The 57,671-nt window shown below is 65.8% G+C and carries 43 protein-coding genes, 2 tRNA genes, 1 other RNA gene and 1 pseudogene (2 of these 47 only partly in view); 35 read left to right on the forward strand and 12 right to left on the reverse strand.

Translation table 11 applies throughout. The features are described from left to right. Nucleotides 1–969, reverse strand: partial view of a VOC family protein gene (locus ACW170_RS08420; RefSeq protein ID WP_492086292.1) — the 5' portion only. 354 nt of this gene lie to the left of the window's left edge; 969 of the gene's 1,323 nt are visible here — the first part of the coding sequence; the start codon lies at nucleotides 967–969; the stop codon falls past the left edge of the window. Nucleotides 970–1,062: 93 nt separating this feature from the next. Next, nucleotides 1,063–1,713 carry a peptide-methionine (S)-S-oxide reductase MsrA gene (gene msrA, locus ACW170_RS08425; RefSeq protein ID WP_492086293.1) on the reverse strand — a complete coding sequence of 217 codons (651 nt, stop codon included), beginning with the start codon at nucleotides 1,711–1,713 and terminating at the stop codon, nucleotides 1,063–1,065. Between the two features lie 140 nt (nucleotides 1,714–1,853). Between msrA and ACW170_RS08430 the strand changes: the two genes are divergently transcribed. The 6 genes from ACW170_RS08430 (at nucleotide 1,854) to ACW170_RS08455 (ending at nucleotide 7,418) form a co-directional block, all read left to right on the forward strand. Continuing rightward, a tRNA-Ser gene (locus ACW170_RS08430) sits at nucleotides 1,854–1,943 on the forward strand. 385 nt (nucleotides 1,944–2,328) lie between these two features. After that, nucleotides 2,329–3,264, forward strand: coding sequence for a hypothetical protein (locus tag ACW170_RS08435; RefSeq protein WP_492086294.1), 936 nt, complete (start codon nucleotides 2,329–2,331; stop codon nucleotides 3,262–3,264). Next, the gene (locus ACW170_RS08440) at nucleotides 3,252–4,142 is read left to right on the forward strand and encodes a HesA/MoeB/ThiF family protein (RefSeq protein ID WP_492086295.1); all 891 of its coding nucleotides are present in this window, start codon (nucleotides 3,252–3,254) and stop codon (nucleotides 4,140–4,142) included. The genes ACW170_RS08435 and ACW170_RS08440 overlap by 13 nt, the downstream gene beginning before the upstream one ends. Continuing rightward, entirely contained in the window at nucleotides 4,139–5,332 is a 1,194-nt protein-coding gene (locus ACW170_RS08445) for a hypothetical protein (RefSeq protein WP_492086296.1), read from the forward strand. The genes ACW170_RS08440 and ACW170_RS08445 overlap by 4 nt, the downstream gene beginning before the upstream one ends. Further along, a complete protein-coding gene (locus ACW170_RS08450; protein WP_492086297.1) occupies nucleotides 5,329–6,453 on the forward strand; it encodes a GNAT family N-acetyltransferase in 1,125 nt (374 codons plus the stop codon). The genes ACW170_RS08445 and ACW170_RS08450 overlap by 4 nt, the downstream gene beginning before the upstream one ends. Next, nucleotides 6,450–7,418 (forward strand): nitroreductase family protein, encoded by a 969-nt coding sequence (locus ACW170_RS08455; protein ID WP_492086298.1) that lies wholly within the window; start codon nucleotides 6,450–6,452, stop codon nucleotides 7,416–7,418. The genes ACW170_RS08450 and ACW170_RS08455 overlap by 4 nt, the downstream gene beginning before the upstream one ends. A 1-nt stretch (nucleotide 7,419) precedes the next feature. Here the strand turns inward: ACW170_RS08455 and ACW170_RS08460 are convergent, their stop codons facing one another. Continuing rightward, complete coding sequence (locus ACW170_RS08460) at nucleotides 7,420–8,997, reverse strand: c-type cytochrome (RefSeq protein ID WP_492086299.1); 1,578 nt, start codon at nucleotides 8,995–8,997, stop codon at nucleotides 7,420–7,422. After that, a complete protein-coding gene (locus ACW170_RS08465; protein WP_492086300.1) occupies nucleotides 8,994–9,818 on the reverse strand; it encodes an alpha/beta fold hydrolase in 825 nt (274 codons plus the stop codon). Before ACW170_RS08465 ends, ACW170_RS08460 begins: the two co-directional genes overlap by 4 nt. A gap of 551 nt (nucleotides 9,819–10,369) precedes the next feature. Between ACW170_RS08465 and agaR the strand changes: the two genes are divergently transcribed. Continuing rightward, nucleotides 10,370–11,101, forward strand: a complete 732-nt coding sequence (gene agaR / locus ACW170_RS08470; protein WP_492086301.1) for a transcriptional repressor AgaR — start codon at nucleotides 10,370–10,372, stop codon at nucleotides 11,099–11,101. A gap of 17 nt (nucleotides 11,102–11,118) precedes the next feature. Here agaR and ACW170_RS08475 read toward each other — a convergent pair whose 3' ends face one another. Further along, nucleotides 11,119–13,086 carry an NPCBM/NEW2 domain-containing protein gene (locus ACW170_RS08475; RefSeq protein ID WP_492086302.1) on the reverse strand — a complete coding sequence of 656 codons (1,968 nt, stop codon included), beginning with the start codon at nucleotides 13,084–13,086 and terminating at the stop codon, nucleotides 11,119–11,121. 13 nt (nucleotides 13,087–13,099) lie between these two features. Next, nucleotides 13,100–14,203 (reverse strand): amidohydrolase family protein, encoded by a 1,104-nt coding sequence (locus tag ACW170_RS08480; protein WP_492086303.1) that lies wholly within the window; start codon nucleotides 14,201–14,203, stop codon nucleotides 13,100–13,102. A gap of 135 nt (nucleotides 14,204–14,338) precedes the next feature. On the opposite strand from ACW170_RS08480, the gene ACW170_RS08485 reads away from it, so the two are divergent. The 12 genes and pseudogenes from ACW170_RS08485 (at nucleotide 14,339) to ACW170_RS08540 (ending at nucleotide 32,896) form a co-directional block, all read left to right on the forward strand. Then, on the forward strand, nucleotides 14,339–16,414 hold the full coding sequence (locus ACW170_RS08485; protein WP_492086304.1) for a glycoside hydrolase family 36 protein: 2,076 nt from the start codon (nucleotides 14,339–14,341) through the stop codon (nucleotides 16,412–16,414). Nucleotides 16,415–16,419: 5 nt separating this feature from the next. Beyond that, nucleotides 16,420–17,325, forward strand: coding sequence for an EamA family transporter (locus ACW170_RS08490; RefSeq protein ID WP_492086305.1), 906 nt, complete (start codon nucleotides 16,420–16,422; stop codon nucleotides 17,323–17,325). Between the two features lie 102 nt (nucleotides 17,326–17,427). Then, nucleotides 17,428–18,726, forward strand: a complete 1,299-nt coding sequence (locus tag ACW170_RS08495; RefSeq protein WP_492086306.1) for a D-tagatose-bisphosphate aldolase, class II, non-catalytic subunit — start codon at nucleotides 17,428–17,430, stop codon at nucleotides 18,724–18,726. Then, entirely contained in the window at nucleotides 18,719–19,882 is a 1,164-nt protein-coding gene (locus ACW170_RS08500) for an SIS domain-containing protein (RefSeq protein WP_492086307.1), read from the forward strand. Before ACW170_RS08495 ends, ACW170_RS08500 begins: the two co-directional genes overlap by 8 nt. A 25-nt stretch (nucleotides 19,883–19,907) precedes the next feature. Next, nucleotides 19,908–20,873, forward strand: a complete 966-nt coding sequence (locus ACW170_RS08505; RefSeq protein ID WP_492086308.1) for an N-acetylglucosamine kinase — start codon at nucleotides 19,908–19,910, stop codon at nucleotides 20,871–20,873. 322 nt (nucleotides 20,874–21,195) lie between these two features. Next, nucleotides 21,196–24,018 carry a TonB-dependent receptor gene (locus ACW170_RS08510; protein WP_492086309.1) on the forward strand — a complete coding sequence of 941 codons (2,823 nt, stop codon included), beginning with the start codon at nucleotides 21,196–21,198 and terminating at the stop codon, nucleotides 24,016–24,018. Nucleotides 24,019–24,289: 271 nt separating this feature from the next. Then, nucleotides 24,290–24,517: a helix-turn-helix domain-containing protein gene (locus ACW170_RS08515; RefSeq protein WP_492086310.1), complete on the forward strand. Its 228-nt coding sequence runs from the start codon at nucleotides 24,290–24,292 to the stop codon at nucleotides 24,515–24,517. After that, nucleotides 24,474–24,767: pseudogene (locus tag ACW170_RS08520) on the forward strand (transposase); the annotation flags it as partial. The gene ACW170_RS08515 and the pseudogene ACW170_RS08520, both read left to right, overlap by 44 nt. 318 nt (nucleotides 24,768–25,085) lie before the next feature. Beyond that, complete coding sequence (locus ACW170_RS08525) at nucleotides 25,086–25,562, forward strand: RNA polymerase sigma factor (protein WP_492086311.1); 477 nt, start codon at nucleotides 25,086–25,088, stop codon at nucleotides 25,560–25,562. After that, the gene (locus ACW170_RS08530) at nucleotides 25,559–26,518 is read left to right on the forward strand and encodes a FecR family protein (RefSeq protein ID WP_492086312.1); all 960 of its coding nucleotides are present in this window, start codon (nucleotides 25,559–25,561) and stop codon (nucleotides 26,516–26,518) included. Before ACW170_RS08525 ends, ACW170_RS08530 begins: the two co-directional genes overlap by 4 nt. Before the next feature lie 149 nt (nucleotides 26,519–26,667). Then, nucleotides 26,668–30,087, forward strand: coding sequence for a TonB-dependent receptor (locus ACW170_RS08535; RefSeq protein WP_492086313.1), 3,420 nt, complete (start codon nucleotides 26,668–26,670; stop codon nucleotides 30,085–30,087). Between the two features lie 64 nt (nucleotides 30,088–30,151). Then, nucleotides 30,152–32,896, forward strand: coding sequence for a M16 family metallopeptidase (locus ACW170_RS08540; RefSeq protein WP_492086314.1), 2,745 nt, complete (start codon nucleotides 30,152–30,154; stop codon nucleotides 32,894–32,896). Nucleotides 32,897–33,125: 229 nt separating this feature from the next. On the opposite strand, the gene ACW170_RS08545 is transcribed toward ACW170_RS08540, so the two are convergent. Then, the gene (locus tag ACW170_RS08545) at nucleotides 33,126–35,468 is read right to left on the reverse strand and encodes a glycoside hydrolase family 13 protein (RefSeq protein WP_492086315.1); all 2,343 of its coding nucleotides are present in this window, start codon (nucleotides 35,466–35,468) and stop codon (nucleotides 33,126–33,128) included. A 399-nt stretch (nucleotides 35,469–35,867) separates the two neighbouring features. Here ACW170_RS08545 and ACW170_RS08550 point away from each other — a divergent pair, with 399 nt between their 5' ends. The 4 genes from ACW170_RS08550 (at nucleotide 35,868) to ACW170_RS08565 (ending at nucleotide 42,099) form a co-directional block, all read left to right on the forward strand. Further along, the gene (locus ACW170_RS08550; RefSeq protein ID WP_492086316.1) at nucleotides 35,868–36,452 is read left to right on the forward strand and encodes an RNA polymerase sigma factor; all 585 of its coding nucleotides are present in this window, start codon (nucleotides 35,868–35,870) and stop codon (nucleotides 36,450–36,452) included. Further along, nucleotides 36,439–37,380 carry a FecR family protein gene (locus ACW170_RS08555; protein WP_492086317.1) on the forward strand — a complete coding sequence of 314 codons (942 nt, stop codon included), beginning with the start codon at nucleotides 36,439–36,441 and terminating at the stop codon, nucleotides 37,378–37,380. Before ACW170_RS08550 ends, ACW170_RS08555 begins: the two co-directional genes overlap by 14 nt. Nucleotides 37,381–37,469: 89 nt before the next feature. Further along, nucleotides 37,470–40,451, forward strand: a complete 2,982-nt coding sequence (locus tag ACW170_RS08560) for a TonB-dependent receptor (protein WP_492086318.1) — start codon at nucleotides 37,470–37,472, stop codon at nucleotides 40,449–40,451. Nucleotides 40,452–40,530: 79 nt separating this feature from the next. Beyond that, on the forward strand, nucleotides 40,531–42,099 hold the full coding sequence (locus ACW170_RS08565; protein ID WP_492086319.1) for an alkaline phosphatase D family protein: 1,569 nt from the start codon (nucleotides 40,531–40,533) through the stop codon (nucleotides 42,097–42,099). A 108-nt stretch (nucleotides 42,100–42,207) separates the two neighbouring features. Here the strand turns inward: ACW170_RS08565 and rnpB are convergent. Continuing rightward, nucleotides 42,208–42,587, reverse strand: an RNA gene (rnpB, locus tag ACW170_RS08570) — RNase P RNA component class A. Between the two features lie 10 nt (nucleotides 42,588–42,597). Between rnpB and ACW170_RS08575 the strand changes: the two genes are divergently transcribed. Further along, the gene (locus tag ACW170_RS08575) at nucleotides 42,598–43,581 is read left to right on the forward strand and encodes a hypothetical protein (RefSeq protein ID WP_492086320.1); all 984 of its coding nucleotides are present in this window, start codon (nucleotides 42,598–42,600) and stop codon (nucleotides 43,579–43,581) included. Here the strand turns inward: ACW170_RS08575 and ACW170_RS08580 are convergent. The 3 genes from ACW170_RS08580 to sppA form a co-directional block, all read right to left on the reverse strand. Continuing rightward, nucleotides 43,562–44,323, reverse strand: a complete 762-nt coding sequence (locus ACW170_RS08580; RefSeq protein WP_492086321.1) for a peptidoglycan recognition protein family protein — start codon at nucleotides 44,321–44,323, stop codon at nucleotides 43,562–43,564. The genes ACW170_RS08575 and ACW170_RS08580 overlap by 20 nt on opposite strands. Before the next feature lie 11 nt (nucleotides 44,324–44,334). Next, nucleotides 44,335–44,658, reverse strand: coding sequence for a hypothetical protein (locus tag ACW170_RS08585; RefSeq protein WP_492086322.1), 324 nt, complete (start codon nucleotides 44,656–44,658; stop codon nucleotides 44,335–44,337). 116 nt (nucleotides 44,659–44,774) lie between these two features. Beyond that, complete coding sequence (gene sppA, locus ACW170_RS08590; RefSeq protein WP_492086323.1) at nucleotides 44,775–46,550, reverse strand: signal peptide peptidase SppA; 1,776 nt, start codon at nucleotides 46,548–46,550, stop codon at nucleotides 44,775–44,777. Between the two features lie 193 nt (nucleotides 46,551–46,743). On the opposite strand from sppA, the gene panD reads away from it, so the two are divergent. Continuing rightward, entirely contained in the window at nucleotides 46,744–47,100 is a 357-nt protein-coding gene (gene panD / locus ACW170_RS08595; protein ID WP_492086324.1) for an aspartate 1-decarboxylase, read from the forward strand. A 70-nt stretch (nucleotides 47,101–47,170) separates the two neighbouring features. Here the strand turns inward: panD and ACW170_RS08600 are convergent, their stop codons facing one another. Beyond that, entirely contained in the window at nucleotides 47,171–47,917 is a 747-nt protein-coding gene (locus ACW170_RS08600) for an SIMPL domain-containing protein (RefSeq protein ID WP_492086325.1), read from the reverse strand. A 223-nt stretch (nucleotides 47,918–48,140) separates the two neighbouring features. Between ACW170_RS08600 and ACW170_RS08605 the strand changes: the two genes are divergently transcribed. The 10 genes from ACW170_RS08605 to ACW170_RS08650 all read left to right on the forward strand — a co-directional run. Beyond that, nucleotides 48,141–48,216: transfer RNA gene (locus ACW170_RS08605), tRNA-Ile, on the forward strand. A gap of 93 nt (nucleotides 48,217–48,309) precedes the next feature. Next, on the forward strand, nucleotides 48,310–49,143 hold the full coding sequence (locus ACW170_RS08610; RefSeq protein ID WP_492086326.1) for a DUF6538 domain-containing protein: 834 nt from the start codon (nucleotides 48,310–48,312) through the stop codon (nucleotides 49,141–49,143). Nucleotides 49,144–49,536: 393 nt separating this feature from the next. Further along, a complete protein-coding gene (locus tag ACW170_RS08615) occupies nucleotides 49,537–50,013 on the forward strand; it encodes a division/cell wall cluster transcriptional repressor MraZ (RefSeq protein ID WP_008263595.1) in 477 nt (158 codons plus the stop codon). Continuing rightward, the gene (rsmH, locus tag ACW170_RS08620) at nucleotides 50,010–50,978 is read left to right on the forward strand and encodes a 16S rRNA (cytosine(1402)-N(4))-methyltransferase RsmH (RefSeq protein ID WP_492086327.1); all 969 of its coding nucleotides are present in this window, start codon (nucleotides 50,010–50,012) and stop codon (nucleotides 50,976–50,978) included. The genes ACW170_RS08615 and rsmH overlap by 4 nt, the downstream gene beginning before the upstream one ends. Further along, nucleotides 50,975–51,418, forward strand: coding sequence for a cell division protein FtsL (ftsL, locus tag ACW170_RS08625; protein ID WP_492086328.1), 444 nt, complete (start codon nucleotides 50,975–50,977; stop codon nucleotides 51,416–51,418). The genes rsmH and ftsL overlap by 4 nt, the downstream gene beginning before the upstream one ends. 38 nt (nucleotides 51,419–51,456) lie before the next feature. After that, nucleotides 51,457–53,187, forward strand: coding sequence for a peptidoglycan D,D-transpeptidase FtsI family protein (locus ACW170_RS08630; RefSeq protein WP_492089159.1), 1,731 nt, complete (start codon nucleotides 51,457–51,459; stop codon nucleotides 53,185–53,187). After that, nucleotides 53,184–54,641, forward strand: coding sequence for a UDP-N-acetylmuramoyl-L-alanyl-D-glutamate--2,6-diaminopimelate ligase (locus tag ACW170_RS08635; RefSeq protein WP_492086329.1), 1,458 nt, complete (start codon nucleotides 53,184–53,186; stop codon nucleotides 54,639–54,641). Before ACW170_RS08630 ends, ACW170_RS08635 begins: the two co-directional genes overlap by 4 nt. Next, on the forward strand, nucleotides 54,634–56,064 hold the full coding sequence (locus ACW170_RS08640; protein ID WP_492086330.1) for a UDP-N-acetylmuramoyl-tripeptide--D-alanyl-D-alanine ligase: 1,431 nt from the start codon (nucleotides 54,634–54,636) through the stop codon (nucleotides 56,062–56,064). Before ACW170_RS08635 ends, ACW170_RS08640 begins: the two co-directional genes overlap by 8 nt. Nucleotides 56,065–56,074: 10 nt before the next feature. Further along, entirely contained in the window at nucleotides 56,075–57,184 is a 1,110-nt protein-coding gene (gene mraY, locus ACW170_RS08645) for a phospho-N-acetylmuramoyl-pentapeptide-transferase (protein WP_492086331.1), read from the forward strand. A gap of 4 nt (nucleotides 57,185–57,188) precedes the next feature. Beyond that, on the forward strand, nucleotides 57,189–57,671 hold the 5' portion of the coding sequence (locus ACW170_RS08650; RefSeq protein ID WP_492086332.1) for a Mur ligase family protein. 1,047 nt of this gene lie beyond the right edge of the window; only the first 483 of its 1,530 coding nucleotides appear in the window; the start codon lies at nucleotides 57,189–57,191; its stop codon lies off the right edge, out of view.

Here is a 57,671-nt window from a genome sequence, read left to right on the forward strand (position 1 = left end):
GTCCGGCCGGGCCGAGAAGTCCTTGCTCGCCAGGGCCGCGTCATACAGGGCGCGGCCGGCAGGGGTCAGGGCGCAGCCCCGCTGTTCGATCTCGCCGAACCGGGCGGTGTGCACGCCCTGGACGGCGCCGTCCGCGTCGGGGAAGGCGATGGCCTCCTGCAGGGCCTTGAAACTGGTCTGGCGCAGCAGGATGGGGCAGGCGCGGGCGGGCGGGCCCTCGATCGTCTCCTTGGGCGTGATGCCGCGTTCCGGCATGGCCGCCTGGGCGGCGTCGATGTCCAGAGTGCGCGGCGTCAGGTGGTTGATGTGCGGCCCCTTGAAGCTGACCACGTCCGCGATCAGCCGGTGGGCGGCGACCAGGCGTTCATAGACAGCGGCGCTGACCGTCGCCTCGGCATGCCAGCGGAAGGTCTCCAGCAGTTCGGCCACGAACCGGTCGGCCTGGTCCTCGTCCAGTCCGCCGGCGGTCTCGGCCGTCTCGATCAGCGCCCGGGCGCCGGGGGTGAAGATGTCGCGCCGGGCCAGGGCGGCGGCGGCCTCCTCACGCAGGTCCTGATCCTCGATCAGCTCCAGCCGCAGCAGGGAGCAGAAGACCCGGAAGGGATTGCGCGCCAGAGCCGTCGGATCAACGGGGCGGAAGGCGGTCGAATGGACCGGCACCCCCGCCGGGGCCAGATTGTAATAGCTGACGGGCGCCATGCCCATGACCGCAAAGGCGCGGGCGATGGTGGCCAGTTCGTCCGCCGTACCGACGCGGATGGCGCCGTGACGCTCCTCCGACAGTCGGGCCAACTCGCCCGCGGCCGCCAGACGCTCAGCCCCCGCCGGATCGGCCTTCAAGGCCTGGGCGTTGACCTCGGCGACCAGGGTCAGCAGTTCGCCATACTGGGGCACCTCCGCCCGGTACATGGCGGATAGGGCGGCCGAGAAACGGCTGCGGATTTCATCGGGGTGGACGAAGGCGGACATGAGCGGCTCCCTGGACCTTTTCGCCGTTCCCTACGCCTGTCGGCCGCCGACGCCTAGCCGGCGGCCACAGGACATTTCGCCCGATGCGCGTGATCAGGCGTCGACGCCGACCCCGATGGGGCAGACCACGCCGGTGCCGCCGATGCCGCAATAGCCGGCGGGGTTCTTGGCCAGATACCCCTGGTGATAGGCCTCGGCGTAGAAATACTCGCCGGCGGGTTCGATCTCGGTGGTGATCGTCCCACGGCCCGCCGTGGTCAGGGCTGCCTGATAGGCGTCGCGCGACGCCTCGGCTTCGGCCTGCTGCGCGTCGTTCAGGGTATAGATGGCAGAGCGATAGGTAGTGCCCACGTCATTGCCCTGGCGCATGCCCTGGGTCGGGTCGTGGTTTTCCCAGAAGGCCTTCAGCAGTTCCGCATAGGAGATGACCGTGGGGTCGAACACCACCTTGACCACCTCGGCATGACCGGTGCGGCCGGTGCAGGTCTCCTCATAGGTCGGATTGGGCGTGATCCCGCCGGAATAGCCCGCCGAGGTCACCCAGACGCCCGGCAATGACCAGAAGATCCGTTCAACGCCCCAGAAACAGCCCATGCCGAAAATCGCCACCTGGAACCCGTCGGGATAGGGGCCTTTCAGCGGATTGCCGCTGACATAATGGATGGTGTCGGTCGCCAGCGGCTCGGCGCGGCCGGGCAGGGCGGTCTCGGCGGTGGGCAGTTCGGCGCTCTTTTTGAACAGCATCGGGGTGGCTTTCGTAAGGAAAATGACGTCAGCGCCTATATGGGGATGCCAGAGGCGCTTGCCGAGGGGGCGAGTGTGTTCTATCAGGCCCGCCTCCCGCCGGATCGACCTTCGGCGGCGCGCAAGACGTGGCGTGAAACGGACAGGTGGCGGAGTGGTCGATCGCGCACGCTTGGAAAGCGTGTGTAGGTGAAAGCCTACCGAGGGTTCGAATCCCTCTCTGTCCGCCACGCTTGTTGTTTTTAAAAACTTTTTTGAGCTTATTGGGTACTCACCCACCAACTAGCCCGCCAAGGGGTTTGCGCTTGGATTCTTGCTCACGAAGGCTGTTCAGCGCGTTTCAGGCTTGTTCGAAAGCGCCACTCTGCTCAATCGCCGCCTGAAAACCGCGCGATTTTTCCAGCCACCACTTAGCTGACCACTTAACGGCGCCTCAGTCGCCTCTTGCACCTTTGCACGAGGTCAGGACCGGTTCGCGCCAGGAGCGGTCTTTTGCCTGTCGCCGGAAACACGACATTCAGGTCAAGCATGTTGGCGGTCGATAGGTCGGTCGTTGTTCATGAAAACGAAGGTGGCACGTATTTAGGAGTGGAGTCTGAAGCGAGATCGCCCCCAATGCGCAAGCCTGTGACGCTCCGATTGCTGGACACGACCGTGGGAGCTGGCCCGGGCCTGCGCTCGCGAATTGTCGAGCGGCCGGGTATCGCTCTGGCGGAGTCCGATCTCGTAGGCTTGGTCGAGGACGTGAGATCCATTGCTCGCAGCGTGCTGGGTGATCGAGACCTGACCTATGGAATATTCTCTGGCGATCCAGAGACCCTGTCTCGGACAGTGCTGACCGTCGTCTATGAGAAGCGCGGCGGACGCCCGGTCGCGTTCAACGCCCTGGCCATTCTGGACGCCGACCTTGGCGGCCGGTCGGTCGAGATTCTGCACCTGGGCCTGGTCATGGTGCGTCCGGATGTGCGCGGAAGCGGTCTGTCCGCAACCCTCTATGGCCTGACCTGCGTCCTTCTGTTCGTCCGGCGGCAATGCCGAGCCGTCTGGGTGTCCAGCGTGACCCAGGTGCCGGCCGTCGTCGGCATGGTCGCCGAGACCTTTTCCGACGTCTATCCCGGCAGGCCGGTCGCAAGGCGATCCTTCCAGCACGAGAGATTGGCCCAGCAGATCATGAGGCGCTGGCGTCACGCCTTCGGGGTCGGCGGCGAGGCCGGGTTCGACGCGGATCGGTTCGTGATCACCGACGCCTATACCGGCGGTTCGGACGAGCTGAAGAAGACCTTCCAAAACGCCGCCAAACATCGCGACGCCATCTACAACGACCTCTGCGCCGCAGAGCTGGACTATGGCCGGGGCGACGACCTGCTTCAGATCGGCCAGATCGATATGCGCGCCGCCAGCCGTTACCTCGCCAAGGTGGCCCCGCCCGACACCGTTCCCGGCCTGCTCGGCCGGTTCGCTCTGCTGATGACCCAGGCGGCCCTGTTGCCGCTGGTGCACTGGCTCGACCACACTCAACCCTGGGGAAGTTTGCGCGCATGGAAGACGTGACGGCCTTCGACTATGCCGAGTTCACCACCCGCAATCTGGGCTTCGTCACTGAGGCGGAACAGGCGGCCCTGAAGGGGGGCGCCGCGTTCGTCGCAGGCGTCGGCGGCATGGGGGGCGCCTGTTTCCTGGCCCTGGTCCGCGCGGGCGTCGGACGGTTCGCCATCTGCGACATCGACGTCTTCGAGACCTCCAACATGAACCGTCAGGTCTTCGCCTTCACCGACACCGTCGGGCAGGACAAGGCCGAAGTCGCCTGCGCGGCGGCGCGGCGCATCAACCCCGAGGTCGAGATCGAGCGCCTGGGCGCAGAATGGGTCGATCAGGTCGCGGATCTGGCGGCGCGCTATCCCGTGATTGTCAACGGAACTGACGACATTGCGGCGAGTATCGCCCTGTACCGTGCGGCGAAAACGGCCGGCGCGACCGTGATCGACGCCTATGCCTCGCCCCTGCCCTCGGTGATCGTCGTGCGCCCCTCCGACCCGCGCCCGGAGGAGCGTCTGAAGTATCCGACGCGCGGCAAGGCGCTGGATGCGATCCAGCCAGAAGACCTGCGAGGCAGCTTCATGAAGGAGCTGGAATACGTCATGGTCCATTCGTCGTCGGCCCGTCACGTCGATCTCGGCGCTGCAGCCGCTCTCGCCGCCGGTACGGCCAAGCGAATGTCTTTCGCGCCGATGGTGATCTCGACGGGCTGCCTTATGGCGTATGAGGCGCTTTGGTTGCTGATGGGGCGTCGTTCCAAGACCGATTGCCGAGGCTGGTTCCTCAACGCCTTTGCGGGCCGGGCGGAACGGCCGTTGTGGACGCCCGTCGCCGCCATAAAGGGACTGATCGTGCGTGCATTCATGGCTCGGCTGCTGAAGGGCGCCACATGATCCGCGTCGAGACCCAGGCCCTGCTCGACGGTTTCGCGGCGGCGGGACTGGCGGCCTATGTCGCAGCCCTGCTCGTGCGCCGCGCCGGCGGTCCGTTGACGCCGCGGCTAGTCTTCCTGTTCGGGGTCATGTCGGTGTTCTACGGCGTCCGCAGCCTCGCGGTCCGGACGGGCTTGCCGATCTTCGAAGGCGCGACATACGCCACCATATCGCTCGCCCCCCTTGCGGCCCTCCTGCTGGCCGAAGGGCTTCTTCGCCGCCATGCGCCGCGCGCGATGAAGACCGCCATCTTCGCGGCATCCGCCCTGGGTTTGGGTTTCGCCCTGTTCACGACCAGCCATGTCGCTTTCGGCTCCCGCATCGCACTGGCCGTCATCATCCTTTCATCGCTGGTCGCCACCCTGATCCTATTGTGGGCGAGGGATCGCGAGGCCCTGTCCCCCGCGGAGAACGGCGCCGTTCGCCGCCTCGCCGTCGGCCTGGCCATCGTCATTCCACTGATCGGCACAGACTTTTCCGGACTGGTGGCCTCGCCCATAGGTTTCAGCCCCATCGCCGCCCTAGTGATCGTCCTGCTTGCCCTGTCGAACGGGGTCAGCGATGCGCGCGACGTCTGGATCGACGCCGTCGTGATCGTGGCGACGACCCTGGCCCTGACCTGCGGCCTGATCGAACAGTTGGATGTAGGCGTGCTCGACGACCGGGTTCGCCTCTTCGCCCTGGTGGGCGCCGCGCTAATCACCATGACCCTGGTGGTCCGCATCCAGCCTTTCGGCGCCGCGGGTCGACGCACCAGTCTGCGTCAGCGCATGGCCTCGGCGAACACCCAATCCCTCGACGGCTTCCTGGGTGAGCTGACCAAGGAGCCGATGCTGAAGGACCTGTCGGTCCTGTCCGAACACGATCTCGCCGATTATAACCCCGAGGCGATAGCGCACACGCTGGATCGCCAGCCTCTGTGGAGCGCCGCCGCCCTGCAGGCCGGCGCGGGGATGATCGACGAGACCGAACGCGAGCCGCTGCTGGATCTTCTGGCGCGATCGGACGCCACCCACGTCGGGCTGTTGAGCCAGTCGCCGGTGCGGATCGGTCTGGTCCGGTTGCCAGATCTGTTGCGCAACACCGAGGCCGAGATCGATCTCGGCCTCGCCTTCCGAATGGCGCGGCTGACGACGGATAGACGCCCATGACCGCTCCGACTTTGGACCTTCGCGAAGGCGATCTGGAAGGCTTCTTCCGGGTTCCGTTCGAGATCTATTCCCCCGACAGCCCCTATGTGACGCCGATGCGCGCAGATCTGGAGCGGTATCTGGATCCGGCTCGCAATCCCCTGATGCGCGACGACGGCGGCCGCCTGACTTTTTTCACCGCCTGGCGTGACGGGCGTCCGGTCGGGCGGCTGACGGCCCACACCCATCCATCCTCGAATGCTCGCCACGGCACAAGGCGCTGTCAGTTCGGTTATTTCGATTGCGAGGACAGTGTCGAAACCGCGCGGTGTCTGTTCCATGCCGCGGAAACCTTCGCGCGCGCCGAAGGCTGCGATGAACTGGTCGGCGCCTTCAACCTGACAGCCATGCAGCAGGCCGGGATCCTGACTGAGGGGTTCGAGAACCAACCCTACACCGACATGATCTGGGGCGCCCCGCATCTGCCGCGCCTGCTGGAGGCCTGCGGCTATTTACCCGTGTTTCCAATGTCGACCTTCGAGTTCGATGTCGGACCGAAGACCGCCGACGTCTTGTTGGGCGACAAGCAGCGCACGGTGCTGTCAGATCCCGACTGGACGTGGAAGCCCATCAGCCGCAGCGCTTTCAAGGCTCGGTTCGAGGAGGCCCGGCAATGCCTGAACGACGGCTTCAACGACAATCCGATGTTCGTGCCCCTGACCCCGGCCGAGTTCGACTTCCAAGCCGGCGAGATGATGTGGATCGTGGATCCCCGCATCGCCTGCGTCGTACACTACAGGGGCGAGCCTGCGGGGGTAGTGATCTGCATCCCGGATCTGAACCCGTTCCAGAAGGCGACGCGCGGTCGGATTGGGCCGATGGCCCTGGTCCATTTCATGCGCGAGCGGCTGAGGCGACGACGCGCGGTCATCATCTTCTATTCAGTCAAGCGCGCCCTGCATGGTCAGGGTTTGAACGGCGCCATGCTGCACCGGGTGATCAAGGCCTTGTTTGCAGGCGGCTACAGCCGATGCGGCGTGACCTGGATTGCCGACGAGAACACCGCCTCGCTCCGCCAGATGGAAAAACTGGGCGCGCGACGGCTGCAGCGACTGGAGCTGTTCAGGAAAGGCCTGGGATGACGCTGGATGCAGAGACGTTCCGGGCGCTGGTGACCGAGGCTTCCCTTTCTCCCAGCGTCCACAATACTCAACCGACGCGATGGCGACTGGGGCCGGACGGCCGGGTCCAGGTGCTTGAGGACGAAAGCCGCAGGCTGCCCATCGGCGATCCCGAAGGCCGCGACCTGAACGTCAGCCATGGCTCAGCGGTGGAGGGATTCTGTCTCGCCGCCGGGCGGCGCGGCCTGGTCGTCGATGTCGGGCATGACGGCGTCCACGTCGCGGAGCTGACTGTCCGGCGTGGCGGGGTTTCCGATCCAATTGCGGCGTTCTTGACGCGGCGGCGCACTTATCGTGGGAAGTTCGAAGGCGGCGCTGTCGTCCGCGCCGCGATGGCGCAATTGGAGCAGAGCGAAGACCTGATCGTCGCTCAAGACCCAGACCACATCACCGAACTGGCGCGTCTCTACGATGAGGCCAGCCTGCGCTGGTTCCGCAACGCCCCCTATCGTGCGGAACTGGTGTCGTGGATGCGGCTGTCGCGACGCCACCCGTCCTGGTCACTCGACGGGCTGAATGCAGAGGCCATGGAAATGTCTGGGGTCGAGGCCGCCGGCGCCGGTGTCGTGCTGAGACCCGGCGTGTTTGAAATGCTGGACCGGGTCGGCCTGGCCGGCGCCCTGGTCGCCGAAGCGGCGGTGGTGCGCAGCGCCTCGGCCCTCGTCCTGTTCCATCGCCCGGCGAACGAAGCGCCGTTCGACACGGGAAGACGGTTTCATCGCGCCTGGCTCGGCTTCACCCAAGCCGGACTGTCGGCTGCGCCGATGGCGGTTCTGGCGGACGATTCAGAAGCACGCGCACGCCTGCAGGCGGATTTCGGCATGGGCGGCGACCGTCGCCTGATCACAGCCTTCCGACTGGGGATCGCGCCGGTTCGCGACCTGCCGCCCAAGCCTCGCCTCGGACTGGACGCCTTGATCGTCTGAGCTAGAGCCCCTTCAGATATTCGACCAGGTCCCAGCGCTCGGCGACCGTCAGGCCCTCGATCTGGGCTTCGTGACCGCGATTGGATCGGCCGGGCGTACGGGTGTCGAACAGGGCCGGCTGCGACCATGGGCGATAGGCTTCAGGATAGACGCGGACGCCGCCATGTTCCCGCCCCGCGATACCGACGGCCTCGAGATCCAGCCGATGTCCCCCGACAAGAAACCGTTCGGATCGCGGTTCGAGCAGCAGGAACTGCGCCAGCGTCGGCACGGAGCCATTGTGCATATAGGGCGCGGTGGCCCAGATACCGGAAAGGAGTGTCGCGCCGTATTGACCGGTCGGCCGGGCGTCCATGACCTCGCCATAACCGCCGGAGGAGGCGTAGCGCCTGAGATCGGTGGTGAAGGCCGCCGCGCGCGCCGGGTCGGAACCGACCGTTCCGTGCCAGTTCGGAAAACGTGTGAGACGCGGGCGTTCCGCCGGCCCCGAATAGCTGCCGTGGCACGAAGAACAGGCGCGCGCATACACCACCGCTCCCCTGGCGGCGCGATCGTAATCAATCAAGCCTGGAAAGGTCTGGGGGCGCCGCGTCTCAAGCCACATGAAGGCGCGCTTCGCTGTCGGAATCTCCCGGTGGGCCGCTCGCGGTGCTTGACCCATGCTGGGCACGGTGAAGAAACTGGTGATGGCCGCAAGTCGGTCCCTATGCGCCGGCGTCAGATCCTCGCGCTCCATCGGTCGCCAGCGCGGCTGTCCCTGAGGCGCATAGGCTCCGTCATAAAGCAACGCCGAGCGGAAACTCCGGTCCGCGAGATCCGGGATCGAGGTAAAACCTGCTTCGACCCCGTGAGATGGCGCGTGGCCCTGCAGCTTTAGCGCTGCGACCCCATTCGTCAGACCCGGCGAGCCGTTGACGAACGGGAGGGGACTACCGCCTTCCTTCACGGCCGCCAGGCGTTGGCGGGCGAGCGGAATGACCGCCCAGCGCAAACTGGCCATCTCCCACGTGTCGGTCTCTGGAAAGAGCGTCCGAACCGCTCTGAGAAGCTCGGCCTTATCGCCCGTCCGGCTTTTAAGGGCTGAGGTCACGGCCCGGGTGTAGGCTTCCAGATCCAGACTGGTGTTCGGCGCGCCCAGCCAAGCGATCTCCGGTCGCGGCATGCCGTCGGCGGCGTAGGCAGGCCCCGCATGGCATGACGCGCAACCCAGATTGCCGACCGTCACCTTTAAAGGCGGCAGGCCTGGTGTGACTTCGCCGACGCTTATCCCCAGCGGATGATCGCGGTTAGGCATGATCGGCACGTCAGCGCCGTCGATACGGTCCGGCCAAAGGAAGCCGAAGGTCTGAAGCCGCGCCTTGAGGTGCGCCTGGCTGACATCTCCGCCTTGAGGATCGTCCAGCACCAAGGCCGCTGCGACCAATTTCCACGGCACCGCCACCGTATTCAACGCCCCGAAGTTCACGGCCCCGAAATCGTCCAGAGCGAAGGTTTCAGCCCCGCTGACCGGCGCCCTTGCGAGCGGCGCAGACGCCGCCAGAAGCAGGAGGCACAGGCTCAGACCGATACGTGCCTTCACGCTTGAGCCCCCTTGCTGAGAAAGCGGTCAACGGCCGTTGCAAACACCTCGGCCTGTTCCCAGTGCGGATAATGACCGCACTGGTCGATCAGAAGCCGCTCCGAAAGGGGCAACAGCTTCACGGCGCGCTCGCTCTGGCGCGTCGGAAAGACCCGATCCTGACGCCCCCAGACCACGAGGGCCGGACGTGCGAACCGGCGGGCCAGCAATTCAAAACTGTCGCGTTCCCGCACCCCGAACAAGCCCACCCCCGTCTGAAGCGTCCGCACGAATGACAGATCACTCCCGCGCACGCGGGCATACTGATTGGTTTGCTCAATCAGTTCGGGCGTCACCTTGCGCCTGTCATGGATCGCAAGACGCAAGGTAAGCCTATTGTTGGCGGGCGTCGGCCGGCCCAACCAGTCGCCGATGATCGGCAGCGCCGGCAACCGCATCATTGGATGAGTCTCACGCCCAAAGCCCCCGGGCGCGGCCAGCACGGCCTTGTCGATACGCTCCAGGTTCTCGCCGGAGAATCGCACGATCACGCTGGCTCCGAGGGAACTGCCCACGAGGTGCGCTCGGCCTATTTGGAGCGTATCGAGCAAGGCCTTCAGTTGTTCGACAAAGAAGGCTGAATCATAGGCCGCGACGGGCCGGTCGGCCTGACCAAACCCGGGCATATCGAAGGCGATCACGCGGTAACGCTCGATCAGCCGAGGCGCCACCCGGTTCCAGATCTCAATAGAGTTGGCCAGGCCATGGATGAGCACCACCGTCGGCTTGTCGCCGCGCGTGTCGAGCACCCGCGTCTTCACGCCATTGGCGAGCTTGATCATATTCAGCGTCACCAATCCCTTTTAGCCTACCGATGCTGATGGAATGTGAAGGATGCGCATCAGACGTAGACTACCAAAGGTCGAGCTGTTCCAAATCTCCAAATAGGAGACATTCCGAACGACCGAGATGAGTCACTAGCGGCTGATAGTTAGATCATTTTGGGCGACTACAGTCCCGCTCCCCACATTGGCAGGGAAGGGGACGGCTGCAAGACGGTACGTCCTGTGTCGGTTCGTCGAGCCTTTGCGGTCTCGTCGCCCACTCGCAACAGAGAATATCCGCGCCGAGGCCCGTGCGGAGAGAGGTTGGAGCCTGGCTTGTTCTGCTGCGACGATCAGAGATCGCCCAAGCGCCTCGCGATTGAGCCTGCCCGCCGCGCGTGATTTCCTACGAGGAACCGTGCGTGGCTCCGCTTTCGTTTTGTAGGCAAAGTGAAAACGGGATATGCAGCCTAGGCGGCATTTTGCCGCGTTGGGAGACGCAGTGCATGGCGGACGGGTCCCGCGCGATCTCGCGCGATACTTCAGAGCGTCGGCGTGAGATCACGACCATGATCCGAGCCCGCGGCAGCGTTCAGGTTGCGGCCCTCTCGGACATGTTCAACGTTTCCATGCAGACGATCCGCAAGGATCTGCACTATCTCGAGGGACGGGGCGTCGCGACGCGCGCCTATGGCGGGGCGATCAGCACGGAGGTGGTGAACGCCCCCGTCGAGCCGGCCATCGAGACCAAACGGGTCAGCCACACCGAAGCCAAAGAGCGCGTGGGCAAGCTGGCGGCCGGCATGGTCGGGCCGGGCGATTCCATCATGCTGGATTCCGGCACGACCACCTTGCAGATCGCGCGCTTCCTGCCTGACGACGAGGACCTGACCGTCGTTACGAACGACTTGGACATCCTGACGGTGCTGGCCCAGAAGCGAAAGATAAAGATCGTCATGCTGGGCGGGGAGCTGCGCCGGCGGAACATGGCCTTCTATGGGGCCCAGACCGTCGCGGCGTTGGACGACCTGTTGCTGGACAAGCTGTTCCTGGGCGTGGACGGGCTCGACATCGAGCGGGGCGTCACCACCCACCATGAGCCCGAGGCGCAACTGAACCGCCGGATGGTCGAAACCGCACGCGAAGTCATCGCCGTCACCGACGCCTCCAAGTTCGGCAAGATCTGCCTGCACCGCATCATCGACGTGGCGGACCTCGACGCCCTCATCACCGACACCGGCGCGCCGGCCTATATCGACGAAGCCGCTGATCGGCTGGGGGTCCGGCTTCACAAGGCCTGAGGCGTCGCTCGGACGCCTCAGCGCCGTAGGGCCGCATCGCCCCAGGTGACGACGAGGGGGAGGTCGCTGGTCAGAGTTTCCGACCGGGCCACGATCTCAACGATGCTCACGCCGCTGATGTCGGCGGACAGCGAAGCGGGCGCGGCGCCAAAGCGCATGGGCGCGCTTTCGGCGAGGAGCCGACCGTCGCCATAGACCGCGAAGCGCACTGAATCCCGGGCGTTGCGTGTCGAGTCGTCCACGCCGACGCTGGCCTGGAACCGGGTATAGCCCGCGTTGCGCACTTCCAGGCGTGAGTTGGTCAGCACCCCGATGCCGGTGTCGAAGCCGTGGCCCGAGATCCTAAGCGCCTCATCATAGGGGGTGGCGTCGGCCTGGGCGCCGCCCCAGCCGGCATAGGTCGGTCGCTCGCCTGAACCGCGGGTTTCGCCCCAGGCGTTGCGCATCCGGTGCACGACGGGATCGGGCTCCGGCGCGACGACGCCGTCGATCGCCACATTTACGTCGCCCGGAATCTCGGAAAGATAGACCCCGTCGGCGAGCTGCCGCTGGCCCGTTGCCTGGAACACCAGGGTCTGACGGGGGGCGAGGGTAAAGGTCGTCTCGTCCGTGAAGGTCGAGCTCGTCTTGTCCCAGAGGTCCCGCATCTGGATGGGCGCGCCGGCGGCGAGCTTCAGCTGGGGCGCCGTCAGGGTGACGTCCGTTTCGGCCAGGCCCCGGTTGAACAGGGCCACGGCCTTGTCGCCGCTCGACAGCGTCTTGACGATGATCTGCACGTCGTCCGAGGCGTAGGCGATGACGCCCTGATGGCCGCCGGGATCCTGGTTCAGCCGCACGAGGTCGGCGTTGCCCCAGATGTCCATCAGGCTCTGCGGCGCCTGGCGCAGATCGTAGCTGATCAACAGCGGGGCGTTGATCATGGCCCATAGGGCGAAGTGCGACCGGGCCTCGGTCAGGTGATCCTGATCGAAGTCGCCGTGGCCGACGAAGAGGATGTCCGGGTCGTTCCAGGCGCCCGGCTTGGCGTAGAGGGCGCGGGTCGAGGCGCTGTCGAAATTGTGCAGCATCCGCGTCCAGGTCGGCGTGATGTCGCCGCTTGTGCGCCACAGATGGCCCACGTCCTTGCCCCAGGACCGGACATTGGCCGAGCCCCAGTTGCAGATGGCGAGAATATAGTCGCCGTCCGGATTGTGTCGGGCCAGGGCGTCGGCGACCTGCTCATACAGGGCTTGGACGGCGGAAACGTCGGTCCGGTTGATCGAGACCTGGTCGATCAGGGGCGGCACGGGCGTATAGGCGTGCTCGGCGACAAGCGGGTTCTCGGGGCCGTAGACATTGATGCCGCAGGCGTCGACCTTGATGTAGTCGAAGCCCCAGTCTTTGAAATAGAGGCTGATGTCCTGATCCACGTGGCCGTGGAGGCCGACTTCGCGCTCTGCGGTCGTGCCTTCCGGGAGATTCGGGGAATGCAGGTCATAGGCCTGGGAACAGGCGTTGCGCCCGATGTCGGTGTATATTCCGGCCTTCAGGCCCATCGCGTGCAAGGCGTTGGTGAAGGGCCGGAAGCTGGACTCCGCGCCTTCGATCCGCGCTGATGGAAAAATGGCGGTGCGGATCTCCAGTCGGCCGTCCGGCTGTCGGCGCCTCAGCCACCAACCGTCATCGATGTTGACATAGGCGTAGCCTAGTTTGGACAGGCCGCTATCGACCATGGCCTGGGCCGCGCCCAGGACCTTGGCTTCGTCGACCTCGGTGCGGAAGGCGTTCCAGGAGTTCCATCCCATGGGCGGGGTGCGCGCCTGCGACCGCTCGGGGATCGACCAGGCGCCGGTGGCGGCTAGGGGATCGGCAAGGGGCCCGGTCCGGGGGGCGGTTTGGACGCGGGTCTGGACGCGGGTCTGGGCGTCGGTCTGGGCGCCGGCCGGCCAGGCGAGCCCCAGAAGGCCGCAGGCCGCGACAGATGTCAGGAGGGTGCGCACGGTCATGGGACGGCTCCGATCAGCGGTTGGAACGCGAGAAGAAGACGCGACGCGCATTGGCGGAATAGATCTTGTCGATCACCGACCGGGGCAGGGCGAGCCCCTTCGCTTCGGCGTCGATGTCATCGACACGCTGGCTGTTCCCCGTGGCCAGATAGGTCCAGTCCGATGACCAGACGTCGTGGGCTGACTGCCTGAAGGCCTGGACGTCCTCGCCCGGATTGAGGGTCAGGTCGGTGCCGTAGAGGATGCGGTCCTGGTACGTGATGAAGAAGTCCCGCACCTTCCGGTGGTCCCGCACGGACTGGTATTGGATCTGGGCCATGCGGGCCGCCAGTTCGATGACGGCGTTCGGATGAGCGTCGAGAAACTTCGCCGCCTCGTCGACGCTCCACTCCAGGCTGGCCATGTGGGCGCCGACGACCTGCAGGTTCGGGTTGCGCGCCGCCATGGCGTCGCGCCTGGCCATCAGAGCCTGATAGCTCGGCATCTCGGGGTGAAGATACATGTGATATTCGGGGTGGGCCGAGAAGTAGAGCCGGTCGTTCCGGGTCGTCATCTGCTCGATCGGCAGCCAGCAATTATAGGGTTCGCCCTGGTGCGCGATCAGCGGCACGTGGGTCGCGGCGAGATGGCTGAAGACCGGATCGAAGCCGGCGTCGTCGATGAAGATCAGACGCCCCGCGGCGTCCCGCTCGACCATGCCGATATTCTTCCACACCTTCACGGCCACGGCGCCCCGGCGGACTTCGGCGTCGATCACGGCCTTGGTGCGGTCCGCCCAGCCGGCCTGGCCGAACCCCTGCATCGAGAAGGTGGCGGCGTAGTGGAAGCGATCGGGGTTCGCCTCGGCATAGTGGTGCGCGACCTCGGCCTGATCGCTGATCGAGGGGAAGGCCGGGTAGTCGACATTGATCGACAGGATCTCGAAATTGTCGGCCGCCGCCTGGTCCAGGAAGGCGTCGTCTGCGGTGTTGACGTGCACATGGGCGTCGATCTTGCGCACCGTGGCGAAGTCGGCGGCCTCATAGGTCTTTCCGGCCTCAAGGGTGGTGCAGGCGGACAGGGCGCTAACGACGAGCGGCGCGGCCAAAGCCCACGACAAGCGGATATTGAACTTCATGAAGACCTCCATTCAGCCAGCCGAGGCAAACATAGAAACAAACTCAGACGTTTCGTTGTGCGTCTTTTTGTTTGCCTTTGGAAAGGGGCCTATGCAAGGTTATTTCCAGGATGATCGTCAAAAGAGGGTGCGACGATGATGACGAAACCCCTTCTGCACCGCCGCGGCCTGCTGGCCTTGCTGGGTGGAACTGTCTTGGCCGCCGGAGCGATCGGGCCGCGCCGCGCCTGGGCGGGGCCGGTGGTGGCGCGCGCGGGCGATCAGGTCCTGACGGTCGAATTCGACTCGGCCCTGAATAGCCGGCTGATCTCCAGCCTCGCCGGGCGGCCCTCTGTCCTGACCGAATTCGGCGCTTCCGAAACGGTGACGCTTCAGGACGACCGGATCATCGACAGTTTCCCATTCGTCGATCAAACTCAGGTCCCGGTCAGCGATGTCCACGGCGCGGGCGTGCGGCACACGGTGCGCGGCGTGTCTTCCGAAGGTCTGGAAAAGAGCGTCAGCCTGACCTTCTATGATCGCTATCCAGGCTTTCCCTTGGTGAAGGTCGTTTGGCGGCCCACGCGCGGCGAACCGGTCGCCATCAAGAGCTATCGTCTTGGGGCGCATATTCTGAAGTCGTCCGGCGCGGGCTTCTGGTCCTGGTCCGGTTCGACCCATGCCGACCGCCGCGACTGGGTTCAGCCGGTGGGCGACGGCTTCGAGCAAGCCAATTTCATGGGCATGAATGCTTCCGATTACGGATCGGGCACGCCCGTCGCCGACGTCTGGCGGCCTGACGCGGGCGTCGCCGTCGGCCACATCGAGCTGACGCCGAAACTGATCTCTCTGCCGATCATCGCCTCATCCGCCGGGGCCTCCGTGGCCCTGGAAGAGGCGCGGGCCGTGACGTTGAAGCCGGGCGATGCGTTGAGCTCGCTCGACGCCTTTGTCGCCGTTCACCAGCGCGACTATTATGCGACGCTCGACGCCTATCGCCGTGTAATGGCGGATCGGGGCCTGGCGGCGCCGAAGGCTCCGGACGGATCTTATGAAGCCGTCTGGTGCGCCTGGGGCTACGACCGCGATTTCACCATCGCCGAGATCGAAGGCGCCTATGCCAAGGTCAAGGACCTGGGCTTCAAATGGGCGGTGCTGGACGACGGCTGGCAGACCAACGAGGGCGACTGGGCGCTGGATCCGCGCAAATTCCGCAGCGACGCGGACATGATCGCCTTTGCCCGCAACATCCGCGCGGCGGGCCTGAAGCCCAAGCTGTGGCTGGCGCCCCTGGCGGTCGATCCGGGGTCGGACCTGCTGCACGACCACACCGACATGCTGCTGCTGGACGAGAACGGCGCGGTTCAGGACGTGACCTGGTGGAACGCCTTCTACCTGTGCCCGGCCTATCAGCCGACCCGCGACTACACCCAGGCGCTGATCCGCAAGATCATCGGCGAGTGGGGCTATGAGGGCCTCAAGCTGGACGGCCAGCACATGAACGGCGTGGCTCCTTGCCACAACCCGGCCCACAATCATGCACGCCCGGAGGAGTCGGTCGAGCAGCTCCAGAACTTCTGGAAGATGGTCTACGACGCGGCTCTGGACGCCAATCCGCAGGCCGTGGTGGAGTTCTGTCCGTGCGGGACGTCCTACGCCTTCCACAATCTGCCTTATACCAACCAGGTTCCGGCGTCCGATCCGCTGTCGTCCTGGCAGGTGCGTCTGAAGGGCAAGTCGCTGAAAGCCTTGATGGGGCGCGACGCTGCCTACGCCGGCGACCATGTCGAGCTGAGCGACGGCGGCGACGACTTCGCCTCGTCCGTCGGCATCGGTGCGGTCATCTCGACGAAGTTCACCTGGCCGAACGAGGGCCGGGGCAAGGACGCCAACTTCCGGCTGACGGCTGAACGCGAGGCGGTGTGGCGCAAGTGGGCGGATGTCTACAACACCAAGATGCTGCCCAAGGGGCAATATCTGGGGGAGCTGTACGACATCGGCTTCGACAAGCCGGAGGCCCACGCCGTCGAGAAGGATGGTAGGCTCTACTACGCCTTCTATGCGCCGGCATGGGACGGGCGGATTGAGCTGCGGGGTCTCGGCGCAGGCGGTTATCGTCTGACGGACTATTTCAACGGCGCGGATCTGGGGACGGTGACCGCGCAGACCGCCCGCATTCCTGCTCGTTTCGAACGCTTCCTGCTGATCGAAGCCACCCCCATTCAAGGCTGACGCCCGTGACCGACCCGACTTCGCCTGCCGCAGCGCCCATGGTCGCGTCTCGACGCTGGCTGGTTTTCGCCCTCATGACCGTGGGGCTGTGGGGGGGGTGGGGCGCATTTGCCAGTGTTTCGGCTCAGCGCGGCTTTCCCGAAACCCTGGTCTATTGCGTCTGGGCCCTCACCATGGTGCTGCCCGCTCTTATCGTGCTGAAGCGCGAGAAATGGCGGCTGGACCGCGATCCTCTGTCGATCCTTTACGGCCTGCTGATCGGCTTGACCGGCGCCGGGGGGCAGATGGTGCTGTTTTACGCCGTGACGACCGGGCCGGCCTATCTGATTTTTCCGATCATCTCCCTGTCGCCATTGGTCACCATCCTGATGTCGCTGGTCCTGCTCAAGGAGCGCACCTCGCGTCTGGGCGCGCTGGGCGTGGTGCTGGCCCTGGTCGCTCTGCCGTTGTTCGACTTCTCCCCCCAGGGCTTCTCCTTCTCCCAGGGCGCGGCCTGGTTCCCGCTGTCGCTGATCATCATGCTTTGCTGGGGCGTGCAGGCCTTCTTCATGAAGCTGGCCAATACGCGGATGAGCGCCGAGAGCATCTTTTTCTACATGATGCTTAGCGGTCTCCTGCTGACGCCGGCGGCGATCGCGATGACGGACTTCTCGAAGCCGATCAATTGGAGCTGGGACGGGCCAGGCCTGGCCGCGGTCATACAGATGCTGAACGCCGTGGGCGCCCTGTTTCTCGTCTACGCCTTCCGGCACGGCAAGGCGATCGTGGTGGCCCCGCTCACCAACGCCGGCGGCCCTCTGGTCACGGCCGTCATCGCCCTGCTGATCGTCGGCGTTATGCCGGGTGACCTGAAGATGGTCGGCCTGGCGCTGGCCTTCATCGCTGCGGCGCTTTTGGCCTCGGCGCCCTAGAGGGTGCACAGAACAAAACTGTTCGTGAGGTTTCGATTTCATTGCTTTGGTTGCGTTTCGTCTCGGTTTCGTTAGAGTCGTCCCGTTACGAAAGGATTTCTCATGAAGGCGATGCTTGACCTCGTGGCCCGGCACAAATCCGGGCAGGCCTGCGGCATCTATTCGGTCTGCTCGGCGCACCCGCTGGTCCTGGAAGCCGCCTGTGTCCATGCGCTCAAGGCGGACGTCGATGTCCTTCTGATCGAGGCGACCTGCAACCAGGTCAATCAGGACGGCGGCTACACCGGGATGACGCCGGACCAGTTCCGTGACTTCGTTCACGCCATAGCCCGCGACGTCGGTTTGCCGGTCGAGCGCCTGGTCCTGGGGGGCGACCACCTGGGGCCCAACCCGTGGACGAGTCTTCCCGCCGAAGAGGCCATGGCCAAGGCGGAGGTGTTGATTGAACACTATGTCGCCGCCGGCTTCCGCAAGATCCATGCGGACTGCTCCATGTCCTGTGCGGACGATCCGACCCCGCTGTCTGAAGACGTGATCGCACGACGCGCCGCGCGTCTGATCAAGATCGCGGAGGGGACGCAACAACGGGTCGGCGGAGAGGCTTGCGTCTATGTCATCGGCACGGAAGTTCCCGTGCCGGGCGGCGCCGCCGAGGATCTGCCCGAGCTGGAGGTGACGACGCCACAGGCGGCGATCGCGACCTTGGAGGCTCATCGGGCCGTCTTCGCCGAAGAGGGTCTGTCGCAGGCGTGGACGCGGGTCATCGCCATCGTCGTCCAGCCCGGCGTCGAATTCGATCATCGCAAGGTCATCGACTACGACCGCGCGAAGGCGGTCCGCCTGCGCAGCGCCCTGGACGACCAGCCGCACGTCGTCTTCGAAGCCCACTCGACCGACTACCAGACCCCCGCTGCGCTGAAGGCCCTGGTCGAGGACCATTTCGCCATTCTCAAGGTCGGCCCCGGCGTGACCTTCGTCCTGCGCGAGGCCCTGTGGGCGCTGGACGCCATCGAGCGTGAATGGGTCGGCGAGGGCCGGGCGTCAGGCTTTCGCTCGATCGCTCTGGAGCGGATGACGGCCGAGCCGCGCAACTGGGCCAAATACTATCACTCCGAGGGCGACGCCCTCCTGTTTGACCTGCAGTACAGCCTGTCGGATCGGATCCGCTATTACTGGCCGGATCCGGCTATTTCCGCCGCCCAGGACCGGATGTTCGCCAACCTTGCCGACAACCCGCCGCCCATGGCGCTGATCAGCCAATATCTGCCGACCGCCAGCGCCGCCCTGCGTGACGCCGGTCTGCCCTCAGATCCGGCAAGTCTGGTGATCGCCCATATTGGCGCGACCCTGGACGCTTATCGGACCGCCTGCACCCCCGAGCCGGAGTTTGCTCATGTCTGACGTCATCCAACTGGGGCTCGAAGAGTCCGAACTGGAACGGCTGGGCGGACTTTGGACCGCCCGTGAGATCGCGCAACAGCCGGCCATGCTGCGCGAGACGCAGAAGCTGCTGATGGCGCGACAGGGCGAGATCGATGGATTCCTTGAGCCGCTTCTGGCGGAGCCCGGGCTTCGGATCATATTGACGGGGGCGGGCACCTCCGCCTTCGCCGGCGAATGTCTGGCGCCCCTGCTGTCGGCGCGCCTTGGCCGGCGGGTCGAGGCCATCGCCACCACCGATCTGGTCTGCGCGCCCCATCTCTATTTCGAGACCGATACGCCGACCCTGCTCGTCTCGTTCGGCCGCTCGGGCAACAGTCCGGAAAGCGTGGCGGCGATCGAGTTGGCGGACCGGTTGGTCAAACGCCTGAGCCACCTGGTCATTACCTGTAACGCGGAGGGCGCGCTGGCGGCCTATGGCGCGGCGCCGAGGGGGCTGACCCTCCAATTGCCCGAAGCGACCCATGATCGCAGCTTTGCGATGACGTCCAGCTTCTCGTGCATGACCTACGCCGCCCTGGCCGTCTTCAGCGGCGTCGCCGTCATGGAACAGCGGGTCGAGGCCATCGCACGCGCCACCCAGGGCGTTATCGCGGACTACACCTCGGTCATGCAGGCGGCGGCGGCTGAAGGCTATCAACGCGTCGTCTATCTCGGCAGCCACATCTTCAAGGGTCTGGCGCGGGAATCGGGGCTGAAGCTTCTTGAGCTCACGAACGGCGCCCTGGTGACGATGTTCGATTCACCGCTGGGGTTCAGGCATGGGCCGAAGACGATCGTCAACAACCGAACCCTGATCTTCGTCTTCTTCTCGAACGACGCCTACACCCGCAGCTACGATATGGACTTGCTTGAAGAGCTGCGTCGCGACAACGACGCCGCTCGGGTTATCGCCATCACCGCGCAAGACGGTGTGGGGCTACAGGCGCGGGACGAAATCAGGGTGGCGGGTCTGGCGACGTCAGACGACGCCGACCTGCTCTTCCCCTATATCGTCGCGCCTCAGATTCTGGCCTTCTTCGAGTCGCTGCGGCTTGGCCTGAGGCCGGACCAGCCCAACACCTCCGGCACGGTCAACCGCGTCGTGCAGGGCGTACGGATTCACGAGTTGGGCTGATGGCCGGGGGCGGGGGGCAAGAGGCGTGAAACAATCGGCCGGCTATTTTTTGGGCGTCGACGGCGGCGGCACAAAGACCGCCTTCGTGCTGATCGACGGCGCGGGGCGGGAGGTCGCCCGACACGAGGGCGGCTCCAGCTACCACGTCGAGATCGGGGTTGAGACACTCCACGTCGTCCTCGGCACGGGCGTCCAATCGGTTCTGAACCAGGCGGGCGCATCGACAGCCGATGTCCGCTTCGCCTTCTTCGGCCTGCCCGCCCACGGCGAGGATTCGAAGATCCAGCCCATGCTGGACGTCATTCCGGAAGCCCTGTTGGGTCATCGCCGCTACGCCTGCGGCAATGACATGATCTGCGGCTGGGCCGGCTCTCTGGCGGGTGAGGATGGCATCAACATCGTCGCCGGCACGGGCTCCATCGGTTACGGCGAGCATCAGGGCCTGTCGGCGCGCGGCGGCGGATGGGGCGAGGTCTTTTCGGATGAGGGGTCGGCGTACTGGATCGCCGTCCAGGGGCTGAAGGCCTTCTCGCGCATGTCGGACGGCCGCCTGCCGCGGGGGCCTCTGCATGATCTTCTGGTGCAGGAATTTGCACTGACGACGGACCTCGACCTCTGCGCCCACATCTATTCCAAGAGCACGCCCCAGCGAGACCGGATCGCGGCGGTGTCGCGACTGATTGCGCGCGCTGCGGTGAACGGAGACCCGGCCGCGAGGCGGATTTTCACGGAGGCCGGCCACGAACTGGCGGAGATCGTGGACGCGATCCGGCGGCGGCTGGCGTATCGGTCGGGCGAACGCGTGAGCCTGTCTTATTCCGGCGGCGTGTTTCAGAGCGGCGACCTGATCCTGGAGCCGTTCAGGCAGAGGCTTTCGGACTGTTCGGCGGACTACCATCTCATTTCGCCGCGCTACAGCCCGGCGATCGGCGCAGCCATCTATGCGGCCCGTCTGGCGGGCGCGCCGCTCGACATGACCGTCAACGCCTGATCGCTGATCTTCCTGCCCGCCTCGGAGCCTCAGGTCACGTGGCCTGGTCGGTAGAAGACGCTGAAATCCGGCTGTTTCTTCGCCCCGTCAGTTAGGGGACGCCTTGCCATGCGCGCCGTGCGACAAGGCCTTGGGCGGCGGCGCAGAGGCGTTCGGGACGTTTCCAGCAGAAAGACAACACGGGGGCGAAAGTTTCGTTACGTATCTATTTGACAGTTTCGCGAAACCGTAGTTCCCTTTTGTAGCGTTTTCTTGGCTGTGAACCGAAGCCTCGGACCAAGCCAAGCGGCGTTCGTCGATCATGCGAGCAAAGGGGATCGCAATGTCACGTCGTCTATCACTTCGAACGGCCGCTCTGGCGGGGGTCGGATTTGCCGCCTTGGTGTCCGTCAACACGGCTCACGCCCAGTCAGCCGCCGCTGACGAGACCGAAACAACGGCTGACCAGGCCCAGTCGGTCGACGAAATCGTCGTCGTCGGGACGCGGGGCAGCATCGCCCGCGCGGTGGGTCTGAAGCGCGAATCCGGCACGGTGCAGGATTCGATCAGCGCCCTGGAACTCGGCATGTTCCCGGACGACAACGTCGCCGATTCCCTGAGCCACATCACGGGGGTGTCGATCTCGCGGACCGCCGGCGGCGAGGGGCAAAGCGTCAGCGTTCGCGGCCTGGGCCCCGAGTACACGCTTTCGACCTTCAACGGCCGCATCCTGGCCACCGACGGCGCCGGGCGAGACTTCGCCTATGACGTGCTGCCTTCCGACGTGATCAGCGGAGCGGACGTCATCAAGGGCGCGGAAGCGGCGAACACCGAAGGCGCCATCGGCGGCCTGATCAACCTGCGCTCGGCCAGCCCCTTCGATCAGCGCGGCCAGCACGGCATCATCCGCGTCGAAGGCGATCGCAATCAGATGTCCGAACTGGACGGGTCCAAGCTGTCGGCCGTCTACAGCAACACCTTCTTCGACGATACCTTCGGGCTGATCCTCGGCGTTGTCACCGAGCGGCGCGACGACCGGACGGACGTCGCCGGCAATGACGGCGGCTGGACCCGCAACCCCGACCCGACTGACGAAAGCTGGCTCTGGGGCAACGCCTGGGGCGGCAATATCGACCCGAACGGCAATGGCGAGCTGGACGTCGAGGAGTACGGGCTCATCGGCCCTGGCCAGTTCCGCGTGGGTTCGATCCTCGAGGAGAAAAAGCGCAACGCCTATACGGCGAAACTGGAATGGCGTCCGAACGACAGCTTCCGCCTGGTCGTAGACGGCCTTTCGACCAAGCTCGACTCGCCGCAGGTCGGCTACCAGCAGTCCTTCTATACCCTGTACGCGCCGGGCCGCTGGTCGAACATGGTGATCAACGACGGCATCGTCACCAGCTTCGACATGGACAATCCCGACCCGGAGCAGCGCCTCAATCCAGAACTGCTGAACCAGACCTCCTACCGCGTCGTCGAGACCCAGCTATATGGCGTGAACGCCCAGTGGGACGTGACCGACAGCCTGACACTCACCGGCGATGTTTATCGCTCGACGTCCAGCCGGAATTCCGGGGGGCAGGACAGCTACGTCGTCCTGCGGATGAACCAGGCCAATACCGCCCATGTCGAGCTGACCGGCGCCTATGTGCCGGACGTCGCCGTCAGCTTCGATGACGGGCGCGATCTGGCCAGCGGGCTGGCCAGCGGCGCGTTCACCGACGCCGATTTCAACACCCACTATTTCTCGCTCGCGGGCGACAATATCGAGGACGAGATCAACGGCGCCGCCTTCAGCGGTCGCTGGACCGCCCACAGGGGTTGGCTCGATAATGTGCAGTTCGGCGCCAACTACACGGATCGTCGGAAGTCGCGCGATCTGGTGAACAACTCGCTGACAGGGGGCGCTGACTATTACTCCGGCGACTATGCGATCAATGTCGGTGATCTCGGCGGCGGCGTGATCTCCAACAGCTTCAACCTGCCGAACTTCATGAGCGAGGTGAACGCGAACTTCCCGCGTACCTTCCTGTCCTTCGATATCGCCAGCTACCAGGCCGCCCTGGCGGCCTATGACGGCAATCCGCGCCCCGGCGGCGGCGACTACAGCTACGCGGCCGCGGCGCCCGTCTGGAACCCGCTTCAGAGCTATCGAGTCAGCGAGGAATCTTGGGCCGGCTTCGTCCAGGCCAACCTGTCGGGCGAGCGCTGGAGCGGTAATATCGGCGTGCGCGTGGTCCAGACCAACACCAGCGCCCAGGCGTGGGATGCGAAAATCCTTGAGATCATCGAGAACGGCGCATTCAACTACACAGCCGTCTATGATGATCCGACGGCCATCACCCAGGACAACGACTACACCTATGTCCTGCCCTCGATAAACCTGAACTACCGCATCACGGAAGATCTGCGTCTGCGCCTGGGCGCGGCCAAGACCATGGCCCGTCCGTCGGTCGAGACCCTCGCGCCGACAAACACCACCGAAAGCGTATCCTGGGGCGAGTTCACCCAGATCTACGGCGGCAACGCGGCCCTGAAGCCGTATTCAGCTGTGCAGTATGATGCGTCGCTGGAATATTATTTCCGCCCGAACTCGATCTTCAACGTCGCGGTGTTCAAGAAGGACATCGAGGACCAGATCACCACCAGCTGGGAGCCGGGCCAGGACATCGGCGTGCCGGGCTATCTGTTCAACGTCCAGCGACCGATCAACGGCGACACGGCCGAGGTGCACGGCGTCGAGGTCGGCCTTCAGCACTTCCTGGACAATGGGTTGGGCGTGCGGGCGCAATACACCCGCAACTGGTCCAAGAGCTATGTCGGGGATCTGGAACGGCCGCTGGAGGGCATCGCGCCGTCGGTCTATTCGCTCGGCCTCTTCTACGAGCGCGGACCGCTGTCGATGAGCGCCTCGGCGGACCACACGGATGGCTTCGTCACCGCGATAAACGTCCTGGGCGAAGGCTACAACGAGGAAGCCGACCCCATCACCTGGGTCACCGCCCACATCTCCTACAAGGTGACGGACAACATCGACATCTCCCTGGAAGGCCAGAACCTTCTGGACGAAGCCAACACCTACTCCATCAATGGCAATCCGCTGCTGCCCCAGGGCTACTATCGCTATGGCGCCTCGTACAAGTTGGGCGTGAGTTACCGGTTCTAGACCTCTGGCGCGATCAGGCCTGCAAACGCCGCGCTATCCACTCGCCTTCAGGGGGAGGGCGCGCAATCAGCGCGGGACTGATCGCGTCGTCGGGCTCGCGTCAATCGCGGATCGCACGGCGGCGACCAAGACGTCCAAATCGATGGGCAAAACGGTCTTCGGTCTCGTCGTCGTACGGCGACACTTTCCTGTGTCGCCGTACGACGACAACTGCATATGTAACCGTACGCTGACATGGTGCTTTGTAATCGAACGCTGACATGAGGCCGCCGTGATCATTCGTTCTCCAACAGAACTGGGCGCTGCCGTAAAAGCGCGTCGAAAAGCTCTCGGCGAAGACCAGGCCGCCCTGGCGAGCCGCGTCGGCGTATCGCGCCAATGGATCAGCGCCCTGGAAAACGGCAAGTCCACTCTGGAGCTAGGCCTTGTCCTGCAGACCTTGACCGGCGCCGCCAGCCCTGCTGGACAGCCTGCCCCGGGCGCAATGGCTGCTGGGTGACAGGGGCTATGACGCCGACTGGTTCAGGGCCGCCTTGCAGGCAAAGGGCATCACTCCCTGCATTCCCGGACGTAAGTCACGCAACGAGCCCATCCGCTACGACAAGCGCCGCTACAAACGGCGCAACCGCATAGAAATCATGTTTGGACGCCTGAAAGACTGGCGACGGGTCGCAACCCGCTACGATCGCTGCCCATCCGTCTTCCTGTCCGCCATAGCCCTCGCCGCAACCGTGCTCTTCTGGCTATGAGTCCTGAGCCTAGATGGCTTGGTGAGTGAATATGCTGAACGCCCAGTTGGTCCCGCGCCGCGGGATACCACCCGAGACGATGTTGAGGACCTCGCCTTCGTCGTCGACGGCCCGCCAAAGGAACAAGCGCTTTCCGCTGATCGAACAGACACTTCGTCGAGACGCCAGCGGGGAGAGGGGGAGGGGAGTGGCTTCTTCAGCCCACGCCGACGCTTTACCATAGCAGCTATCGACAGTTGGTGACGCTACACTTAAAAAGCGCGACTCTATGTCAGGTTTTTTCCGCTCGTCCGTCTATATTGGCAAGGCAGGACGTTGATGGCCAAACTCGCGGACATTCTCAAGAAGGCCAGACGGGCAGTCGTGCGGCAGGGTATCGCCGACCAAGACGCCGATGAGCTCGTGCATGACGCCTATCTGAAGGTGGACGCGTATCAACGCGGCCATGTGGTCAATTCGCGGGAGGCTCTGCTGGTCCGGGCCGCCGTCAACCTGTCAATCGATCGCCAGCGCAGCGCCAGGCGACTGCCGCTGGCCGACGGCGCGGCGCTGTATGAACTGCCGGATGAGGCGCCGGACCCTGCGCGGATCATGGAGGCCCGGGCGCGACTTCGCCAGGTAGTCGCAGGCCTAGAGCGACTACCCCCACGAACGCGACGGGTTCTGCTGAAGCGACGCCTGGAGAATATGAGCTATTCTGAAATTGCGGCGTCGGAGGACATGTCCGTCGCTGCTGTGGAGAAGTTGGTTGCGCGCGCCACCCTTCAGCTAATGAACGGGATGACGCCGCCATGACGCACGCCCTGTGCCGGAAAGAGATCGACGCCCAGGCCGCTGTCTGGCTTGCGGCGCTGAAAGGCGATGCAGGCGACGCCGTCAGCCCAGCGCTGGAGGCGTGGCTCGCTGAGGACGCCGCTCACGCCGAGGCTTTCCAAAGGGCCAGCGAAGTCTGGGCCATTTTGCCCCGCGCTGCGGCTCGCGAGCTGGAGACGAGCCCTTATGCCGCCATTGCCGCGCCTCGGCGTCGCAGTTGGCTTCCCGGCGCGGCGGTGGCGGCATGTCTTGCGGCGATTTTGGCGGTGGCGGTTCTGGCGTGGCCGTTGATTGACGCCGGGGCCTATTCCACGCACGCCGGCGAACAGAGGGTGGCCAGCCTGCAGGACGGCAGCCGCCTGGCTCTGAATACCGACACTCGGGTGGATGTGCGGTTCAACGCGGATCGACGTCGGATTGATCTGGCGCACGGCGAGGCCATGTTCGAGGTGGCGCATGACGCCTCACGCCCCTTTGTTGTCGTAGCTGGTGACACAGAGATTCGGGCCATCGGGACGGTCTTCACGGTGCGCCGGACGCACGACGACGTGGTCGTCACGCTGATCAAGGGGCGGGTGGCTGTGTCGAGCGCCCGGGCTCGGTCGGGCGACGCGGTCAGCCCGGTGGTCACGCTGCTGCCGGGCGAGACGCTGACGGAACCGATGGAGGGAACGGCCCGGGTCGAGCCTGGATCGATTGAGGCGGCGACGGCTTGGCGACGGGGACAGGTCATATTCGACGACACGCCGCTGGGGACGGCTGTCACCGAGCTGAACCGCTATGGCGGGCCTGTGATCGTGGTCGATGACCCACGCGTCGCAGCCTTGCCGGTGTCTGGCGTCTTCGCCACCAACGCCGCTGACTTCGCGGAAGCGATAGCGAGCCTTTACGGTCTGCGCGCCGAGAAAAAGGGTGAAATCGTGCATATTGTCCGCTGAAAGGCGGCTAGTTGAACTTTTTATGTCTCCGTAATGTCGGTTTTGCGGTGTGATGTCGTCTAGGTTAGTGGGGCGTGGATGGGATCGTGCCCCTCACCTGGGGGGCTAAATTGTTTTCACGTTCTTTCGCGTTGGCCGCGGGCGCCAGCATGCTCGTTCTATCGGCGCAGACCGCTCAGGCGCAGGCGTCCTATACGTTCAACCTGCCGGCCCAGCCGCTAGAGACTTCGTTGCGGGCGATCGCCTCGCAGACGGCGACCAATGTCGTCTTTTCGGGCGATCTGGTGCGCGGAAAGTCCGCACCGGCCCTCCAGGGCACGCTTTCGCCCCAAGCCGCCTACGAGGCGGTATTGAAGGGGTCGGGGCTAAGGCTGGGCGTCACCGGCGGCGGTTCGTTCGTGGTCAGCGGTCCGGTCGGCGGCGCCTCGCTGAACCCGGGACAGGGTCAGGCGCACGGCGCCCTGGTCGGTCGGGTATCGGTCGCCCAAGGCGTGCGCGGGTTGGATGGGGCGCTCGTTCGGTTGGTCGAGACGGGCCAGACGACGCGGGTAGACGACTTTGGCTCCTTTCGCTTCGCGTCAGTTCCGGCCGGACTCAAAACAGTCGAAATCTCCTTCTTGGGCTATGAGACCCTGATCGAGACCGTGAACGTGCCGGCCGGCGGCACACAGGAACAGACATTCGCCCTCAGCGAGACAGGTGTCGCCTCCGTCGAGGAGGTGCTGGTCTATGGGTCGCGCAGCGCGCGCGCCAATGCCCTGAACCTTCAACGCACGGCCGAGAACAGCGCCGACGTGATCTCGGCAGACGACCTGGGCAACTTCACCGGCACCACCTTCTCGGAAGCGCTGCGTCGCGCGCCAGGGGTGTCATTCCAGCGGAACTCAGTCACCGGCGACGGAACCAACGTCATCGTGCGGGGGCTGGAGCCGGACATGAATGCGGTCAAGCTGAACGGGATCAATCTGCCGGTCGGCAACGGCCTGGGGCGTTCGGCGGACCTGTCGAACCTGCTGGCCGATTCCGTCAGCCGCATCACGATCAACAAGTCGCTGCTGCCCAGTCAGGACAGTTCGGGCACCGGCGGGCTGATCGAGATCGAGACGATGTCGCCGCTGGATCGGCCACATCGCTATTACAATCTCCTGATTGAAGGCGGTCAAACGCCCAAGGAGTTCAACGCGGATTTTCTGGCGTCCGGTACGGTGGCGGGAAGATTAGGCGATAATTTCGGCCTGAGCGCTTCGGTCCAGTATCGCCGCAAGAACACCCGCTCGATCGCCTATGACGCCGGGAGCAACGGCGGCGCGATGAGCTTCGGACAGTATCTGCCGCTGGATCCGAACGGCGACCCCATTCTGGTGCTGGACGGCGTTGATCCGCTGCTGAACTTCCCCTTCATCGACGGCGAGGACCAGGCCTATCCGCGCGGCGTGGTGACCAACTTCTACCACAACGAGGCTGAGACTCTGGCCGCGACCCTGTCTGCCGAATGGCGGATCGCCAGCCATACGAACCTGAAGTTCGACATCCAGCATTCGCAGGCCAACACCGACTTCTTCTCGCTGTCGGACACGTTTTCGACCGGGGCCGAATATGTGGTCGTGCCGGGGCAGGGGCCGAACGCACAGCTGGTGCTGGACCTGACGCCCGGCAACGCCGCCATTTCCCGCTCGCAGGCCTATGCCTATGACAGGGACGTCGAACAGGTCACCGACACCTATACGGTGAACGGCAAGACGACGCTGGGCGCGTTCGAGTTCAAATATCTGGTCGGCTATGCTCACGGCGCGGAAACCCACCCCGCCAACTTCAGCAGCCAGCTGCGGATGCCGGACACGGACGCCAGCGCGGGCCTGTTCCTGCCCGAAGCGGTGGACCCGGCGACCGGCCTTATCGCAACCGGCTTCGCCCCGCGCAGCGGCAGCGGCGTTCCCCTGCCGTTGCTGAGCGCGGCCGGCTGGGCCGCAGTCAACGACCCGTCCGCCTTCACCATCGACAACGCCAGCGGCCAGATAGACGACAGCCGCGGCAGCAATGATCGCCATACCGCCAGCGGCAGCGCGCGCTGGACAAACGGCAAGGGCTGGCTGAACTATGTCGAGGTCGGGGCCTTCTATGAAGAGACCGAGTTCCGCAGCGATCTGACACGGAGCCAGCTGGGCGGCGGCATTCCGGTTTCGGCCTTGGGCTTCGACTTCGTGCCATCGGACCTGTCGCGGATCGGCCTGTCGGGCGCGGGATTTTCAACCCTGAGCGAGGGGACGCTGCGCGACTTCGTCGAGAACCTCGACAGCCTCGCCGGAGGGCCGTCGGGTTTGACGCTTACGCCGATCGTTCCCCACCCGGATCAGGGGAACGAAAAGACCGAGGAAAGCAACTTCGCCGCCTACCTGCAGACCCGGCTGGACATCGGCAAGCTCGAGGTCGTCGGCGGCGTCCGCTACAACCGCACCAAGCTGGCGGCGACTAACCTGAGCTTCCCAGTCTACATCGGGCCTTTGCTGCCTTCCAGCGGCGGGGGCGTCGGGGTCGATCTGGCCTTTCAGAACGAGTTTACCAAACTGGTCACCGAGGAGACGACGGCTGAGGACATCCTGCCGCGCGTTCTGTTCAACTATCGCTACAACGACGACCTGATCTTCCGCGGGGGCTACTTCCTGTCGGTCGCGCGGCCGTCGATCGGCCAGTTGTCAAACGAAACCCGGATATCGTTCATCAATTTCCCCATCCCGGGACCGGAGGGCGTGAAGCCGATCCTGCAGATCAACAGCGGCAATCCGAACCTGAAGCCGGCGACAACGGACAACTTCGACCTGAGCGCCGAATATTACTCGGGCGTCGGCATTTTCAAGGTGAGCGCATTCTACAAGCGGATCGACAATCTGCTGCAGACGAACGTTACCAACGGACCTGCGGTGCTCAGTTCGGTGACTCTGCCGGATCACCCCTATTTCAATGGTGCGCCCTATTTCGATCCGGCCAATCCGGGATCAGTCTTCATCACCGGCGGCAGTCCGGTCAACAGTGATGAGACGGCGGAGCTGTGGGGCCTAGAGGCTCAGGCCGAGCGGCGGTTTGACTTCCTGCCGGGACTCTGGGGCGGGTTCGGGGTGTTCCTGAACCATACCTGGACCGAGAGCTCGCGCGCCGACCGCTACAATTGGGCATATGATCCGGTCCCGGGCAATGTCTACACCTTCACGGACCTGCCGTTTGTGCAGCAGCCCGAACATTCCGGCACTGCAGCGATCACCTACAACAAGTACGATATCGATGCGACGCTCACCTATGGCTACCAGTCGCGGTCGGTCTCGTCGTTCCAGCCGCGCGGGTTGAGCGTCTACACCGAGGGCGTCCGCACGCTGGACTTCCGGGCGGAATATTACCTGCGCCCCAGCTATGGCAGCTTCCGCGTCTACGTCGAGGCGAACGACCTGCTAAACGGGACCGACGATCCGGACCTGGAGCAGACGTTCGGCGGCGAGAACGGAGCGCCCAAGGTCTATACCCGCGCGACCTACCTGGGCGGGCGAAACCTCAAGATCGGCATGTCGGCGACCTTCTGATCGCCTCTGCCCATGGCCGGCGCCACACAGCGCCGGCCGCTTTACTTGCATGTCAGGATCCAAGATGAAGAAGATGCTCTTGCTGGCGTCGGTCGCAGCCGTTCTCGCCGGCCCGACCCTGAGCCATGCGCGCTCCGAACCAGAGGCGCCGGCGGAGGCTGCAGCCCTGCTTCCCTATGAGCAGTTCACTTTGCCCAACGGTCTGCGGGTGGTGGTGCACGAGGACCACTCAGCGCCCAAGGTCGCTGTGGCCGTCTGGTACGCCGTGGGTTCGATGAACGAGCCCGAGCGCAAGTCCGGATTCGCCCACCTGTTCGAGCACCTGATGTTCAATGGATCCGAACATCGCGACGATGAATACATGCCGCCGCTGCAGGAGATCGGCGTCTCGGCCGTCAATGGCGCGACCTCGCTGGATCAGACCTACTACTACGAAGTGGTGCCGACCGGCGGGCTGGAGCGGGTGCTGTGGCTGGAGTCCGACCGGATGGGCTATCTGCTCGGCGCGGTCACTCAGGCCAAGCTGGATGAGCAACGCGGCGTCGTCCAGAACGAGAAACGCACCTATGAAAACCGCCCGTATGCGATGATGCCCCAGTTGCGGGGCGAAGCGCTTTTCCCCGCCAACCACCCCTACCGCCACACCGTCATCGGCTCGATGGACGATCTGAACGGCGCGTCCCTCGAGGACGTGAAGGCGTGGTTCCGTCGCTATTATGGCGCGTCAAACGCCGTGGTGACCCTGGCCGGCGACGTGACGCTGGAGCAGGCGCGTGAACTGATGACACGCTATTTCGCCAGCGTGCCGCCGGGGCCGCCGGTCGGGCGGATCACCGACTGGACGCCTAAGTTGGACCGGGTGAAGACCGAAATCGTAGCCGACGCTGTGCCCCAGACGGCCGTATCCTGGGCTTGGCCCGTGCCCGGCAGCCGAGCGGACGAGGATCAGGCGCTGCGCATGGCGTCATCGGTGCTGGGGCGTGGGCGACTGTCGCGCCTACATCAGGCGCTGGTGATTGACCAGCCCTTGGCGACCAGCGTGTCGGTCAACTACGAGTCCGCAGCCATTGCAGGCGTCTTCAACATCGAGCTGCGGCTGAAACCCGGCGTTGACCAGGCCGAGGCCGAGGCGGCGCTGCAGGCCGAACTGGATCGCTTTCTTAAGGAAGGGCCGACGGCGCAGGAACTGGAACGCTACAAGATCACCGCGTACGGCGACAATGTACGGTCGCTGGAGTCGCTCTTCGTGCGCGCCATGATGTTGTCGGGCGGCATGATCTTCGACAACAATCCGGGCCAATTCCAGATTGATCAGGAACGGTTCGACGCCCTGCGCGCCGACGAGGTCAAGGCCGTCGCCAATGCCTGGCTGTCGCTACCGAACTACCGCCTGACTGTGGTTCCTCAGGCTCAGTTCGCCGCCGGTTCCGACGGCGCCGACCGCACCCAGCTGCCAGGGATGGGCCCGATGCCGGACCTTGTCCTGCCGCCACTGCGGGAAGGCCGACTGACGAACGGGATGCGCGTCCTCTACTCGCATCGTCAGGGGACGCCGACGGTCGAGTTGGTGATGGCGTTCGACGCCGGCGGCGCTGCGGACCAAGGGCTGAAGGAAGGGCTTCAAGGCTTTACCGTCGGCCTGATGGACGACGGCACCCGGACCATGACCGGCCAGGAGTTCGCCCAGGCGCAGGAGATGCTCGGCGCCAGAATCTACGCCTATAGCGACGTCGACACGACCAGCTTCCATGTCTCGACCCTGACCCGGTCGTTTGACGACACGGTGTCGCTATGGTCGCGCTACATACGCGATCCGGGCTTCCGCCAGGCCGACCTCGAACGCGAGCGTGCGGCGGCCTTGTCGGGGTTGCAACAGGCCCAGGTTGATCCTGACAGCATCGCCAGCAGCGTCTTCAACTATCTGACCTATGGCGCCGGCCACGCCTATGGCGCGCCGCTGGCCGGGCGGGCGGAGACGATCTCATCCTACAGCCGCGAGGATTTGTTCAACTTCCATGACCAGTTCATCCGGCCAGACAATGGGGTGATCTTCGCCGCCGGAGATGCAGATTTCGACACGCTGATGGCGACGCTGGAGAAGACGTTCGGTGATTGGAAGGCGCCGGCCTCAGCCGTCGGCGTCAAGACCCTCGCGCCGGTGGCGGAGCAGGCGATGTCGCGCGTGGTGCTGGTCGACAAGCCGGGCTCAATCCAGTCGGTGATCCGGGTGGGGCAGATCATGCCGGACGGGCTGGACGCCAGGAACTTCGACTTCGACCTGCTGAACGGCGTATTGGGAGGCGGGTTCACCGCCCGGCTGAACATGAACCTTCGCGAGGCCAAGGGCTGGACCTATGGCGCCGGAAGCGGCGTCGGCGACGCCCGGGGACCGCAGGCCTTCGCCGTCTCCACCAGCATCCAGACCGATCGAACCGCCGACGCTCTGGCCGAGATCGCGCGTGAGCTGAAGGACATCAGCGTCGAGCGTCCGGTGACGGATAAGGAGTTGGACCTGCTCCGACGCGGCCAGGTTCTGACCCTTGCGGACCGTTTGGAGACCAACAATGCGATGGTCGGCTACATGGCCTATGTGTCGCGGTTCGAGCATCCCTATGATTGGATCACGACCCTGCCCGACCGCTATCAAGCGGCGACGCCGCAGAGCGTGACGGCGGCTGCGACGATGCTGCGGCCTAACGCCATGACCTGGGTCGTCGTCGGCGATTTATCCAAGATCGAGGCGAGCATCCGCGCGCTGAATCTAGGGTCCGTCGAGGTCTGGGACGCGCAAGGGGGGCGACAACGTTGATACGGCTCGGTTCTGGATGTGCTGGCAATCCTCAGGTTGTGGCCGAAGCTAATTTTGCGCCAAGACGCGGCCGATGAAATGTCATCTGGATCGTTCGCGCCTCTACCTGAGACTTAGCGCAGCCATGGTCGCCAGATGTCGATAGGTCTTTGAAGGATTAAACCGATCGGCGGCGGCGTCCTGACGATGCTTGGTTCGCTCATGAGGATGAGGCCTTACCGTCGCGATTTCACGAGCCGCTGGACGTCAGGACAGCACCGAACAACGCAGGCAGGGTCAGCCGTATCGTCCGTCCGGCGGTGACCCTCTCACCTGTCAGGGCGTCGACATAGATCCGATCGCCCAGCGCCTGCGGCAGGTCGAACTGAACCGTCCGCTCCGCCTCCGAATTGTTCAATGCAACCAGGGCGACTCCGTCCTTCAGCGTCCGCGGCGCGACCACTACATGGGGGTCCGCGAGGAGTGGCGCACCCAAATCGCCCAAGGCTAGGATCGGATGCTGGCGGCGAAGCGCTATGAGTTTGCGCATCTCTGCGTACATCGTCATGTCCGGATCGCCGCCGGTGTCCGCCCAAGGGAAGGTGCGGCGGTTATCGGGATCCTCGCCGCCCGTCACCCCGACCTCGTCGCCATAGAAGACGGTCGGGGCGCCCGGCCAGGCGACCTGCATCAGCACCGCCAGGCGATAGCGGCGACGCGCAAGCGCCGTCGCCGCAGGATCGTCGCCCCGATCGCCCAGCAGCCACAGACTGCGTGCGGTGTCGTGGGTGGACAGCAGGTTCATCGACGCGCGCCAGGCCTGGGCGGGATAGAGCTCGCGCATCAGCTCGATGTTGCGATAGGCGCCCGCCACATCGCCGCCGGAGGCGATGGTTAGCGCCGTGTCGCGGAAGATGTAGTTCATTGTCGCGTCGAAGGTGTCGCCCAGGAAGTATTTGGACGAGTCGAACCAGGTTTCGGCGATGGTCACCGCCTCGGAGTTCTTGGCCTTCAGCGCCTTGCGCCATTCCCGCCAGAAGTCGTCGGGCACCCAGGGCGCCACATCCATCCGCCAGCCGGAGGCCCCGCGATCCAGCCACAGGGCCGTCACCGAATCCGGCGCGCCATAGGCGAACGACCGGAAGGACGGCGACGCCTCGTTCAGTTCCGGGAGATCGCGCGCCCCGGTCCAGCCGCTGTAGCGGTCGTCGGGATCGGCCTGCGAGGCGTCCAGACGATACCAGTCGGCGTAGGGACTGTCGGTGCGCACCTCGCCCCCCTCCAGCGCCCCGACGCCCGGATGTTTGGCGAAGCGATCGAAATAGAGGCTGTCGCGGCCGGTGTGGTTGAACGAGACGTCCACCACCACGCGGATGCCGCGCCGGGCGGCCTCGCGCGTCAGTCGCTCGAACTCGGCGTTCGTGCCGAAGGCGGGATCGACGTTGTGATAGTCGCCGGTGTCGTATTTGTGGTTGCTGGCGGCCGTGAAGACCGGCGTCATATATAGCGCCGTGGCCCCCAGGGCGGCGATATGGTCCAGCTCTTCGGTGATCCCGGCCAGGTCGCCGCCGAAGAAATCGTTGCCGCCGCGATTGTCCGAGCCGTCGCCCGAGCCGGGTCGGTATGGCCGCCCGCTCCAGTCGGCGTGCATTTCCACCGACCCGTTCTGGAAGGTGTTGGGCCCCGGCTTTGGATCATTGGAGGGGTCGCCGTTCCGGAAGCGCTCCGGGAAAATATAGTACCACACCGCCTGCTGCGCCCAGGCCGGCACGGCGTAGTCCCGCGACGTCACGGTCAGGCGAAACCGCCGCACCGTCGCCGTATCTTGAGGAGCGTCCGAGGCGACGCCCAGGCCGTTGCCGCCGCGCTCGCGGGTCCAGTAGATCGGCGTGGTGTTGTTCTGATAGACGAAGCGCCGTCCGCCGATCTCGACGTCGAACCAGTAGCCGTAGACGCCCGTCGTTGCGAACACATGCCGGCCCGTCCAGCGGCCGTCTGCGCCACGGATCAGCGGGACGCGTTCCAGTTCGTCATAGGCCAAGACCTCCTGATTGCCCTCGAGACGGCGCCGGTCGATCACCAGGGTCACCCGCTCCGCGTCGGGCGCATCGAGGCCGAACGTCACCTGCCCGCCATCGACGACCGGGCCGAAGGGGGCCTTGTAGGCCACGTCGCGGCTGTCGTGGCGCAGGGATCGGGCGCGCGGATCCGACAGCGGCTCGACCTGGGGCTCGGCCTTCGCCACCGTCAGTACGGGGCGGCCGTCCTCGAACTGAAGCCGGAGCGTGCTCCAGCCGTCGAACCGATAGCGCAGATTGTCCGAACCACCCTGGTCCGGGCGCGCCGTGGGGATGACCGCCCCTTCCGGCTCAGATCCTCTCGGCCCCGCAAAGGTGGAGGCGCCGCTCCAGTCGGCGTCGGCGATCTTGAAATCCTGCGCGCCCTGCAGTTCGGTGGTGACGACATAGGCGTCGCAGTCCCAGCGCATCGAATATTCATCTACGGCGGCCCAGCCGCTCATGGCCCCGCGCAGATACAGCCGCGTGTCGCCGAACGGCGGCGCGTCGCACTGGTCGACCGCCGCGTCAGCCACGCCCGCGTACCCGCCTAACAAGCCGCCGACGATCACGATTGCCGCGGCCGTCGCCCTTCGTCCAGACAGCCTGCGGCCAAGCCGCCCGCCCACGTCGCACCCTGCGCCAAAAGTCCGGTGCGTGCGTTCGGCAAGCTCCCTGCCCACCCTTGATCCAGTCGCTTCGGTCGCCATGCGTCGCTTCCCGCAAATTATCTTGTTTTTTGCAAGTTTTCACAAAAGTGAGCGCCGCGCCACCGCCGGTGTGTCCCGAAAATCCCGTTTTAGGCACTCAAAGCGCCCGGGTGTGGCTAAGAGGGTGTGTGCAAGGTTCTGCAAATATGATGTGGACAGGTCAAGCGAACGGCTTGGCGCACTGGCCGGTTATTTCTGTCACAGACCGCATCTATGGCCTGACGCGTGCGTCAGGATAACTCCGCCATAGGACTTCGGGTCGAAACCGCCGCAGAGGCCGACGGGGGGCTTGAACATATCGACCTCTCCGATGCGGATTGGCGTGCGGTTCGGCATGCGGTTTTGGTCTATGTTCGGCGTCGCGGTCATTCGCAGGATGTCGCAGAAGACGTGGCCCAGGAATGTCTGACCAAGCTTCTGCACTATACGCGCCAAGGGCAGACGGCGAGCCTTTACGCACTGGCGTTCAAGATCGCGGCCAACAGCCTCATCGACCGCTTCCGCGGTGATGTTCGATACGGGTCGGCTGTCTCGGAGGCTCACCCCTGCGGCGAACCCCTGCCGGACAAGGTCACGTCGGACCGTCAACGGCTCGCCCGGCTCTCCGCCGCCCTTGAACGGCTTCCACCGCTCAGGCGTGCGGTGCTGCTGCGGCGACGGGTAGACAACCAATCGATCGCGCGAATAGCGGCTGACATGAACCTGTCGACGGCCGCCGTCGAGAAACATGTCGTGCGAGGGCTTTCAGATTTGCGCAAAGCGATGGAAGACGGGGAAGAATTCAGAGGATCGTCCCGTGACGCCCAGTGAAAAGGTGAGAACCGAGGCGGCCTTCTGGGTTGAACGGATGAACCGTCCGGCCTTCGACGCACGAGACGGCACCGCCTTCGACCAGTGGATGCGAAGCGATCCGGACAATCGGGAAGCCTTCGCCGCCATGGCCGCGCTCTGGGACGACGGATTTCCAAAGCCGGACGCTGATCTGGCGTTGTTGGACAACTCACGACCAATCTCTTCAGATCGACGCGCCGTGCGACGGCGCTGGGTCGCCGCATCGCTCTTCGGCGCTTCAGCGGCCGCGCTCATCGCGGGCGCCTTCATTTCCACGGCCTGGCCACGCAGCTATTCAAGCCTGCCCGGACAAGAGCAGGCGATTCATCTGGCCGATGGCTCGACCGTGCACCTTGGGGGCAACAGTCGGATCGACGTGCAGTATCTGCCTTGGCGGCGTACGATCCGGCTGGAACGCGGCGAGGCGGGATTCGACGTTTCGCACGACACAAACCGTCCCTTCAATGTCGATGCCGGTCAGGTCGATGTTGTCGTCCTCGGCACCGCGTTTCACGTTGATCGGCTGGCCAGGGGGCGCGTCGGCGTCGCCGTCGTCCGCGGGGCCGTGGATGTCAGAACGGACAAGGGCAGCGACCGGCTGGCGGCCGGCCAAGCGGTTCGGGTGACTGATCGCGGTATCGGGCGCGTCGCCATGCAGGTCGAAGACAGCCAATGGTCGTCCGGCTGGTTCGTCGCCCGCAATATTCCCCTGTCCGACCTGATCGAGAAACTTCGACGCTACAGCACGACGCCGATAGAAATATCCGACGCGAAATCTGAAAACATGATGATCGTGGGGCGTTTCAATGTCGAAAAGCCCGAGTCCGTCCTGAATGGTATCGAAACCTCGTACGATATAAGAATTATTCGACGTGCCGGGGTCATCTATATTTCATCACCAAACTGAAACATAAGCGACGCGAAAACTTACATAATCTCTTTGTCCGGGTTGTTCGGTCCGGACCGTTTTCCCCTCGAACCAACTCGGGGGACTTCATGCGAAACGGCCTTATCCTTCTTCTCGCCTCGACGGCGATCGTGCCCATCACGGCTTCGCCGGTGCTGGCGCAGACTTCCGTCGAACAAAGCCGCACCTACCAATTCAACCAACCTGCCCAGGATCTGGAGTCGGCCCTGCTCGCCTTCTCCCGCGTGACCGATCTGCAGATCGCGTCATCGGCCGCCGATCTCCAGGGTCTTCGCGGCGCGCAGCTGAACGGCGCCATGACGGCCTCAACCGCCCTGAATACGCTGACGCGCGGCCTGCCCGTCAGCGTCCGCCTCTCGGGTCGCACGGTTTCGGTGTCTCGCGCCCAGGGCGCCTCTGCCTCGGCGGCGACGCCGCTCACGACGTACCCGTCGGTCCAGACCGGCTTTCCCTCGGAAACCATCGCGGCGCTCGACGAGATCGTCGTGACGGGCTTTCGGTCCAGCCTGGGCCGCGCCCTGTCGCGAAAGAAGGCGGCGACGGGATCGCAGGAGGTCATTCTCGCCGAAGACATCGGCGCCTTTCCCGACCAGAACCTGGCGGAAGCGCTCCAGCGCGTTCCCGGCGTCGCGATCACGCGTGACAGCGGCGAGGGGCGGCAGATTTCACTGAGGGGCCTGGGCCCCGACTTTACCCGCACCCAGTTGAACGGGATGGAGGTGCTCAGCAACACGGCCTCGGGGCTGGACAGTCGAGGCGGCGCCAGCCGCTCACGGTCTTTCGACTACAGCGTCTTCGCGTCCGAGCTCTTCAATCAGGTGGTGGTCGAGAAGTCCTACGCCGCAGAACAGGACGAAGGCGGCATCGGCGGCACGGTGTCGCTGCGAACCGCCAAGCCCTTCGACTACCGGGGCCGCACCTTCGTCGCCAACGCCAAGGTCCAGTCGAACCAGTACACCGAGACGCCGGGACCGCGGCTCGTCGCGCTGGCGGCGGACCAATGGGGCGACTTCGGCGCACTCGTGTCGGTCGCCTACAGTTCGGCCGAGACGGTCGAATGGGGCTATCGCAACTGGAACTGGTCAAAGATGAACTTCGGCGCAGCCAACGTCGGCCCCGGCGTCTCGGCGGAAGATCGCGCCATACTGGTCAACGCCACGGGCGCCAACCGGGCCTGGAACTCGCGCGCGCAGACCTACGGCACCTGGTTCAACGAACGGGAGCGGATCGGTTTGACCTCGACGCTGCAGTATCAGCCCAGCGACAAGACGGACGTCACGCTCGATCTGCTCTACGGTCAACTTAATAACGAACGGGACGAGCACGTGATCGGCAACGCCGGTACCAACGGTCTGTCCGCCAATGACGTGCGGGGCACCCAGGTGCTCCAGTCCGTCACCCTCGATCAGTATAACAGCATCACGGACGCCGTCGTTTCCGGCGTCGATGTCCGGTCCGAGTCCAAGCCGACCGTCGATCAGACCGAATTCTGGCAGGCGGCGCTGAACGGACGCACCGAGCTGACGGATGATCTGGAGGTCTCCGGCCTCCTGGGGTGGTCCAACTCGAACTTCGACTCCAACTGGCAGCGCGTCTATCTCGAATCCGTCGGTCACACGGTCTCTTTCAGCGGCCTGGACACGGACACGCCGGTCAACACCTACGACTTCGATCCGAGCGATCCGGAAGCATGGGATCTGCAGTCGATCCAATGGCGCCGCGACCACGTCGAAAGCGAATTCTACACCGGCGAGGCCGGGCTGAAGTGGCGGGCCAACGATAGCTCGACCGTCAAGGCCGGCGCTTCGTTCAAAAGATTCACCAACAGCGGCTTCCGGTACGACGCGAGCGCCAACTACGAAAATCGCAATGTCCTGGCGTCGATCCCGACGATGCTGACGAACCATTCCACCGCCTTGCCCTATGTGGTCGGCGATGTGGCGGCGGTCTTCAAGGCCCTGGGACAGGACGGAAGCCTCGACGCCCGAAACCTCTCGACGGGAACCAACTACTCTGTCGAGGAGCAGACCGTCTCGGCCTTCGGTCAGTACGATCTGGACACCAATGTCGGGCCCTTCGGCCTGCGCGCCAATATCGGCGTGCGCTACTACGATACCGAACTGGTCTCCATCGGGTCGTCGGCCACAAGCGCCGGCCTGGTGCCCGTCGAAATCACCAATCGTTATGACGGCTTCCTGCCGGCGCTGAACATCGCGCTGGACGTCAGTCCCGAACTGGTCGTCCGTTTCAGCGCCAACCGGAACATCAGCCGCCCGGGCCTGGGCGACCTGAGCGCGGCTGCGACAGTGCGCGTTGCGGGCTATGGCGGCACGATCAGCGCGGGCAATCCCTATCTGACGCCCTATACGGCCGACTCCTTCGAGGGCGCCGTCGAATACTACGACGGCAAGCGCGGCTATCTCGGCCTGGGCGTCTTCCACAAGGAGATGAAGTCCTTCGTCACGACCGAGACCTCCACCGTGCCCTACAGCGAGACGGGCTACCCGCTCGACCTGCTTGAAGAGGGCCAGGACGGCTCTGTCGTCTTCAACTTCACCCGTCCTGTTAACGGTCCCGGCGCGTCCATCCAGGGCGTCGAGCTGTCCGGTCGTCGTGATTTCGACTTCCTGCCGGCTCCGTTCGACGGCTTTGGCGCATTGGCCAATGTGACCTACGCCGACGGAGCGACGGACGTCTTCTACAACAGCGTCCCTCACAAGCTGTCCCTGGTGGATCTGTCCAAGTGGTCCTACAACGCCACCCTCTACTATGACAGCGAGCGGGTCGGCGCGCGCGTGTCGGTGGCGTCGCGTTCGCGCTATCGCAAGGGCAACGGCGGCAACGACAACATCGGCGAGTATTTCGCGCCCTCGACCGTGGTCGATGCGACGGCCTACTACAACGTCACGCCGACGGTGCAGATTCGGGTCGACGGTCTCAACCTCACCGATGAATCCGTGATCCAGTACGCCGATACGGACGCGCGTCGTCTGATGACCAGCACGGTCAGCGGCCGGACCCTCTCCATCGGGGCCTCCATCCGCTTCTGACGCTGCTGCAGGCGGCCGCACCCGTCGCGGTGCGGCCGCCGATCAGCGACCTCGTGACGACCTTGGCCCTGACGGATCCATGACCCACTCCTTCTTCGATCGGCGCGGCCTTCTCCTGTCCGGTTTTGGCCTGAGCCTCGCCGCGACAGGCGCGAGCGCACGGACGTCGGCCGCGCCGTTGCGATCCGATCCTTTCACCCTGGGCGTAGCGGCCGGCGATCCGTCGGCGGACGGCTTCGTCATCTGGACACGGCTCGCCCCGAACCCCCTTGTTCAGGATGGCGGCATGGCGCCGGCGGACGTCGAAGTGGGTTGGGAGGTGGCCACTGATCCGGCCTTCCGTCGGATCATCCAGCACGGCCGCGGGGTTGCGCGGGCGACTCTGGCCCATTCGGTCCATATCGAGGTCGGCGGCCTGCCGCCCCACACCCGCTGTTGGTACCGGTTCTTCGCGCCTGGAAACCTGCCGAGCCCCGTCGGGTGCGCGCGAACGCTTCCGATGGCCGGGTCTGTCGTCGATCAGGTGCGATTGGCCTCGGTCGGCTGTCAGGATTTCGAGCGGGGCTACTATACCGCATATCGCCATCTGGCGGCCGAGCCGGAGCTCGACGTCGTCTTCCACTACGGCGATTATATCTACGAGTTCGGTCCCCGGGAACAGGGCGTGGTGCGGCGCCACTGGGGTGGGGAAGCGATGACGCTCTCGGACTATCGCCTGCGTTACGCCCAATACAAGCTGGACCCGGATCTGCAGGCCGCTCATGCAGCCGCAGCCTTCGTCATGTCGTTTGACGACCACGAGATCGACGACAACTGGGCGGCCGAGTTCGGCAAGGACGGCGGGCCTCCTCACCTGTTTGCAGCGCGCAAGGCTGCGGCCCTTCAGGCCTGGTACGAGCACGTCCCCGTTCGCCCTCGCGTGCGACCGGGCCGCGCCGGGGCGCAGGCGTTTCGTCGGTTCGATTTCGGTCGTCTGATGCGGATGCACGTCCTGGACACGCGCTCCTATCGGAGCCGCCAGGAATGCGAGGGCGCCGGCATGACGCCGCTGGACCGCGGCGCCTGCAAACCCCCTTACGCGCCCTCCCGCACGATGTTGGGCGCCGAACAGGAGGCCTGGCTGGACGCGGGCCTAAGCGCCGACTTCGGCTGGAACTTCATCGCCCAGCAGGTGATGATGATGCCCTACGACACCCGCAAGGACGGGGAGACCGCCGTCCGGCGTAGCACCGACAACTGGAACGGCTATCCCCAGGCGCGCCGCCGACTGGCCGATGGCGTCAAGCGAAAGGGGCTGACCAATGTCGTAATCGGCAGCGGAGACATGCATCAGAACGTCGTCGGGCATGTCCCCCAAGATCCTGATGATCCTGCATCCGCGCCTCTCGCCAGCGAGTTTCTGGCGACGTCGATTTCATCAGGGGGAAGCGGGCGCGCGCGCCATGCAAATGAGCTGAATGTGCTGGACAACAATCCGAATGTTCAACTGCTCAACAATCAGCGCGGTTACCACCTGCACACGGTCGCTCAGAACAACTGGACGGCCGACATCAAGGTCCTGGATCAGGTCGACAACCCGGAAGGGCGACTGACCACCCTGGCGCGCTTCCTGGTCGATCCACGCAATCCCAAGCCTGGCAGGAGCTGACTCGGCGGCGAACCCGCGCGCACGTTCGAGGCATTTCGACCGCAGATATTCGAGAAATGCGGCGGGCCTGGGGGAGGGGGCTGGGGGTTGAAACCCCAGGCCGAGAAATTTGCCAGACGGCCTGTAAGCCGGGTTTTGTTCCGCTCGTGAGAGCGGCGACGATCATTCCTCTGGACCGTCCATTGCTGAACGGTTCTCGCGACCTACCCGGACATCTGAGGCGGTGAGCCCCGCAGGGCGAACCCCGCGCGATGTCCCTATTTGGTCTTGCTCCAGGCGGGGCTTGCCATGCCGTCCCTGTTGCCAGGCACGCGGTGGGCTCTTACCCCACCCTTTCACCCTTACCGGCCTCGCAAGGCCGGAGGTTTGCTTTCTGTGGCGCTATCCCTCGGGTCGCCCCGGGCGGAAGTTATCCGCCGCCTTTTCACCGTGGAGCCCGGACTTTCCTCGACGGACGCAAAGTCCGCCGCGACCGCCCAGCCGTCTGGCGGGGGCTAGATGCGCCGCCGCGTCGCGCAGGTCAACAACAAGCTGGACGACCGTCTGGCGCAGTCGATTGACCGGGGCGGGTCGCCGTGGCTGATGAGCGTGTCGGAGGAGGGGGCGGGCATGACGAATGGACAGTTCAATCGAGGCGCCCGATTGCTGCTCATCTTCGGCGCCGCCTCGCTGGCGGCGGTCGGCGTCGGCGCGCTCGTTTGCGTCGCCGGCGGCGTGCCGACGGGATCCTGGGCGCGAAATCTGGCGGCTTGGCTGATCGGCGCCTTGGCCGCGGCGGGGCTGGCGGCGACCGTGCGGTTCGCTGTCCTGGCGGTCGTGCCTTGGCTCGCGGTCGCCGGGCTGGCGGCGACCTTCTTCAATCCTGCTCAGGACGGCGTGCATCGCTGGGTCGACGCCGGGCCGCTGCACGTCAATGTCGCCATGGTCGTGCTGCCGTGTGCGGCGGTCGCCCTGGCGATGGCGGCGGATCGCTGGACCGTCTGGGTCGCGGCCTTCGCCGCCCTGGTGCTGCTGGTCGCTCAGCCGGACGCCTCCCAGGCCACGGCCCTGGCCGGGGTGATCGCCCTGGTCGCCGCCCTCAGGCTGCATAACCGCTCCACAAAGGCCGCGGCCATGGTCGGCGCCGGCTTGCTGGCCATTCTGGCCTGGACACGGCCAGACCCGCTTCAACCGGTTGCCGAAGTGGAGGAGATCGTGGGGATGGCCTTCGGCCTATCGCCCGCCCTGGGTGGTCTGACGTTGATCGCCCTGATCGCCTTCGTCGCGGTTCCAGCCGTTCTGAGCCGGTCTGACGATAGATTGCGCCTGGGCGGCGGAGCGCTGAGCCTCTGCCTGGCCTTGTGGGTGGCCACGCCGATCTTCGGCGCCTTCCCCATCCCCCTCGTCGGGGTCGGCATGAGCCCCATTCTGGGCGCCTGGCTGGGCGTGGGCCTGTTGGCCGCACTGCTCCGCAGACCGCCGCCTAGTCCAGCACGCCAGTGACGCTCTCGACGCTTGCCAGCTGCAGCAAGCCGACCAGGCGGGCGCGGGTTTCGCCGTCGGCGACGCCGTCGACGCGGTCGGGACGCCAATGGCGCTGGAAGGCGCGGACGGTGGTCTCGGTCTCGGCGTCATAGTCGCCGCCGGGCGTCAGCCCATAGCCGAGCCGGTGCAGACCGGCGCGCAGAACGACGACCCCGATTCCCTGGTCGCCCTTCTGCAACAGGCCGCCCAGGGCCTTGATGCGTTCGGCGGCAGGTTCAAACCACAGGCCGTGTCCCGCTTCGGCCAGACGTTTCCAGGGGAAGAGTTCGCCGGGATCGGTCTTGCGCTCGGGCGCCAGGTCGGAATGGGCGATGATGCGGTTGTCGGGAATGGTCCAGCGGTCGCGGATATCGCCGATCAGGGCGATGACCGCCGCGATCTGGGCCTCGGGGAAGGAACGATAACCGAACTCGTGGCCGGGATTGACGATCTCTATGCCGATCGAGGCGGCGTTGCAGTCGTCTTCGCCGCGCCAGACGCCTCGGCCCGCATGCCAGGCGCGCCGTTCCTCTGGAACCAGTTGAAAGACGCGGCCGTCTTCCTCGACCAGATAATGGGCCGAGACCTTGGCCTCGGGGTCGCACAGACGCGCCAGGGCGGCCTCGCCCGTCTCCATGCCGGTATAGTGCAGCACCAGCATGTCGGGCGGCGCACGACGCATGTCGAAGTTCGGCGAGTGCGCCGCAATCAGGTCCGTCATGGCTTAAGGCCTCAGCGGCCGTGGCGTTCCCAGCCGTAGGCGACCCAGGTGCCGTCCACCTTGTGCGCCTCGATCACGTCGGGATCCCCGGCGCGACGACGCGGGGCCAGGTTGCGGCGTGTCCGCATGGCCAGACCCGCCAGGAAGACCAAGACCCCGGCGAACAGGGCGATCACCGCGACCGCGGCTGCGGTGAACACTGCCAGGACCGCGCCGACGGCCAGGGCGGCGACGCCGGCGATCAGGCCGGCGATCCACATGATCGAGGCGACCAGGCCGTTGGGGCGGCGGCGGGCGGCGAAGCCCAGTGTGGCGAGACGTTCAGGCTGGAACATGGGTCATCCTTTCAGGCGCTCCGGAGAACGCCTATCCTTCAATGTCGGTCCATTGGGCCTTGCGGTCAATGGATCGCCCCCTCACGCCTGTGTGCGATGGATCGTCACGCCCATCCTCAGAACATCGGCTGGTCGGCCAGGACGACCGCCCCTTCGCTGCGCATCCGCTCGCCCTCGATGCGGCGCATGACCGCCTGGGCCTGCGGATCGGCCATGACGCCGCCCAGCATGACCAGGGCCTGGGCCGCCTCGCTCTGGACCCCGAACATCTCGGACAGGGCTTCCCAGGGCGACTTCTGCTTGGGGAAATGCTTGAAGCGCACGGACTCCCCGGCGGGGATCTTGGCCAGGGCCTTGGCCTTGGCCACAGCCTCGGTCAGGCCGCCCAACTGGTCGACCAGGCCCAGCGGCAGGGCCTGGGCGCCGGTCCAGACCCGGCCCTTGGCGATCTCACGCACCCGCGCCGGCTCCAGCTTGCGGCCCGTGGCCACGCGCGTGATGAAGTCGTCGTAGATCCGGTCCATCGAGCCGGCGAAGGCGGCGCGCTGCTGGGGCGTGAAGGACTGAGTGGGCGAGAAGGCGTCGGCGTACTGGCCGCCGACCGTCAGGTCGCGCAGGTCCACGCCGAACCGTCCGAGGGCGTCGGCGACCACGAACTTGCCGCCGAACACGCCGATCGAGCCGGTCAGGGTCGAGGGCTGGGCCACGATCCAGTCGGCTTCCGAACTGATCCAGTAGCCGCCCGACGCGGCGTAGGACCCCATGGAGATCACCACCGGCTTGCCGGCGGCCTTGGCCGCGCGCACGGCGGCCAGGATCTGTTCCGAGGCTTCCGGCGATCCGCCCGGCGACGAGACGCGGAAGACGATGGCCTTCACGCTCTTGTCCTTGATCGCGTCATAGATGGCCTCGGCCGTGTCGTCCGAATGGATCGAGGAGCCGCCGCCGAAGCTGCTGGCGCCGCGTCCGGTCACGATGGCGCCCTCTCCGCCGACGATGGCGATGGCGTTGCGGCCCGACCCGGTCCGCTCGCCCTTGTCAGAGGCGTATGTGCTGAACTCGACGATTTCCGCACCGTTGCCGGCGCGACGTTTGATTTCGGCCTCGGCCTCCTCGACCTGGCCGACCTTGTCGATCAGCTTGTTCGACAAAGCCTGTTCTGCCGAATAGGGACCGGCCTCGATCACCGTCTTCAGGGCCGCCGATGTCGTCTTGCGGTCCTGGGCCGCATTGGCCAGGGCGCTCTCATAGAGGGAGGTCATCCAGGCGGTCATGGCCTCGCGGTGCGCGGGGGTATAATCGCTCTGGGTGTATTCGTTGACGGCGTTCTTGTACTCGTAACGTTGCTCAAAATCGGCGCGGACGCCGTATTTGTCGAAGGCCCGTCCCAGGAACAGGCTCTCGGCCGAGAAGCCCGTCGCCTGGAAGCCCGCCGTATTCTGCATCCACAGTTCCGAGGCCGAGGCGCCCACCATATAGGTCGACATCACCGCCCCTACCGGCGCGAATCCCTGGCTGTGGGCGATCACCGGCTTGCCGGACGCGCGGAAGCGGCGGATCGCCTGACGCAGTTCGTCGGCCGTCGCCGGGGTCATGCCCATTTCCGGCAGACGGATCAGCACGGCCTTGACGCTGGCGTCTTCCCCGGCCTGGGCCAGACCATCAACCACCTGGGTCACCGACAGGTCCGAGCCGCCGAAGGCGGCGAACGGATTGCTCGAAGGCTGGTCGCTGATCCTGTCGCGCAGGTCCAGCTCCAGCACCATGGTCGCGGGCGTCGTGGGCTTGGAGGCGCCGGCGATGGCCACGGTCAGCAGCACGACCGGAATGACGACGACGAACAGGATCAGTCCGGTGAAGACACCCAGAACCGTCAGGAAGAATTGCTTCATGGGAGAAGGCGCGCTCGCAAGGGCCGAAATGGCTCGGCTTCACCATAGAGCCGGAACGGTCACCGTCAAATGAACGTCCCGCAACGTAGGCGCGTCCGTTCGGCGCTGCGATTGATGCGGGCTGCGGAAATCCCTATATGAGCCGCCAACGAGCGGGGCCTGTCGCCCTGCGCCATAGACCGGAGACCGCCCCATGCTGGTCACCCTGATGAAGTCCAAGCTGCACCGCGCCACGGTGACCCAGGCCGACCTCGACTACGAGGGTTCGATCGCCATCGACATGGACCTGCTGGACGCGGCGGGCATATTCCCGCACGAACAGGTCGATGTGCTGAACATCACCAATGGCGCCCGTTTCACCACCTACGCCATCGAGGCCCCGCGCGGCTCCAAGGTCATCGGCGTCAACGGCGCCGCCGCCCGCCTGGTCCAGAAGAACGACAAGGTGATCGTCGTCACTTACGGCCAACTGCCCCAGGAAGAAGCCCGCCAGTGGACGCCCAACGTCGTGCTGCTGGACGATGACAACGAGATCAAGCGCGCGGCCTGAGCCCGGCGCGCCGTCACGATGCAAAAAGGCCCGCCGTCGCCGGCGGGCCTTTCTTCATTTTGGATCGCGATCAGCGGGCGATGTCGTAGACGCCGGTGATGTCGATCCGGATCGTCAGCTCGCCGGCGGCGACCGGGGTGCTGGCGTCTTCGCGCATCGCCATGGCGCGGACGGCGAAGACCGGTTGGGGCTCGGGCGAATAGCCGCCGCCTTCGCTCAGGTTGCGGATGCCGGACAGCTGGACGTTCAGGGCCTGGGCGTACAGCTGGGCCTTGGCCCGCAAGGCCCGCACCGCCATCTGGCGCGCCTGGTTCTCGGCCACTGTAGGATCCTTCAGGCCGAAGCTGATGCCGTCGATCTGGTTGACCCCGGCGGCGACCACGGCGTCGGCGGTGGTCCCGACCTTGGTCAGGTCGTTGATCGTCACCGTCACGCGGTTGACGGCCTGATAGCCGCGCAGCTTGGGCGGTTCGTTCTGCACATAGTCATATTGCGCCGACAGGTTCAGACCCGAGGTCTGGACGTCGCGCTCGGCGATGCCGGCGCGGCGCAGGGCGGCCATGACCTGGGTCATGCGGGTCGCATTGTCGCGCATGGCCTGCTGGGCCGTGGGGGCCTCGGTCTGAACGCTGAAGCTGATGGTGGCCATGTCGGGCGCGGCCTTGACCTCGCCATAGGCCGACAGGTTCAGCGACGGCGCGGGCTGCATCATCTGCACCGGCTGTGCGGTCTGGGCCATCGCCGGCGCCGTCGCGCTCAGGGCGACCGCCGCCGTCAGGGCGCTGCCCAGCATCAGGGATTTGAACGCGCTTTTCATGCAGAAGTCTCCGTAGAACGATCCCGACCGACGGGTTCGTCGATCCATGGCCGCAACCTTGGCCTTTTATGCCTGAACCAACGCCCGCGCTTCCATGTCGGTTTCCGTTCATCTTCGTGAAATCGCGGAAACATGCCGCATGCGGACGTGGCTCTTGGCAAGCCGCATCCGCGCCTGCTAGGCGGTTCCTCCCGCCGCGCCGCGCCTTGGTCGCACGTCCTGGGGGCCTGTAGCTCAATGGTTAGAGCCGACCGCTCATAACGGTCTGGTTGGGGGTTCGAGTCCCTCCGGGCCTACCACTCCTCGTTAGAGGTCTGAATAGGCAGGAAATCCAGCAAATCCGGTCCTTCTGAAGCTTGCACTGTGACACAAAACTGTGTCACCGGACGGGAATGGAAGCCGTGCACGGATGCGCTCATCTCTACCGCCGAGGAGCGGTCTATCAGTTCCGCCGGAGGGTCCCGGAGGACGTCTCGGGGGACCTCGGGATCACCCAATGGCGCGAAAGTTTGCACACCCGCGACTTTGAGGAAGCCAAGCGCCTCGCCCGCGAGAGGGGCGTCGCCACCGATGCCTTGATCGTCAATGCGAGAGCGAAGGCGGCCGGTAAGGCGTCCTTGCCGCTAAACAAGGCCGATGCCGCGCGCATGGCGAACGCCTGGATCGGCGAAGTCCTGGAGTTCGATGAGGCGACGCGAACGGGCCGTGGTGAGAGCGGCGTCAGAGGCGCGCATCTGTGGCTGGAGGAAACCGCCCCCGATTATCGACGCGCCCTGGCGACCCTCGACATCACCTCGGTCACACCGGAGGTGGACAAGGCGCTTGCCCAGGCAGGCCTATGGTACCCGCCGGGGGACCCTAGCCGGGAGATACTGGGTCTCGCCCTGCTTCGTGCCCAGGTTCGCCTTCTGGACCTCATGGAGCGCCGTCTGTCGGGACAGGTGGTGGAACCGCCTTCGGAGGCCCCACAGGCGTCCTCAGGGGCCGTAGGGGGCATCACACTCGGCCAGCTCATCACCCTCTACAAGGCCGAGCGCATGGCCTTCCTGAAGCCGTCGCGTATTGGGATCGGGGCCGATTTGACCGCCGGGCCCTATGCCGCCGGCTCGGAGTTGCAGTTCCTCCGCCGGGGTGTTCAGCGAACGGCCCCGCGCCACGCCCTGCGGCAGGGCGTCTTCGGCCTGTTGTTCGCGGTTTCGGTCCGTCATCGGTTTCTCCCTGTTTAAGGACTAAAGCCTCCCAACGGGGTGATGTTCCGCTCCGGATCAGGGCCGCGGGCCAGGAAGCCGCCATGGCTCGGTCTCAGCTTGGTTCGTCCAAAGCTTTTACCCAGGTTTCATCCGTCCAAGCCGGCGCGCGTCCGTTAATCCGTTGTGAATGCGAGACAAGGCAAGGTTCTTCACAGCGTGTGAACAGTTTGTCTGTTCTGTGTATGTTCTTGTGTAAGGGCTGTGCTTAGGCCGTCACACGTCAAGACATGGTTAAGTATCGTTACCCATCCCATTGAGACCCATTTCATCCCATGCTATCCCATTCCCATGATTTGGGGCTGAGAGGCGGGCGCGTCGGGCGTTCGTCAGGGCATCTAGGGGCGGGCCGAAGGGCTCGATGGACAGGGCGTGTTTCTCTCGACCTACGAGAAACAGTTGGACGGCAAGCGCCGTCTCCTGATCCCTAACGATTTCCGCACGACCGAAAACGGCGCCGCTGGCGGCGTGTTCATCTTTCCCTCCATTGAGGCGGACTGTCTGGAAGCGGGCGGCGACCGCCTGTTCGCCGTCTATGCCGAGATGATCGAGTCCCTGCCGTTCGGTTCCGAAGAGCGTTCGGCGCTGGAGTGGCAGGTGATGGGCGAACAGGTGCGCCTGGCCTATGATTCCGGCGGCCGCATCACCCTGCCGGAAGGCCTGTGCGCCGAGGCGGGGCTGGAGGACACGGTCGTCATCGTCGGCCTGAACGACCGGTTTCAGATCTGGTCGCGCGAGAAATGGGCGGCCCGCCGCGCCGAACAGCGCGCCCTGGCCAAGGCCGGCATGGCCCAGATCGGCGCCCTGAAGCTGGCGGCCCAGATGAAGCTGGCGGGAGGCGGATCGTGAGCGACGCGCCCCACGCCCCCGTCCTGCTGGCCGAGGTGATCGAGGCGTTGCAGCCCGGTCCCGGCGATGTCGTGATCGACGCCACCTTCGGCGCCGGCGGCTATACCCGCGCCATCCTCGCGACCGGCGCCGAGGTGATCGGCCTGGATCGCGATCCGACGGTTCAGCCGCATGCCGATGCTGTCGCCAAGGACTTCCCCGGCCAGTTCCAGTTGATCCGCACGCCCTTCTCCGGTCTGGCCCAGGCTTTCGCCGACAGCGGCAAGGCGAAGCTGGACGGCGCCGTCTTCGACATCGGCGTCTCGTCGATGCAACTGGATCAGGCCGAGCGCGGCTTTTCCTTCATGCGCGACGGGCCGCTGGACATGCGGATGTCTGATGAGGGCGACACAGCCGCCGACGTCGTCAACACCTGGGACCACGGTCCCCTGGCCCACATCTTCAAACTGTATGGCGAGGAGCGCCAGTCGGGCCGCGTCGCGACCGCCATCCTGCGCCGCCGCGTCGAGCGGCCCTTCACTCGCACCCTGGATCTGGCCGAGGTGGTCGAGAAGGCCCTGGGCGGACGTCGCGGCGCGCCGATCCATCCGGCCACGCGCGTGTTTCAGGCCCTGCGCATCGCGGTGAACGACGAACTAGGCGAGCTGGAGCGCGGGCTGGAGGCGGCCGAGGCGAGCCTGGCGCCCGGCGGCCGTCTGGCCGTCGTCACCTTCCATTCCCTGGAAGACCGGATCGTCAAGGCTTTCCTGACCGAGCGGACCGGCAACACGCCCGCTGGATCGCGCCACGCCCCCATCGCGATCGATCCGCGCAAGCCCAGTTTCACGCTTCAGTTCAAGGGCGCGCGCGAGGCGGGCGACGAGGAACGTTCGGTCAATCCGCGCGCCCGCTCGGCCAAGCTGCGCGCAGCGATCCGCACCGAGGCGCCGGCCTGGGTCTCGACGTCGGGGAGGGCTGCGGCATGACCACGGCGCCCTTCTTCGACTATTCGCGCAACGCCCTGCAGCGGCTGTTCGACTGGAAGGTCCGCGGCGTGCGCTGGATCGAGATCATCGGCGTGGCCCTGGTCGCGGTGATGATCGTCTCGGTCTATGCGGCCAAGGCGGCGGCGGCGCGCGAAAGCAGCCGTATCGCCCAGCTGGAACAGGACATTCGCGAAAACGGCCAGCGGGTCCGCCTGCTGCGCGCCGAGGTCGCGCGGCTGGAGCAGCCGGCGCGGCTGGAAACCCTGTCGCGTCAGATCGGTCTGGCCCCGGTCGAGGTCCACCGTCAGGCCAAGGAAGCCCAGCTTCCCCAGTTGAAGGCTGCGCCCCAATCGACGTCCCCGTCGACCGCCCAGGCTGCGCCTGCCGCCGCAGTCGCCCCGGACGAAATCGCCGTCGCTGCGCCGGAGGCGGTGCAATGAGCGTTCAGGATCATCGCTATCACCGGCCCGCGCCGGGCATGGACCTTCAGGGCCGGCTCTCGCCCTTCTGGCGCGGCCTGTCGGAACTGATCTGGCGGCTGGAGCACGGGTTCGAGCGCGCCCGCGCCGACGCCCGACCGGAAGAAGACACCCGCGTCCGCATCTTCCTGATCCTGATCGTCTTCTCGTGCGTCTTCGCCGGTCTGGCCATAGGCGCCTCGTACAAGGCCCTGTTCGGCGAGGCGGGCGGTCGTTGGGCCGGCGCCAATCCGAACGCCCTGGTGCGCGGCGACCTGACTGATCGCAACGGCGAGCTGCTGGCGACCAATATCGTCCACTACGGCCTCTATCTGGATCCGGCCGAGATCTGGGATCGCGACCTGGCCTTCCGCCAGCTGCGCCGCGCCCTGCCGCGCCTGCCGGCCGCCCGGCTGCGCAAGGTGCTGAACGGGGATCGGCGCCTGATCGCGCTGACCGGACTGACGCCGCAGGAGAAGGCGGCGGTTCACGACCTGGCTCTGGGCGGCGTGACGTTCGAGCCCGAGGATCGCCGCGCCTATCCACTGGGAACCTCGGCCGTCCACCTGATCGGCGACGCCGACACGGGCGGGCAGGGGATTTCCGGCGCCGAGCTGGCCTTCAACGACGAAATCCGCGCGGCCGGCCAGCGGGGCGAAAGCTTCCCTCTGTCGATAGATCTGCGGATCCAGGGCGTGGTCGAGAACGAACTGGCCGCTGCGGCGATCGAGCACCAGGCCAAAGGCGCGGTCGCCATCGTCACCGACGTCCAGACCGGCGAGGTTCTGGGCATGGCCAGCTGGCCGAACTTCACCCAGTCTGACCGCAAGGCTGCGCCGGACGGCGCGACCCTGAACCGCGCCGTCTCGGGCCATTATGAGATGGGGTCGGTGTTCAAGACCTTCACCGTCGCCGCCGGGCTCGATACCGGGCGGGCCGACATGAGCACCCTGTTCGACGCTTCAGAAGCCTTCCAGATCGGCGATCGCAAGATCAAGGACTTCCACGCCCAGAACCGGATCATGACGCTGGAGGAGGTCTATCTCCATTCGTCCAACATCGGCACCTCGCAGTTGGCGGTGCAGATGGGGCCGGACACGATGCGCGACTATTTCCGCCGTCTGGGCCTGTTGGACGCCGCCGGGATCGAGCTGAAGGAATCCGCCCGCCCGGTCCTGCCGCGTCGCTGGGACAACTCGACCCTGGCCTCCCTGTCCTTCGGCTATGGCATCATGATCACCCCGGCCCAGATGGTTCAGGTCATGGGCGCCCTGACGAACGGCGGGCGGATGGTGCCCCTGTCGCTGCGGCGCGGCGGCGCGCGGGGCGTCCAGCCGCAGCAGATCGTCACCGAGGAAACCTCGCGCGCCATCCTTGAGCTGATGCGCGCCAATGTGGTGCGGGGTTCGGGCGGGTTCGCCGATGCGCCTGGTCTGCGTGTCGGCGGCAAGACCGGTTCGGCCAACAAGCTGGTCAACGGCCGTTACGATCCCAGCCACGCCCTGGGCTCCTTCGCCGCCGTCTTCCCGGTGGACGGGCCGCTGAACGGCAAACGCTACGCCGTCTTTGTGCTGATGGACGAGCCGGGGACCTATCCCAAGACCGGCGCCTATGTGGCCGCGCCCGCCGTGCGCAACATCGCCGACCGGATCGCCGGCTTCCTGGGCGTCGAGCGCCGCGCCGACCGCTGGCGCACGGCCACCGGCGAGAAGATCCCGGAATATCAGGACGTGCAGGGGGACGGCCTGTGAGCGCGCTCCACCTGTCCGATCTGCTGCGCCGCGACCTGGCGTCCGATCCCGTCATCACTGGCGTGACCGCCGACAGCCGCAAGGTCGCGCCCGGCGCCCTGTTCGTCGCCCTGCCGGGCACGACCGCGGACGGCCGCGCCTTCATCCCTCAAGCCCTGGCCCAGGGGGCGGCGGCCGTGCTGGCTCCCAGCGACACCCCGGACAGCGCCGCCCCGGTGCTGGTCACCTCGGGCGACGTGCGTCGGGCCTACGCCGTCGCCGCGCGCGGCTTCTACGGCGTCCAGCCCAAGACCTGCGTGGCGGTGACGGGCACCAACGGCAAGACCTCGGTCGCCGCCTTCTGCCGCCAGATCTGGGCCGGCCTGGGCCACAAGTCGGCCAGCATGGGCACCCTGGGCGTCGTCGGCCAGAAGGGCGACAAGACCTACGCCCTGACCGGCCCCGGCCTGACCAGCCCCGACGCCGCCGAGGCCGCCCGCCTGATGGCCGAGCTGGCCGCCAAGGACGTGACTCATGTGGCGGTCGAGGCCTCGTCCCACGGCATCGACCAGCGGCGTCTGGACGGGGTGGCGCTGAAGGCGGCGGCCTTCACCAACCTGACCCAGGATCATCTCGATTATCACGGCACGATGGAGGACTATCGCGCCGCCAAGCTGCGTCTTTTCGAGGCCCTGCTGCCGCGCGGGCGGACGGCGGTGCTGAACGCCGATTCCGACGCCTATTCCGCCTTCGCCGCCGCCTCGATCATGGCCGGATTGGGCGTGATGGGCGTGGGCGAGCGCGGGCGCGACCTGGCCCTGATCGGCCGCCAGGCGACGCCGGAAGGCCAGCGCCTGACCCTGGACGTGCGCGGCGATGTTCGCGACATCCTGCTGCCGCTGGCCGGCGCCTTCCAGGCCTCGAACGCCCTGGTGGCGGCGGGCCTGTGCATCGCGGCCGGCGACCGGCCCGACGCGGTGATCGGCGCCCTGGAAGGCCTGACCGGCGCGCAAGGCCGGCTGCAACGGATCGGTGCCGAGACGGGACGCGGCGAGGTCTATGTCGACTACGCCCATACGCCGGACGGGTTGGAGACGGTGCTGACCGCCTTGAGGCCCCATGCGACCGGCCGTCTGATCGTGGTCTTCGGCGCCGGCGGCGACCGGGATCGCGGCAAACGGCCCCTGATGGGCGAGATCGCCGCGCGTCTGGCCGACGTCGCCATCGTCACCGACGACAATCCCCGCTCGGAAGACCCCGCCTCGATCCGCGCCCAGGTCCGCGCCGGCTGCCCGGATGCGCTCGAGATCGGCGACCGTCGCGCGGCCATCGAGGCGGCGATCGAAATGATGCGCGACGGGGATGTGGTGGTGATCGCCGGAAAAGGGCATGAACAGGGTCAGATCGTCGGCGGCGTCACCCACCCGTTCGACGACGCCACTGTCGCGTCCGAGGCCCTGTCGCTGAATGCCTGATCCATCCGCCCGCCCGCTCTGGACGGTCGCCGAAGTCGCCGCCGCCACGGGCGGCGCGCTGCACGGCGACGACCGCCCCGTTACGGGCCTGACCTACAACAGCCGCGAAATCGTCCCCGGCGACCTGTTCCTGGCCCTGAAGGGCGCGCGCGACGGGCATGAGTTCGCGCCCGGCGCCTTCGCCGCCGGCGCCGCAGCCGCCCTTGTCGAACACGCCGTCGAGGGCGGGGCCTATGTGGTCGTGCCGGACACCCTGCACGGCCTCGAAGCCCTGGGCGTCGCCGCCCGCGAGCGCGCGCCCCACGTCAAGCGCGGCGCCGTCACCGGCAGCGTCGGCAAGACCAGCGTGACCCAGGCGATCAAGGCGGGCCTGGACCTGGCCGGTCCCGCCCACGCCTCGATCAAGAGCTACAACAACCATATCGGCGTGCCCCTGACCCTGGCGCGGATGCCGGTCGAGACCCAGCGCGCCGTGTTCGAGATCGGCATGAACGCCCCCGGCGAGATCGCGCCCCTGTCGAAGTTCGTCGCGCCCCATGCGGCCTGCGTCACCACCGTCGGCCCGGTCCATATCGAGGCCTTCGCCGACGGCGAGGCGGGCGTGGCGCGCGAAAAGGCCGCCATCTTCCAGGGCCTGGTCCCCGGCGGGACGGCGGTGGCGAACGGCGACGTGGCCTTCTCCGGCCTGCTGTGCGATGCGGCCCGGGCGGTCGGGGCGCGGCTGGTCACCTTCGGGACCGATCCGGGTCATGACGCCCGCCTCAAGGACTTCCGCCCGGACGCCGAAGGGGCGACGGTCACGGCCGAGCTGTTCGGTCGGCCGCTGGAGTATCGACTGGCCCAGTCCGGCGCCCACTGGGGGCTGAACAGCCTTTGCGTCCTGCTGATGCTGGACGCCCTCGACGTCGAACTGGAGACGGGGCTGCAGGCCTTGGCCGGGTTCCAGCCGCTGGCCGGACGAGGCCAGACCCGCACCGTCGCCGTCCCCGGCGGCGCCTTCACCCTGATCGACGAGAGCTATAACGCCAATCCCCTGTCGATGACGGCGGGCTTCAAGAGCCTGGGCGCCCGCGCCGCGACCGGCCGCCGCATCGTGGTCCTGACCGACATGCTGGAGCTGGGCGACCAGAGCCCCGCCCTGCACGAAGGCCTGGCCCAGCCCATCGAGGCCGCCGGTCTGGATCTGGTCCATGCGGCGGGCCCCGAGATGCGGCGCCTGTACGACGCCCTGCCGGTTTCGCGACGCGGCCTGTGGCGCGAAACCGCCGCCGAACTCGCCGCCGAGGCGTCCGTGCTGGCGGCGGCCGGCGATATCGTCATGGTCAAGGGATCGAACGGATCCAAGGCGTCTCTGGTCGCCAAGGCCCTGGCCGAGCTGCAAACCGCCCCTTCAAGCCCTGACACGCCGTCCGCGACCCGATAGAGACCCCCGCATGTTCTATCTTCTGTATCTCTATTACGCCGACGTCGCGCATCAGTACCCGCTGCTGAACCTGATCCAGTATCAGACCGTCCGCACCGCCCTGGCCCTGGCCACGGCGGCCATCGTGGCGGCGGCCATGGGCAGCCGGTTCATCAACTGGATCCGCACGAAACAGGGCAAGGGCCAGCCGATCCGCGACGACGGTCCGGTCTCCCATCTGTCCAAGGTCGGCACCCCCACCATGGGCGGGCTGATGATCCTGGCCGGCATCGGCGTGGCGGTCTTCCTGTGGGGCGACCTGACCAACCCCTATATCTGGATCGTCTCGGGCGTGACGGCGGCCTTCGGGGTGCTGGGCTTCATCGACGACTACGCCAAGGTGACGAAACAGACCTCGGCCGGCCTGACCTCGAAACAGAAACTGCTGGCCCAGACGGTGGTGGCGGTGATCGCCGGGGTGCTGACCGTGCTGTGGATGACGGCCTCGCCGACCTCGCCGGGTCTTGAGACCTCGATCGCCTTCCCCTTCTTCAAGGCCGTGCTGCTGAACATCGGCTGGTTCTATGTGGCCTTCGCCGCCTTCACCATCGTCGGCTTCTCCAACGCCGTGAACCTGACCGACGGTCTGGACGGGCTGGCGACGGTGCCGGTGATGATGGCGGCGGGGGCGTTCGGCCTGATCTCTTATCTGGCCGGCAACTTCGTCTTCGCCCAGTATCTGCAGGTCCACCATGTGCCGGGCGCCGGCGAACTGGCCATCTTCTGCGCCGCCATGATCGGCGGGGGCGCGGGCTTCCTCTGGTACAACGCCCCGCCGGCCAAGATCTTCATGGGCGACACCGGCTCCCTGGCCCTCGGCGGCGCCCTGGGGGCCATCGCCGTCACGACCAAGCACGAGCTGGTGCTGGGCATCGTCGGCGGCCTGTTCGTGATGGAGGCCGCCTCGGTCATGATCCAGGTCGGCTATTACAAGCTGACCAAGAAACGCATCTTCCTGATGGCCCCGATTCACCACCATTTCGAAAAGATGGGCTGGCCGGAATCGACCGTCGTCATCCGGTTCTGGATCATAGCCGGCGCCCTGGCTCTGATCGGCCTGTCGACGCTGAAGCTGCGTTGATCCGATGATCCCCGTCCCCGGCTATGAGGGCAGGCGGGTCGCGGTCTTCGGCCTGGGACGGTCGGGGATCACGGCGGCGCGCGCACTGAAGGCCGGGGGCGCGATCCCCGTCCTGTGGGACGACGGCGTCTCGGGCCGGCTTCAGGCCCAGGCCGAGGGGTTCGTCGTCGAGGATCTGACGACCGCCGACTGGTCCGGCTTCGCCGCCCTGGTCCTGTCGCCCGGCGCGCCCCTGACCCATCCCAAGCCGCACTGGACCGTGGACAAGGCGCGCGAGGCCGGCGTGCCGGTCGTCGGCGACATCGAACTGTTCGCCCGCGCACTGGACGCCCTGCCGGAAGACCGGCGTCCGACGGTTATCGCCATCACCGGCACCAATGGCAAATCCACCACCACGGCCCTGATCGGCTGGGTGCTGCAGCAGGCCGGCCTGACCGTCTATGTCGGCGGCAATATCGGCATCGGCGTCCTTGCCCTGCCCGAGCCG

The organism is Brevundimonas sp. FV2ps16, from assembly GCF_058681075.1.

What these genes read in the sequence shown, in the direction of transcription:
- ACW170_RS08610 (WP_492086326.1), top strand. Translation starts at nt 48,310, where the DNA reads ATGGAAGCCGTGCACGGATGCGCTCATCTCTACCGCCGAGGAGCGGTC.
- agaR (WP_492086301.1), top strand. Translation starts at nt 10,370, where the DNA reads ATGATCCGAGCCCGCGGCAGCGTTCAGGTTGCGGCCCTCTCGGACATG.
- ACW170_RS08455 (WP_492086298.1), top strand. Translation starts at nt 6,450, where the DNA reads ATGACGCTGGATGCAGAGACGTTCCGGGCGCTGGTGACCGAGGCTTCC.
- sppA (WP_492086323.1), bottom strand. Translation starts at nt 46,550, where the DNA reads ATGAAGCAATTCTTCCTGACGGTTCTGGGTGTCTTCACCGGACTGATC.
- ACW170_RS08440 (WP_492086295.1), top strand. Translation starts at nt 3,252, where the DNA reads ATGGAAGACGTGACGGCCTTCGACTATGCCGAGTTCACCACCCGCAAT.
- ACW170_RS08465 (WP_492086300.1), bottom strand. Translation starts at nt 9,818, where the DNA reads ATGATCAAGCTCGCCAATGGCGTGAAGACGCGGGTGCTCGACACGCGC.
- ACW170_RS08525 (WP_492086311.1), top strand. Translation starts at nt 25,086, where the DNA reads ATGGCCAAACTCGCGGACATTCTCAAGAAGGCCAGACGGGCAGTCGTG.
- ACW170_RS08435 (WP_492086294.1), top strand. Translation starts at nt 2,329, where the DNA reads ATGCGCAAGCCTGTGACGCTCCGATTGCTGGACACGACCGTGGGAGCT.
- mraY (WP_492086331.1), top strand. Translation starts at nt 56,075, where the DNA reads ATGTTCTATCTTCTGTATCTCTATTACGCCGACGTCGCGCATCAGTAC.
- ACW170_RS08535 (WP_492086313.1), top strand. Translation starts at nt 26,668, where the DNA reads ATGCTCGTTCTATCGGCGCAGACCGCTCAGGCGCAGGCGTCCTATACG.
- ACW170_RS08575 (WP_492086320.1), top strand. Translation starts at nt 42,598, where the DNA reads ATGCGCCGCCGCGTCGCGCAGGTCAACAACAAGCTGGACGACCGTCTG.
- ACW170_RS08475 (WP_492086302.1), bottom strand. Translation starts at nt 13,086, where the DNA reads ATGACCGTGCGCACCCTCCTGACATCTGTCGCGGCCTGCGGCCTTCTG.
- ftsL (WP_492086328.1), top strand. Translation starts at nt 50,975, where the DNA reads ATGACCACGGCGCCCTTCTTCGACTATTCGCGCAACGCCCTGCAGCGG.
- ACW170_RS08580 (WP_492086321.1), bottom strand. Translation starts at nt 44,323, where the DNA reads ATGACGGACCTGATTGCGGCGCACTCGCCGAACTTCGACATGCGTCGT.
- ACW170_RS08445 (WP_492086296.1), top strand. Translation starts at nt 4,139, where the DNA reads ATGATCCGCGTCGAGACCCAGGCCCTGCTCGACGGTTTCGCGGCGGCG.
- ACW170_RS08450 (WP_492086297.1), top strand. Translation starts at nt 5,329, where the DNA reads ATGACCGCTCCGACTTTGGACCTTCGCGAAGGCGATCTGGAAGGCTTC.
- msrA (WP_492086293.1), bottom strand. Translation starts at nt 1,713, where the DNA reads ATGCTGTTCAAAAAGAGCGCCGAACTGCCCACCGCCGAGACCGCCCTG.
- ACW170_RS08630 (WP_492089159.1), top strand. Translation starts at nt 51,457, where the DNA reads ATGGACCTTCAGGGCCGGCTCTCGCCCTTCTGGCGCGGCCTGTCGGAA.
- ACW170_RS08585 (WP_492086322.1), bottom strand. Translation starts at nt 44,658, where the DNA reads ATGTTCCAGCCTGAACGTCTCGCCACACTGGGCTTCGCCGCCCGCCGC.
- ACW170_RS08600 (WP_492086325.1), bottom strand. Translation starts at nt 47,917, where the DNA reads ATGAAAAGCGCGTTCAAATCCCTGATGCTGGGCAGCGCCCTGACGGCG.
- ACW170_RS08495 (WP_492086306.1), top strand. Translation starts at nt 17,428, where the DNA reads ATGAAGGCGATGCTTGACCTCGTGGCCCGGCACAAATCCGGGCAGGCC.
- ACW170_RS08510 (WP_492086309.1), top strand. Translation starts at nt 21,196, where the DNA reads ATGTCACGTCGTCTATCACTTCGAACGGCCGCTCTGGCGGGGGTCGGA.
- panD (WP_492086324.1), top strand. Translation starts at nt 46,744, where the DNA reads ATGCTGGTCACCCTGATGAAGTCCAAGCTGCACCGCGCCACGGTGACC.
- ACW170_RS08540 (WP_492086314.1), top strand. Translation starts at nt 30,152, where the DNA reads ATGAAGAAGATGCTCTTGCTGGCGTCGGTCGCAGCCGTTCTCGCCGGC.
- ACW170_RS08640 (WP_492086330.1), top strand. Translation starts at nt 54,634, where the DNA reads ATGCCTGATCCATCCGCCCGCCCGCTCTGGACGGTCGCCGAAGTCGCC.
- ACW170_RS08530 (WP_492086312.1), top strand. Translation starts at nt 25,559, where the DNA reads ATGACGCACGCCCTGTGCCGGAAAGAGATCGACGCCCAGGCCGCTGTC.
- ACW170_RS08500 (WP_492086307.1), top strand. Translation starts at nt 18,719, where the DNA reads ATGTCTGACGTCATCCAACTGGGGCTCGAAGAGTCCGAACTGGAACGG.
- ACW170_RS08485 (WP_492086304.1), top strand. Translation starts at nt 14,339, where the DNA reads ATGATGACGAAACCCCTTCTGCACCGCCGCGGCCTGCTGGCCTTGCTG.
- ACW170_RS08480 (WP_492086303.1), bottom strand. Translation starts at nt 14,203, where the DNA reads ATGAAGTTCAATATCCGCTTGTCGTGGGCTTTGGCCGCGCCGCTCGTC.
- ACW170_RS08565 (WP_492086319.1), top strand. Translation starts at nt 40,531, where the DNA reads ATGACCCACTCCTTCTTCGATCGGCGCGGCCTTCTCCTGTCCGGTTTT.
- ACW170_RS08560 (WP_492086318.1), top strand. Translation starts at nt 37,470, where the DNA reads ATGCGAAACGGCCTTATCCTTCTTCTCGCCTCGACGGCGATCGTGCCC.